Origin of the sequence: Streptomyces sp. NRRL F-2664 (assembly GCF_000719345.1) — a bacterium.
Lineage (GTDB): Bacteria > Actinomycetota > Actinomycetes > Streptomycetales > Streptomycetaceae > Streptomyces.
This window is the reverse complement of the sequence record NZ_JOFX01000034.1, coordinates 1-57,465: the sequence shown is the minus strand read 5'-3', so window position 1 is coordinate 57,465 and position 57,465 is coordinate 1. Positions and strand designations below refer to the sequence as shown.

General features: G+C 73.7%; 54 protein-coding genes (1 of these 54 only partly in view). 34 read left to right on the top strand and 20 right to left on the bottom strand.

What is annotated here, in order from left to right:
- Positions 1-305, bottom strand: partial view of a dihydropteroate synthase gene (gene folP, locus IF89_RS0126025; protein WP_030772854.1) — the start only. The gene continues 556 nt to the left of window position 1, outside the view; only the first 305 of its 861 coding nucleotides appear in the window; the start codon lies at positions 303-305; its stop codon lies off the left edge, out of view.
- A gap of 76 nt (positions 306-381) precedes the next feature.
- Between folP and IF89_RS0126020 the strand changes: the two genes are divergently transcribed.
- On the top strand, positions 382-738 hold the full coding sequence (locus tag IF89_RS0126020; RefSeq protein ID WP_234327873.1) for a DivIVA domain-containing protein: 357 nt from the start codon (positions 382-384) through the stop codon (positions 736-738).
- Complete coding sequence (locus tag IF89_RS0126015; protein ID WP_030772850.1) at positions 735-1,313, top strand: DNA-3-methyladenine glycosylase I; 579 nt, start codon at positions 735-737, stop codon at positions 1,311-1,313. Before IF89_RS0126020 ends, IF89_RS0126015 begins: the two co-directional genes overlap by 4 nt.
- 92 nt (positions 1,314-1,405) lie before the next feature.
- On the opposite strand, the gene IF89_RS0126010 is transcribed toward IF89_RS0126015, so the two are convergent.
- Positions 1,406-2,209, bottom strand: a complete 804-nt coding sequence (locus tag IF89_RS0126010) for an enoyl-CoA hydratase/isomerase family protein (RefSeq protein WP_030772848.1) — start codon at positions 2,207-2,209, stop codon at positions 1,406-1,408.
- A 333-nt stretch (positions 2,210-2,542) separates the two neighbouring features.
- Here IF89_RS0126010 and IF89_RS42435 point away from each other — a divergent pair, with 333 nt between their 5' ends.
- Together IF89_RS42435 and IF89_RS0126000 are read left to right on the top strand one after the other, a co-directional pair.
- Positions 2,543-2,710 carry a DUF3117 domain-containing protein gene (locus tag IF89_RS42435; protein WP_003966491.1) on the top strand — a complete coding sequence of 56 codons (168 nt, stop codon included), beginning with the start codon at positions 2,543-2,545 and terminating at the stop codon, positions 2,708-2,710.
- Positions 2,711-2,828: 118 nt separating this feature from the next.
- Complete coding sequence (locus IF89_RS0126000; protein ID WP_043194410.1) at positions 2,829-3,446, top strand: hypothetical protein; 618 nt, start codon at positions 2,829-2,831, stop codon at positions 3,444-3,446.
- 40 nt (positions 3,447-3,486) lie between these two features.
- Here IF89_RS0126000 and IF89_RS0125995 read toward each other — a convergent pair whose 3' ends face one another.
- Positions 3,487-4,149, bottom strand: a complete 663-nt coding sequence (locus IF89_RS0125995) for an O-methyltransferase (RefSeq protein WP_030710037.1) — start codon at positions 4,147-4,149, stop codon at positions 3,487-3,489.
- A 176-nt stretch (positions 4,150-4,325) separates the two neighbouring features.
- Between IF89_RS0125995 and sigE the strand changes: the two genes are divergently transcribed.
- From sigE to IF89_RS0125970, 5 genes are all read left to right on the top strand, one after another.
- Entirely contained in the window at positions 4,326-5,105 is a 780-nt protein-coding gene (sigE, locus tag IF89_RS0125990; protein ID WP_078628513.1) for an RNA polymerase sigma factor SigE, read from the top strand.
- Positions 5,102-5,767 carry an anti-sigma factor family protein gene (locus tag IF89_RS0125985; protein WP_030772840.1) on the top strand — a complete coding sequence of 222 codons (666 nt, stop codon included), beginning with the start codon at positions 5,102-5,104 and terminating at the stop codon, positions 5,765-5,767. Before sigE ends, IF89_RS0125985 begins: the two co-directional genes overlap by 4 nt.
- A 54-nt stretch (positions 5,768-5,821) precedes the next feature.
- On the top strand, positions 5,822-7,231 hold the full coding sequence (locus IF89_RS0125980; protein ID WP_043194400.1) for a trypsin-like peptidase domain-containing protein: 1,410 nt from the start codon (positions 5,822-5,824) through the stop codon (positions 7,229-7,231).
- A 118-nt stretch (positions 7,232-7,349) separates the two neighbouring features.
- The gene (locus IF89_RS0125975; RefSeq protein ID WP_030772835.1) at positions 7,350-7,784 is read left to right on the top strand and encodes a sec-independent translocase; all 435 of its coding nucleotides are present in this window, start codon (positions 7,350-7,352) and stop codon (positions 7,782-7,784) included.
- A 137-nt stretch (positions 7,785-7,921) separates the two neighbouring features.
- A complete protein-coding gene (locus IF89_RS0125970) occupies positions 7,922-8,674 on the top strand; it encodes a hypothetical protein (RefSeq protein ID WP_030772832.1) in 753 nt (250 codons plus the stop codon).
- A gap of 71 nt (positions 8,675-8,745) precedes the next feature.
- Here IF89_RS0125970 and IF89_RS0125965 read toward each other — a convergent pair whose 3' ends face one another.
- The 3 genes from IF89_RS0125965 to IF89_RS0125955 all read right to left on the bottom strand — a co-directional run bounded on the left by IF89_RS0125965 (position 8,746) and on the right by IF89_RS0125955 (position 11,890).
- Positions 8,746-9,906, bottom strand: a complete 1,161-nt coding sequence (locus IF89_RS0125965; protein WP_051807632.1) for an Mrp/NBP35 family ATP-binding protein — start codon at positions 9,904-9,906, stop codon at positions 8,746-8,748.
- Positions 9,907-9,948: 42 nt separating this feature from the next.
- Positions 9,949-10,455, bottom strand: a complete 507-nt coding sequence (locus IF89_RS0125960; RefSeq protein ID WP_051807644.1) for a DUF1003 domain-containing protein — start codon at positions 10,453-10,455, stop codon at positions 9,949-9,951.
- Positions 10,456-10,618: 163 nt separating this feature from the next.
- A complete protein-coding gene (locus tag IF89_RS0125955; protein ID WP_030772823.1) occupies positions 10,619-11,890 on the bottom strand; it encodes a magnesium transporter MgtE N-terminal domain-containing protein in 1,272 nt (423 codons plus the stop codon).
- Positions 11,891-12,077: 187 nt separating this feature from the next.
- Here IF89_RS0125955 and IF89_RS0125950 point away from each other — a divergent pair, with 187 nt between their 5' ends.
- On the top strand, positions 12,078-12,869 hold the full coding sequence (locus IF89_RS0125950) for a hypothetical protein (RefSeq protein WP_234327872.1): 792 nt from the start codon (positions 12,078-12,080) through the stop codon (positions 12,867-12,869).
- Between the two features lie 37 nt (positions 12,870-12,906).
- Here IF89_RS0125950 and IF89_RS0125945 read toward each other — a convergent pair whose 3' ends face one another.
- A complete protein-coding gene (locus IF89_RS0125945) occupies positions 12,907-13,422 on the bottom strand; it encodes a hypothetical protein (RefSeq protein ID WP_030772817.1) in 516 nt (171 codons plus the stop codon).
- Positions 13,423-13,453: 31 nt separating this feature from the next.
- On the bottom strand, positions 13,454-14,569 hold the full coding sequence (locus IF89_RS0125940; RefSeq protein WP_030772814.1) for a magnesium and cobalt transport protein CorA: 1,116 nt from the start codon (positions 14,567-14,569) through the stop codon (positions 13,454-13,456).
- A 376-nt stretch (positions 14,570-14,945) separates the two neighbouring features.
- Here IF89_RS0125940 and IF89_RS0125935 point away from each other — a divergent pair, with 376 nt between their 5' ends.
- From IF89_RS0125935 to IF89_RS0125920, 4 genes are all read left to right on the top strand, one after another.
- Positions 14,946-15,530, top strand: coding sequence for a suppressor of fused domain protein (locus IF89_RS0125935; protein WP_030772811.1), 585 nt, complete (start codon positions 14,946-14,948; stop codon positions 15,528-15,530).
- Positions 15,531-15,590: 60 nt separating this feature from the next.
- Positions 15,591-16,235, top strand: coding sequence for a DUF6758 family protein (locus IF89_RS0125930; protein ID WP_030772807.1), 645 nt, complete (start codon positions 15,591-15,593; stop codon positions 16,233-16,235).
- Between the two features lie 168 nt (positions 16,236-16,403).
- Positions 16,404-17,267, top strand: coding sequence for a PHP domain-containing protein (locus IF89_RS0125925; RefSeq protein ID WP_030772804.1), 864 nt, complete (start codon positions 16,404-16,406; stop codon positions 17,265-17,267).
- A 76-nt stretch (positions 17,268-17,343) separates the two neighbouring features.
- Entirely contained in the window at positions 17,344-17,949 is a 606-nt protein-coding gene (locus IF89_RS0125920; RefSeq protein ID WP_030772802.1) for a MarC family protein, read from the top strand.
- Between the two features lie 81 nt (positions 17,950-18,030).
- Here the strand turns inward: IF89_RS0125920 and IF89_RS47105 are convergent, their stop codons facing one another.
- From IF89_RS47105 to IF89_RS0125905, 3 genes are all read right to left on the bottom strand, one after another.
- Positions 18,031-18,183 (bottom strand): hypothetical protein, encoded by a 153-nt coding sequence (locus IF89_RS47105; RefSeq protein ID WP_199820563.1) that lies wholly within the window; start codon positions 18,181-18,183, stop codon positions 18,031-18,033.
- A gap of 96 nt (positions 18,184-18,279) precedes the next feature.
- A complete protein-coding gene (locus IF89_RS0125910; protein ID WP_030772800.1) occupies positions 18,280-19,137 on the bottom strand; it encodes an alpha/beta fold hydrolase in 858 nt (285 codons plus the stop codon).
- A 94-nt stretch (positions 19,138-19,231) separates the two neighbouring features.
- Positions 19,232-21,238, bottom strand: a complete 2,007-nt coding sequence (locus IF89_RS0125905) for a DEAD/DEAH box helicase (protein ID WP_234327871.1) — start codon at positions 21,236-21,238, stop codon at positions 19,232-19,234.
- A 469-nt stretch (positions 21,239-21,707) separates the two neighbouring features.
- Between IF89_RS0125905 and IF89_RS0125900 the strand changes: the two genes are divergently transcribed.
- Positions 21,708-22,466, top strand: a complete 759-nt coding sequence (locus IF89_RS0125900) for a ferritin-like fold-containing protein (protein WP_030772795.1) — start codon at positions 21,708-21,710, stop codon at positions 22,464-22,466.
- Between the two features lie 120 nt (positions 22,467-22,586).
- Here the strand turns inward: IF89_RS0125900 and IF89_RS38300 are convergent, their stop codons facing one another.
- From IF89_RS38300 to IF89_RS0125880, 4 genes are all read right to left on the bottom strand, one after another.
- Entirely contained in the window at positions 22,587-22,886 is a 300-nt protein-coding gene (locus tag IF89_RS38300) for a hypothetical protein (protein ID WP_051807640.1), read from the bottom strand.
- A 112-nt stretch (positions 22,887-22,998) separates the two neighbouring features.
- Complete coding sequence (locus IF89_RS0125890) at positions 22,999-23,226, bottom strand: DUF3107 domain-containing protein (protein WP_030772789.1); 228 nt, start codon at positions 23,224-23,226, stop codon at positions 22,999-23,001.
- A gap of 123 nt (positions 23,227-23,349) precedes the next feature.
- Positions 23,350-23,988 (bottom strand): TetR/AcrR family transcriptional regulator, encoded by a 639-nt coding sequence (locus IF89_RS0125885; RefSeq protein WP_030660116.1) that lies wholly within the window; start codon positions 23,986-23,988, stop codon positions 23,350-23,352.
- Between the two features lie 147 nt (positions 23,989-24,135).
- A complete protein-coding gene (locus IF89_RS0125880) occupies positions 24,136-24,354 on the bottom strand; it encodes a hypothetical protein (protein WP_030772785.1) in 219 nt (72 codons plus the stop codon).
- Between the two features lie 141 nt (positions 24,355-24,495).
- Between IF89_RS0125880 and IF89_RS0125875 the strand changes: the two genes are divergently transcribed.
- The 7 genes from IF89_RS0125875 (at position 24,496) to moeZ (ending at position 33,270) form a co-directional block, all read left to right on the top strand.
- Positions 24,496-25,491: an alpha/beta fold hydrolase gene (locus IF89_RS0125875; protein WP_030772783.1), complete on the top strand. Its 996-nt coding sequence runs from the start codon at positions 24,496-24,498 to the stop codon at positions 25,489-25,491.
- 5 nt (positions 25,492-25,496) lie between these two features.
- Positions 25,497-26,933 carry a DUF3152 domain-containing protein gene (locus IF89_RS0125870; protein ID WP_030772778.1) on the top strand — a complete coding sequence of 479 codons (1,437 nt, stop codon included), beginning with the start codon at positions 25,497-25,499 and terminating at the stop codon, positions 26,931-26,933.
- 480 nt (positions 26,934-27,413) lie between these two features.
- A complete protein-coding gene (locus IF89_RS0125865) occupies positions 27,414-29,033 on the top strand; it encodes a DUF3492 domain-containing protein (RefSeq protein ID WP_030772775.1) in 1,620 nt (539 codons plus the stop codon).
- Complete coding sequence (locus tag IF89_RS0125860; protein WP_063831345.1) at positions 29,030-30,142, top strand: hypothetical protein; 1,113 nt, start codon at positions 29,030-29,032, stop codon at positions 30,140-30,142. Before IF89_RS0125865 ends, IF89_RS0125860 begins: the two co-directional genes overlap by 4 nt.
- Before the next feature lie 132 nt (positions 30,143-30,274).
- A complete protein-coding gene (locus IF89_RS0125855; RefSeq protein ID WP_030772768.1) occupies positions 30,275-31,285 on the top strand; it encodes an NAD-dependent epimerase/dehydratase in 1,011 nt (336 codons plus the stop codon).
- The gene (locus tag IF89_RS0125850) at positions 31,273-32,028 is read left to right on the top strand and encodes a spherulation-specific family 4 protein (protein ID WP_030772764.1); all 756 of its coding nucleotides are present in this window, start codon (positions 31,273-31,275) and stop codon (positions 32,026-32,028) included. The genes IF89_RS0125855 and IF89_RS0125850 overlap by 13 nt, the downstream gene beginning before the upstream one ends.
- A gap of 63 nt (positions 32,029-32,091) precedes the next feature.
- Complete coding sequence (moeZ, locus tag IF89_RS0125845) at positions 32,092-33,270, top strand: adenylyltransferase/sulfurtransferase MoeZ (RefSeq protein ID WP_030772761.1); 1,179 nt, start codon at positions 32,092-32,094, stop codon at positions 33,268-33,270.
- A 69-nt stretch (positions 33,271-33,339) separates the two neighbouring features.
- Here moeZ and IF89_RS0125840 read toward each other — a convergent pair whose 3' ends face one another.
- Positions 33,340-34,944, bottom strand: a complete 1,605-nt coding sequence (locus IF89_RS0125840; RefSeq protein WP_051807630.1) for an alpha/beta hydrolase — start codon at positions 34,942-34,944, stop codon at positions 33,340-33,342.
- A gap of 369 nt (positions 34,945-35,313) precedes the next feature.
- Complete coding sequence (locus tag IF89_RS0125835) at positions 35,314-38,172, bottom strand: lysylphosphatidylglycerol synthase transmembrane domain-containing protein (protein ID WP_078628510.1); 2,859 nt, start codon at positions 38,170-38,172, stop codon at positions 35,314-35,316.
- Positions 38,173-38,291: 119 nt separating this feature from the next.
- On the opposite strand from IF89_RS0125835, the gene IF89_RS0125830 reads away from it, so the two are divergent.
- The 5 genes from IF89_RS0125830 (at position 38,292) to nudC (ending at position 48,889) form a co-directional block, all read left to right on the top strand.
- Positions 38,292-38,684: an MGMT family protein gene (locus IF89_RS0125830; RefSeq protein WP_051807628.1), complete on the top strand. Its 393-nt coding sequence runs from the start codon at positions 38,292-38,294 to the stop codon at positions 38,682-38,684.
- Positions 38,685-38,864: 180 nt separating this feature from the next.
- Positions 38,865-42,308 carry an ATP-dependent helicase gene (locus IF89_RS0125825; RefSeq protein ID WP_063831344.1) on the top strand — a complete coding sequence of 1,148 codons (3,444 nt, stop codon included), beginning with the start codon at positions 38,865-38,867 and terminating at the stop codon, positions 42,306-42,308.
- Positions 42,309-42,366: 58 nt separating this feature from the next.
- Positions 42,367-46,458 carry an ATP-dependent DNA helicase gene (locus IF89_RS42425; protein ID WP_030772746.1) on the top strand — a complete coding sequence of 1,364 codons (4,092 nt, stop codon included), beginning with the start codon at positions 42,367-42,369 and terminating at the stop codon, positions 46,456-46,458.
- A gap of 9 nt (positions 46,459-46,467) precedes the next feature.
- Positions 46,468-47,895, top strand: coding sequence for a dipeptidase (locus IF89_RS0125815; protein ID WP_030772743.1), 1,428 nt, complete (start codon positions 46,468-46,470; stop codon positions 47,893-47,895).
- A 28-nt stretch (positions 47,896-47,923) separates the two neighbouring features.
- Positions 47,924-48,889 (top strand): NAD(+) diphosphatase, encoded by a 966-nt coding sequence (gene nudC, locus IF89_RS0125810; RefSeq protein ID WP_051807626.1) that lies wholly within the window; start codon positions 47,924-47,926, stop codon positions 48,887-48,889.
- A gap of 69 nt (positions 48,890-48,958) precedes the next feature.
- On the opposite strand, the gene IF89_RS0125805 is transcribed toward nudC, so the two are convergent.
- A complete protein-coding gene (locus IF89_RS0125805; protein ID WP_030772737.1) occupies positions 48,959-49,219 on the bottom strand; it encodes a mycoredoxin in 261 nt (86 codons plus the stop codon).
- A gap of 171 nt (positions 49,220-49,390) precedes the next feature.
- Here IF89_RS0125805 and IF89_RS0125800 point away from each other — a divergent pair, with 171 nt between their 5' ends.
- The 5 genes from IF89_RS0125800 to IF89_RS42420 all read left to right on the top strand — a co-directional run bounded on the left by IF89_RS0125800 (position 49,391) and on the right by IF89_RS42420 (position 53,256).
- A complete protein-coding gene (locus IF89_RS0125800) occupies positions 49,391-51,562 on the top strand; it encodes an ATP-dependent DNA helicase UvrD2 (protein ID WP_030772734.1) in 2,172 nt (723 codons plus the stop codon).
- 167 nt (positions 51,563-51,729) lie between these two features.
- Entirely contained in the window at positions 51,730-52,053 is a 324-nt protein-coding gene (locus tag IF89_RS0125795; protein WP_030772732.1) for a hypothetical protein, read from the top strand.
- Between the two features lie 179 nt (positions 52,054-52,232).
- Positions 52,233-52,604 (top strand): WhiB family transcriptional regulator, encoded by a 372-nt coding sequence (locus tag IF89_RS0125790; RefSeq protein ID WP_030029453.1) that lies wholly within the window; start codon positions 52,233-52,235, stop codon positions 52,602-52,604.
- Positions 52,601-52,930 (top strand): hypothetical protein, encoded by a 330-nt coding sequence (locus tag IF89_RS0125785; protein ID WP_030772728.1) that lies wholly within the window; start codon positions 52,601-52,603, stop codon positions 52,928-52,930. The genes IF89_RS0125790 and IF89_RS0125785 overlap by 4 nt, the downstream gene beginning before the upstream one ends.
- Positions 52,931-53,046: 116 nt before the next feature.
- Entirely contained in the window at positions 53,047-53,256 is a 210-nt protein-coding gene (locus IF89_RS42420) for a hypothetical protein (RefSeq protein WP_078628508.1), read from the top strand.
- A gap of 28 nt (positions 53,257-53,284) precedes the next feature.
- Here IF89_RS42420 and IF89_RS0125780 read toward each other — a convergent pair whose 3' ends face one another.
- Both IF89_RS0125780 and IF89_RS0125775 read right to left on the bottom strand, forming a co-directional pair.
- Complete coding sequence (locus tag IF89_RS0125780; RefSeq protein WP_030772727.1) at positions 53,285-54,613, bottom strand: ABC1 kinase family protein; 1,329 nt, start codon at positions 54,611-54,613, stop codon at positions 53,285-53,287.
- Positions 54,614-54,690: 77 nt separating this feature from the next.
- Positions 54,691-55,845 carry a TOMM precursor leader peptide-binding protein gene (locus tag IF89_RS0125775; RefSeq protein ID WP_030772725.1) on the bottom strand — a complete coding sequence of 385 codons (1,155 nt, stop codon included), beginning with the start codon at positions 55,843-55,845 and terminating at the stop codon, positions 54,691-54,693.
- Positions 55,846-56,013: 168 nt separating this feature from the next.
- Here IF89_RS0125775 and IF89_RS0125770 point away from each other — a divergent pair, with 168 nt between their 5' ends.
- A complete protein-coding gene (locus IF89_RS0125770) occupies positions 56,014-56,652 on the top strand; it encodes a M48 family metallopeptidase (protein ID WP_420706964.1) in 639 nt (212 codons plus the stop codon).
- A gap of 163 nt (positions 56,653-56,815) precedes the next feature.
- A partial coding sequence (locus IF89_RS0125765) for a TerD family protein (protein WP_030772718.1) occupies positions 56,816-57,465 on the top strand: 650 nt, incomplete at its 3' end.

Below are 57,465 nucleotides of genomic sequence, written 5' to 3'. Positions count from 1 at the left end.
CCGACCTCGTGCCGCCAGGTGTCCACGCTGATGACCACGTCCGGATGGCGGCGGCGGACCTCGGCCACGAAGCCGACCGTGCGCCGGGCCTCCTCGGCCGCGTCCACGTGCTCGCCCGGGCCCGCCTTGACCCCGCCGATGTCGATGATCGCGGCGCCCTCGGCCACGGCCTGCTCCACCCGGTCCAGTGCGGGCTCGTCGCGGAACGTCGCGCCCTGGTCGTAGAACGAGTCCGGGGTCCGGTTCACGATGGCCATGATCACCGGCTCGTGGGTGTCGAACTCGCGCCTGCCCAGTCGCAGCATCCTGCTCTTTCCTCCTTCGGCGGCCCTCGCGCCTCGCCAGCGACCTTAACCTGGTGGCCGGAGTCTCTCAGGGGAGTTGATCGTGTTCTTCTTCTTGATGATCGCGCTGGTCGTGGTCGTGGCAGCGGTCACCCTCGCCGTGATCGGCGGCGGCTCGGAGGCCGTCCTGCCGGAGGCCGAGCCGGACCGGGTGGCGGACGGGCTGCCGGAGACCCGGCCCGTGGTGCGGGAGGACATCGACGCGCTGCGGCTGCCCGTCGCGCCGCGCGGCTACCGCATGGCGGAGGTGGACGACGTACTGGAGCGGCTCGCGGCGGAACTCGCCGAGCGCGACGCGCGGATCGCGATGCTGACGGGAACCGGCTCGCCGGTGCCCGCGGCCCCGCAGGACGCGCCCGGCCCGGTCGACCTCAGCAAGGGCGGTGAGGGGTGAGCGGCCCCGCGGCCGGCCCGGACGGCCTGCTGCGCTGCCCGTGGGCGCTGTCCACACCGGACTACATCGCCTACCACGACGCAGAATGGGGCCGTCCGGTCCACGGCGACGACGCCCTGTACGAGCGGCTGTGCCTGGAGGCCTTCCAGTCGGGGCTGTCCTGGCTGACGATCCTTCGCCGGCGCGAGGGCTTCCGCAAGGCCTTCTCCGACTTCTCCATCGCGGCCGTCGCCGAGTTCGGCGTTGCGGACGCCGAGCGGCTGCTGGCCGACGAGGGGATCATCCGCAACCGGGCCAAGATCGAGGCGACCCTGGCCAACGCCAAGGTCCTCGCCGGCTGGGAGGCCGGCGAGCTGGACACCCTGATCTGGTCCCACGCCCCCGAGGAGCCCGGCCCCGCCCCGCTCACGGTCGGCGACGTCCCCGCGGTCACCCCGGAGTCCACCGCCCTCGCCAAGGCCCTCAAGAAGGCGGGCATCCGCTTCGTCGGCCCGACCACCGCCTACGCCCTGATGCAGGCGTGCGGCCTGGTCGACGACCACCTGGCCGCCTGCGCCCTGCGCGACCCGGCGTAGGACGCCCGCGCGGGGGCCGGCCCGCCGGCCGCGCCCGCCCGGGCCGGTCGACGAGCCACCCGGGGCCCGGGGCGCGCGCACGGCCGCGCGGCTCAGCGGCCGAGGTACTTCGGGGGCTGCTTGGCCAGGAAGGCCTGGACGGCGATGGAGTGGTCCTCGGAGGCCCCCGCCCGCGTCTGCAGGACGTCCTCGTGCGCCAGCGACTCCGCGAGCGTGTGCGAGGCCCCGTACGCCAGGGACTCCTTCAGCGCGGCGTAGGCCACCGTCGGGCCCTCGGCCAGCGCGCGGGCCACCGCCTCGGCCTCGGCGTGCAGGGAGTCCGACGGCACCAGGCGGTTGACGATGCCGAGGTCGTACGCCTCCTGCGCCTTGATCGACCGCGGGAAGAGCAGCAGGTCCGAGGCGCGGGACGCGCCGATCAGGCGGGGCAGGGTCCAGGACATCCCGGAGTCGGCCGTGAGCGCCACGCCGGCGAACGAGGTGTTGAAGGAGGCGGTGTCGGCGACGACGCGGAAGTCGGCCGCCAGCGCGAAGCCGAAGCCGGCCCCGGCCGCGACACCGTTGACGCCGGCCACCACGGGCTTCGGCATCTCGGTGAGCGCCCGCACGATCGGGTTGTAGTGCTCCTTGACCGTGTTCATGGTCAGCGAGGAGCCGGTCTCGCGGTCCGCGGCGAGGTTGCCGATGTGCTCCTTGAGGTCCTGGCCGACGCAGAAGGCGCGGTTCCCCGCCGCGGTCAGCAGGACCGCCCGGACGGCGCCGTCCTCGGCCGCCGCCCGTGCCGCGTCGCGCAGAGCCACCTTGGCCTCGGTGTTCATCGCGTTCATCGCGTCGGGACGGTTGATCGTGATGGTCGCGAGTCCGTCGGTCACTTCGTAGAGCACACTGTCGGCCATGGCAGGGGGTCCCCCTTCGTCGCGGGCTTCGCTACCGGCCGGTACCGGCCGGTGCAAGGGCCAGCATGGCGGACCGGACGCGGAGCGCACATGTGATGTGTGTCAAAGAAAGCGGAAGGGCTTCCCCAGGTGCGGCGGCGAAGTATCGCAGGCGGATCCCCGAAATGAGTGGTTTTGGCCGAGCGCGTTGCGCAAGCGTTCCCGGGTGATGTTGGTCATCGGGTCCTGACATGCGGGATAATGGCTGGGAAGCAATGTGTTCGATGCCGGGTACTAGGCGCCTGAATGGGGCCGTCGGCTGACGATGAGCTGGTTTCAGGAAGGGGAACGAGCATGGCGGCCATGAAGCCGCGGACGGGCGACGGCCCGCTCGAGGTCACCAAGGAGGGGCGGGGCATCGTCATGCGCGTACCGCTCGAGGGCGGCGGTCGGCTTGTCGTCGAGCTGACCCCGGATGAGGCGGACGCCCTGGGTGACGCCCTGAAGAAGGTCGTCGGCTGACCCGCTGACAGCACTTCCACCTTCTGTTTTCGCATTCTCTGCGCTGCCCCGACCGTGATCAGCGGCCGGGGCAGCGTTGTGTCGTGTCCCAGGACCAGCATCCCCGGTGGAGCCGCACGTGCCCTTCTCCCCGCCCGCCCCGCCGGCCTTCGCCGACTGCACTCCCCGCCAGAAGGCGGCCCGCGTCCTGTCCGACGGGCTGGCACCGGCGCACCTGGTGGTCGCCCTGCTCCTCCTCGTCGGCTGGCACAGCACCGGGTCGTGGACGGGGCTGGGATGGGGCCTGCTCGCCGCAGTGTTCTGCGGGGTCGTCCCCCTCGGCATCATCGCCGCCGGGGTCCGGCGCGGAACGCTGACCGACCAGCACATCCGGGTGCGCCGCCAGCGGGTCCTCCCGATGGCGCTGAGCCTGCTCTCCGTCCTCGCCGGGGTGGCCCTCCTGCACGTCCTCGGTGCCCCCGCCGAGGTCTTCGCGCTCGTCGTCGCGATGCTCGTGGGGCTGGTCTCCTCCCTGCTGGTGACGGTGGGCTGGCAGATCTCCCTCCACATGTCCGTGGCGGGTGGCACCGTGATGATCCTGCTGCTCGTCTTCGGGCCGGCGGTGCTCCCGGCGGCCGCGGTCGCCGCCGCCGTGGGCTGGTCCCGCCTGGCGCTGCGCGCGCACACCCCCGCCCAGTTGCTCGCCGGCACGGCGCTGGGCGGTACGACGGCCCTCACCTTCGCGCTCCTGACCTGATGCGGGCCGGCCGGGGCCGGGCCGGACACCGGCGACGGCGTCAGCGGCGCACCGCGCACAGCAGCCCGTCGCCCACGGGGAGCAGCGCGGCTTCCAGCGCCGGGCTCTCCCGGACGCTGCGCAGCAGCTCGCGGACGCGGAGCACCTCCACCGGCTGGGCCGCGGAGTCGACCGTACGGCCGTCGGAGAAGACCCCCTCGAAGCACACCAGCCCCCCGGGGCGCAGCAGGCGCAACGATTCGGCGAGGTAGTCGAGGGACTCGGTCGGGTCCCCGTCGCAGAAGACGAGGTCGTACCCGCCGTCGGCGAGGCGGGGCAGGACGTCGAGGGCGCGGCCGGGGATGAAGCGGGCGCGGTTGCCCGCGAAGCCGGCGGCACGGAAGGCCTGACGGGCGAAGGCCTGGCGGTCGGGTTCGGGGTCGACGGTGGTCAGGACCCCGTCCGGGCGCATCCCGTGCAGGAGGTGGATCCCGGAGACACCGGTCCCGGTGCCGATCTCGGCGACCGCCTTGGCGTCCGCGGTCGCGGCCAGCAGGCGCAGCGCGGCGCCGGTCCCGGGGGAGACGGAGCGCAGGCCCGCTTCCCTGGACCGGTCGCGGGCCCATCGCAGAGCGTCGTCCTCGGCGACAAACGCGTCGGCGAACGCCCAGCTCGTCTGCCGGTTGCCGGTAATGACCCTCTCCTGTCCCCATAGTTGGCGCAACGGTGACTGTATCCGTTGACGTCGGGAACCCGCAGATGGGACCGGGCGTTGTGAGGGTGGAGGCGGGACGAGAAGGACGGTGCCGGGCAGATCGGCGGCGGCCGCGGCCCCGGCGCCCAAGACTTGCGTAAAGATACTGCAAAAACCCTTATCCGGAGCTGACAGAGGGGGTGGCTATGGTAGGGACTCCACTGGACACCACCAGAGCCGACAGGGGAGGTGCGGCTGCGCCTGTGGATCGTGGAGGCGTGTTCAGACGCCTCTTCTGGTCGGCGGGTGAGCCGAAATCCGTGACCGACACTGCTGACCGCATCCACACCGCAGACACCGCAACCACCGCGACCTTTGCCGCAGATGCGGGATCGCAGGCGTGGACCCCTCCCTCGTGGGAGGACATCGTCAGCACGCACAGCGCGCGCGTCTACCGCCTCGCCTACCGCCTGACGGGCAACCAGCACGACGCCGAGGACCTGACGCAGGAGGTCTTCGTCCGGGTCTTCCGCTCGCTGTCCACGTACACCCCCGGCACGTTCGAGGGCTGGCTGCACCGCATCACCACGAACCTGTTCCTGGACATGGTCCGCCGCAAGCAGCGCATCCGCTTCGACGCGCTCGCGGACGACGCCGCCGAGCGGCTGCCGAGCCGTGAGCCGTCCCCCCAGCAGGTCCTGCACGACACGCACTTCGACGCGGACGTCCAGCAGGCGCTGGACACCCTCGCCCCCGAGTTCCGCGCGGCCGTGGTGCTGTGCGACATCGAGGGCCTGTCCTACGAGGAGATCGCGGCGACGCTCGGCGTGAAGCTGGGCACCGTGCGCAGCCGTATCCACCGGGGCCGCTCGCACCTGCGCAAGGCGCTCAAGCACAGGTCCCCCGCGGCCCGTGCCGAGCAGCGGGCCCTGGCCGGTGTGGCGACGGGCGCGCCGGACGCCGGGAGAGAGGGCGGAGCCGAGTGACCGGAGCCAGTCCGTCCCCTGCCGAACAGCACCTCGGAGACCGGCTCGCCGCCCTGGTCGACGGGGAGCTGCAGCACGACGCGCGCGAGCGGGTCCTGGCACACCTGGCGACCTGTGCCAGGTGCAAGGCCGAGGCCGACGCGCAGCGCCGTCTCAAGACCATGTTCGTGGAGAGCGCGCCCCCGCCCCTGTCCGCGGGGCTGCTCGCCCGCCTCCAGCAGCTGCCGGGCGGCGGCCAGGACGGCCCGCCGGGCGCCTCGGGGCCACCGGGACCGGGATCCGTGCGGCCCGACCCGTTCGAGGCCTTCGCGTACGCGCTGCCCGCTGCCGCGGCCCGGCCGCAGCAGGAGGGCTTCCGCATCCACGAGGTGGGTCGGCCGCGCCGGCGGTTCGCATTCGTCGCCGCCGGAGCGGTGTCGCTGGCGGCCCTCGCGCTGGGCGGCACGCTGCCGCTGGAGGGAACGGAGCCGAACGGGCGGGGTGATTCCCCGGCGCCCGCCTCCCGGCCCGGTCCCGCCCTGCCCGTGACCGATACCGGGGCCCGCGACCGGCTGCCCACGCCCGCGGCCGTACCGTCGCTCCTGACGGCCGTCGCGAGCCCGATGCCGCCCCCGCAGCCCTCTCCGCCGGGCTCGGCCCGTCCGGTCTCGCTGCTGCGCTGACCCGGGACCTGGTTGAATCGGCCGGACATGCGCACAGGTACGCGGGGAGCGCCGATGGCCGACAGGCAGCAGACCGATCCGGCTCCACGATGGTGGAGCCGGCCCGAGGGCACGGCCGACGGCCGTGCCGACGGGGTCCCGGCCCCGCGGCCCGGGAGCGGCGGCGAGGACGCCGACGGAGACGGTGACGGCGGGGGAAGCGGGACCGGCGGGCCGGCGGTGGCCGACCGGGCTTCCGCCGCGGTCCAGCAGGCGCCGGCCTCGCAGCCGCTCCAGGAGCCGCTCGTCCAGGAGCCGTCGGCGCACGACGTCCGCTACGACCCCTGGGGCGCAGGGCCCCTCCAGGTCGTGGACCGGGGCCGGGACCGCCGAGGCTTCCGGCTGTGGCAGGTGGCGGCCCTCGCCGCCTTGGCGGCGCTGCTCGCCGGCGGCATCGGCGGCTACGTCGGCGTGCTCGCCGAACGGCGGAGCAGCACCCGCCTGGAACTGCCTCAGGCGGCCGTCGCGGACCGCGGCCGGGCGCCCGACAGCGTGGCCGGGATCGCGGCCGCGGCACTGCCCGGCGTGGTGACCCTGCACGTGCGGGGCGCGAAGAGCAGCGGCACGGGCACCGGCTTCGTGCTGGACCCGCAGGGGCACATCCTGACCAACCACCACGTGGTCGCCGATGCCAAGGAGATAGCGGTCACCTTCAGCACCGGCGAGAGCGTCACCGCCGAGCTGGTCGGCCGCGACTCCGGCTACGACCTGGCCGTGGTCAAGGTCAGCGGGGTCCGCGGGCTGCGGCCGCTCGCCCTCGGCAACTCCGAGAACGTCCAGGTGGGCGACCCGGTCGTGGCCATCGGCGCGCCCTTCGACCTGTCCAACACCGTCACCGCCGGCATCATCAGCGCCACCGGCCGGCCGGTGACCGCGGGCGGCGACAAGGGCGACGGCAGCGACATCAGCTACGTCGACGCGCTCCAGACCGACGCCCCCATCAACCCGGGCAACTCCGGCGGCCCCCTCCTGGACGCGCGGGCGCACGTGGTGGGGATCAACAGCGCGATCCGCGGCGCCGACAAGGACGACCCCGACCGGCAGGGCGGCTCCATCGGCCTGGGCTTCGCCATCCCCATCAACCAGGGCAAGCGCGTCGCCGAGGAACTCATCGCCACCGGCCGCGCCACGCACCCCGTCATCGGGGTCACCCTCGACATGGACTACACCGGCGACGGGGCCCGGGTGGGCGACAAGGGCGAGGACGGCAAGCCGTCGGTGACCGCGGGCGGACCCGGGGCCCGTGCCGGGATCAAGCCGGGGGACGTGATCACCAAGGTGGACGGTCAGCGGGTCCGCGGCGGCGACGAACTGATCATCAAGATCCGCGCCCACCGGCCCGGCGATCCGCTCACCCTGACGGTCCTGCGCGACGGCCGGGAGCGCACCCTCGGCGTCGTCCTCGGGTCGGCGAACGGCTCGTGATCACGGGGTGGCCCGGGGGTGAAAGCCTCACGGGACCGGGACGCGTGTAGGGGCCCGCGGGCCTGGGCGGGTACCGTGTGTTCGGGCCCGAAGTGACAGAGAGCCGAGGAGCGGCAAGGTGTTCAACGACATAGGCGCACTCGAACTCGTCACCATCGTGGTTCTGGCCATCCTCGTCTTCGGCCCGGACAAGCTCCCGAAGGTCATCCAGGACGTCACGGGATTCATCCGCAAGGTCCGCGCGTTCTCCGACAGCGCCAAGCAGGACATCCGCTCCGAACTCGGACCGGAATTCAAGGACTTCGAATTCGAGGACCTGAATCCGAAGACCTTCATCCGCAAGCAGCTGACGGAGAACGAGGACATCAGGGAGATCCGCTCCAGCTTCGACCTGCGCAAGGAGCTGAACGACGTCGCGGACGCCGTCAACGACCCGGAGCCCGACGCCCCGGCGCCCGCCCCGTCCGGCGCGCCCGGCGGCGCCGACCTCCTGAAGAAGCCCGCGGCCCCGGCCGCAGAGCAGCGCGCCCGCTTCGACGCCGACGCCACCTGACCCAGCCTGCCCGGCGATCGGGGGTCCGGTGGCTATCCTCCATCTGTCCGGATCGCGGGACGCCCGAGGGAGGGGGTCCCCCCAGCGCAGCGAGGGGGAGGGCCGTTCCGGACCCCACGGAACGAGAGGCCGCCCAGATGGAGACGACGAGCAGCAGCCTGGTAGGGGCACAGACCGCCGAGGCACCCGGCGCCACGGACCCCGCTCAGGAACCGCACGGCAGTCCGCATACGAGCTCCCATACCGGCGACCGGGGTGAGGGGCAGCAGCCGGAGGCCGCCGCCCCGGTGCCGGCGGCCCGCCGGACGGCCGAGGGCTTCCTCGCGGCCGATTTCCCCTGGTACGGGCTGGACAGCGCCTTCACCGGACCGCGCTGGCTCATGCAGGTCGGCACCGCCGCCGACGGTACGGTCGAGCACGGCTCGACCGGCCACGGCGACGAGCCCTCCGCCCGGGGAGAGATCGCCACCGGTGAGAAGGAGCGCTTCGCGGTGGTCATCACGGTGGCGAGCAACCCGCTGCGCCGCAGCGGTGACGGCACCGGAGTCCTGGAGGCCACCTCGGTCTCCTCGGCGGCCTGGCTGGCCGGCTCCGGGCTGCTGGCCTACAGCTGGCCCGGCCAGATGGACCATTCGCTGCGCGACGACTGGCTCGACCAGCAGACCGAGGCCGCGTGGGAGCTCGCCGACGACCTCGACGGCGAGGACTGGTCCACCCTGTCGCTGCCGGTCGACGGGGAGCCGACGACCTTCCACTACCGCGAGTCCGAGTTCGGCTGGGTGCTCGCCGGCTCCACCGGCAGCGGCGTCCACCTGGGCGCCTACGGCCGCGGGATGAGTGCCTACGGCCTCGGCTTCGCGGCCATCACCGACCTCGGCACGTACGAGTAGCCCTCCCCGGCCGACGGTACGACGAAGGGGGGCACCGCCGGCCGGCGGTGCCCCCCTTCGTACGAGGTCCCCTAGAACTTGTTGCGCGGGGTGATGCCCAGCGACATGCCCGACAGGCCGCGCGCCCGGCCGCCCAGCTTGCCCGCGATCGCGCGCAGGGCCGCGCCGGCCGGCGAGTCCGGGTCGGACAGGACGACCGGCTTGCCCTCGTCACCGCCCTCGCGCAGGCGCACGTCGATCGGGATCTGGCCGAGCACCGGCACGGTCGCGCCGACCGTCCTGCTCAAGCCGTCGGCGACCTTCTGACCGCCGCCCGAGCCGAAGACGTCCACCATCTCGTCGCAGTGCGGGCACGGCAGGCCCGACATGTTCTCGACGACACCGACGATCTTCTGATGGGTCTGCACGGCGATCGAGCCGGCCCGCTCGGCCACCTCCGCCGCGGCCTGCTGCGGGGTGGTGACGACGAGGATCTCGGCGTTCGGCACGAGCTGGGCCACCGAGATCGCGATGTCGCCCGTACCGGGCGGCAGGTCGAGCAGCAGCACGTCCAGGTCGCCCCAGAAGACGTCGGCCAGGAACTGCTGGAGGGCCCGGTGCAGCATCGGACCGCGCCACACGACCGGCGCGTTGCCCGGGGTGAACATGCCGATGGAGATGACCTTCACACCGTTCGCGGACGGCGGCATGATCATGTTCTCGACCTGGGTGGGACGGCCGTCCACGCCCAGCATGCGCGGCACGCTGTGGCCGTAGATGTCCGCGTCGACCACACCGACCTTCAGGCCGTCCGCCGCCATCGCGGCGGCCAGGTTCACCGTGACGGAGGACTTGCCGACGCCGCCCTTGCCCGAGGCGACCGCGTACACACGGGTCAGCGAACCCGGCTTGGCGAAGGGCACCTCGCGCTCGGCGGTGCCGCCGCGCAGCGTCGCCGCCAGGTCCTTGCGCTGCTCGTCGCTCATCACGTCGAGGGAGACGGCGACGGAGGTGACGCCGGCGACCTTCTCGACGGCCTCGGTGACGTTCCGGGTGATGGTCTCGCGCATGGGGCAGCCCGACACCGTCAGGTAGACCGTGACGGCGACCGCGCCGCCGTCGCCGATCTCCACCGATTTGACCATGCCGAGCTCGGTGATCGGCCGGTGGATCTCGGGGTCGTTCACCGTCGCCAGCGCGTCCAGGATCGCGTCCTGCTCAGGCACGGCGGCGGAGCTTGTGTCGGTAGCCATGCCCCGATGGTACGGCCCGGTAGCACGGCTCGGGAAAGGCCGTCAGCGGTCGCCTTCATCACGTTCCGCCGGGAATAGGCGGCGCTCGTCCATCTCCTTTATCAGGTCCTGGAACTCCGACCTGATCCAGTCGCGCGTGGCGACCTCGCCCAGGCCCATCCGCAGGGCGGCGATCTCCCGCGTCAGGTACTCGGTGTCGGCGATGGACCGCTCGTTCTGCTTGCGGTCCTGCTCGTGGGTGACCCGGTCGCGGTCGTCCTGCCGGTTCTGCGCGAGCAGGATCAGCGGCGCCGCGTAGGAGGCCTGGAGGGACAGCATCAGCGTCAGGAAGATGAAGGGGTACTCGTCGAAGCGCAGGTCGTCCGGCGCGAAGACGTTCCACAGCACCCAGACGATGATGACCAGCGTCATCCAGACGATGAACCGGCCCGTGCCCAGGAAACGCGCCACCCGCTCCGACAGCCGCCCGAAGGCCTCCGGGTCGTACTCGGGCAGCAGCGAGCGGCGCGGCGCCCGCGGCAGGTCCAGCCGGACCCGCGGACGGGCCAGCGCGCTCGCCCCGGCCGGGCCGGACTTGCCCGCCCGCTCGGCGGCACGATCCGCCGTGTCGGCCGGCTGCCCGTGCTCGCGTCCCGCGTGCGACCGCGCCTGTTCGCGCCGCTCCCGGATCTGCTCCCGGCGCCGCTCGCGTCCCTGCTCGCCGCGCCCCCGCTCAGTGCCCACGCAGCGCCTCCTCCGAATGGAAGTCCGTCTCGCGCCAGTCGTCCGGCAGCAGGTGGTCCAGTACGTCGTCCACCGTCACCGCGCCCAGCAGCGAACCGCTCTCGTCGACCACCGGCACCGCGACCATGTTGTAGGCGGCCAGGTGCGTGGTCACCGCGGGCAGGGAGGCGTCCGGACGCAGCGGCGGCAGGTCCGTGTCCACGATGGAGCTGACCAGCGTGAACGGAGGGTCGCGCAGCAGCCGCTGGAAGTGCACCGTCCCCAGGTACTTGCCGGTCGGCGTCTCGTCCGGCGGCCGGCACACGTACACCTGCGCCGCCAGCGCCGGCGACAGGTCCGCCTGCCGTACGCGGGCCAGCGCGTCCGCGACCGTCGCGTCCGGACGCAGCACGATCGGCTCGGTGGTCATCAGGCCGCCGGCGGTGTTCTCCTCGTAGGACAGCAGGCGGCGCACGTCGGCCGCGTCGTCCGGCTGCATCAGCGTCAGCAGCCGCTCCTTGTCGTCCTCCGGCAGCTCCGAGAGCAGGTCGGCGGCGTCGTCCGGGTCCATCGCCTCCAGGACGTCCGCGGCGCGCTCCTCCTTCAGCTTGCCGAGGATCTCCACCTGCTCGTCCTCGGGCAGCTCCTCCAGGACGTCTGCCAGCCGGTCGTCATCGAGGGCGTTGGCCACCTCGGCGCGCCGCTTCGGCGTCAGGTGGTGCAGGACGTTCGCCACATCGGCCGGGCGCATCTGCTCGAAGGTGGCGACGAGGTTCTCCGCGCCCTGACCGTGCTCCTCCAGGGAGAAGCCCGTCACGGCCGACCACTCCACCGTCAGCGCCTCGCCGCGCCGGCGCAGCGCACCCGACTTGCCCTTCCGTACGAAGATCCGGTCGATCTCCCAGTCCCGGCGGGCCGGAAGCTGCTGGATGGCCACGTCCAGGACGGTGACCTCCTCGCCGCTGGCGACCAGGGTCACGCGCCGGTCCAGCAGCTCGCCCAGGACCAGCCGCTCGGTGGGGCGCTGCTCGAAGCGCCGCATGTTGATGACGCCCGTGGTGATGACCTGCCCGGACTCGACCCCGGTCACCCGGGTCATCGGCAGGAAGATCCGCCGCCGGCTCACCACCTCGACCACCAGGCCCAGCAGCCGCGGCGGGCGGCCGCCGACCCGGAGCATCGCGACGAGGTCGCGCACGCGGCCCACCTGGTCGCCGTTGGGGTCGAAGACGGGTACACCCGACAGATGCGAGACGAAGATCCGCGGGGCGCCTGCAACCATCCGAGCGCCTCCCAGAGCCTGTGCCGACAGTCGTGCCGCCCCTCAGGCTAGCCCGTGCCGTGGGAAGGCGTCCTGGTGGGGAGGTCCGCCCGGGGCCCGGCGGAGCGCGGGGAGGGGGCGCGGGGCGCCGCACACGGGCGGGTACGCTGCCTGCTGGCCGCAGACGACCGACGAGAGGCACCTGCCCGTGACCGCCCACTTCCCCGCCGCGCGGCTGCGCCGGGCCGCCTTCATCGGTGTGCTGTGCGCGGGCCTCGCCGTGACCGGTACCGGCTGCGGGGAGGACCCGGACGAAGGCACGAACGGCGTCGGAAAGCTCTCCGCCGACAAGATCGAGGCGAAGGCGAAGGCGGCCGCGACCGAGGCCGACTCGGTGCACCTGTCCGGCACGCTGGTCAGCGGCGGCAAGTCCTTCACCGTCGACATGCGGCTCAAAGCGGACGGCGGCTCCGGCGAGGTGAAGTCCAAGGAGGACACCTTCCAGCTGCTGCGGGTGGGGGAGCAGCTCTACCTGAAGGCCAGTGCGGCGTTCTGGGGGCAGTCCGACTCGGCCGGCAAGCTCGGCGACAAGTACGTGAAGGTGCCCGAGGGCGACCCCTCCTACAAGCAGTTCCGCGGCTTCACCGACATGGACGTGCTCCTGGACGGCCTGCTGGGCCTGGAGGGCAAGCTCGCCAAGGGCTCCTACACCAAGGTCGGCCACACCCGCGCGGTGCAGGTGACCGCGGACGAAGGCAAGGGCGGCAAGCTCTCGGTGTCGTTGGAAGGGACCCCGTACCCCCTGCTCATGGAGCGCGCCGGCGGCGCCGGCCGGGTCGAACTCGCGGAGTGGGGCAAGCCCTTCCAGCTGGATCCGCCCGCGCAGGACCAGACGGTCGACTACGGCAGCCAGCTGCCGACGACCAGGGGGGAGGGCGGCGAGCCCGCCCCCGGCCCCTCCAAGGGCTCGGGCCAGGGCGCGAACCCCACCAAGCCCTGAGTCGCATCCGGCACCTCGCGGTCGGCCCCGGCGCGCCCTACCCCCGGGCGGCCTTCTTGCGCTTGAGCAGGAGCTTCGGCAGGGCTGCGGGGACCGCCCTGCGGGTGGTGGCCGGGGAGCCCAGCGGGGCCGCGGCCAGCGAGCCGTCCGGCAGGTCGGAGCGGACCGACTCCGGCTCCAGCCGGAGCAGCCGGCATTCGCGTGCCCACCGCTCGGTCATGGCCTCCGAGTCGGGCGCGTTCAGCCGCTTGCCCTTGAGTTCGGCGACGGCCGCCTGCCACTCCTCGCCGCGGGGCGCGAGTTCCCGTACGGTCGCCGTCCAGGCCACCAGCCGGCCGCCCTTGTCCTTGCTCCGCACGGTCACCTCGGCCGCGGCGCCGTCCGCCAGCCCCGGGAACGGCTGCTCGCCGGGCCCGTCGCCGACCACGTGGGCCGCCCCGTCCACCCAGGCGTGCCACAGTGCGCGGTCCGCCCCGGCGCCGCGGACCCAGATCAGGCCGGACTTCTTGGTGGCCTCCTCGACGAGGGCCAGGTCGAGCGTGCTCACAGTCATGCGGACAGCGTAGGGGGTCGCCGCGCGGACGCTAGAGCCAGCCGTGGCGGCGCAGCGCGCGGTGGATGGTGAAGCAGGCGCCGAAGATCGTCGCCATCACCATCGGGTAGCCGTACTCCCACCGGAGCTCGGGCATGTGGTCGAAGTTCATTCCGTACACCCCGCAGATCATCGTCGGCACGGCGATGATGGCCGCCCACGAGGTGATCTTGCGCATGTCCTCGTTCTGGGCGACCGTCGCCTGCGCGAGGTTGGCCTGGAGGATCGAGTTCAGCAGTTCGTCGAAGCCCACCACCTGCTCGTGCACCCGCGCGAGGTGGTCGGCCACGTCCCGGAAGTACTTCTGGATGTCCGGGTCCACCAGCCGCATCGGCCGCTCGCTCAGCAGCTCCATCGGCCGCAGCAGCGGCGAAACCGCCCGCTTGAACTCCAGCACCTCGCGCTTGAGCTGGTAGATCCGGCCGGCGTCGCCGCCGCGCGCACGGCCCTTGGCCGGCGCGGCGAAGACCTCGCTCTCCACCTCGTCGATGTCGTCCTGCATCGCCGCCGCGACCGCGATGTAGCCGTCGACGACGTGGTCGGCGATGGAGTGCAGGACGGCGGAGGGCCCCTTCGCCAGCAGCTCGGGGTCGTCCTGGAGGCGGTGGCGCAGGCCCTTGAGGGAGCCCTGGCCGCCGTGCCGGACGGTGATGACGAAGTCGGGACCGGTGAAGCACATCACCTCGCCGGTCTCCACCACCTCGCTGGTGGCGGTCAGTTCGGCGTGCTCCACGTAGTGGATCGTCTTGAAGACCGTGAACAGGGTGTCGTCGTAGCGCTCCAGCTTCGGGCGCTGGTGCGCGTGCACCGCGTCCTCCACGGCCAGCGGGTGCAGGCCGAAGGTGGCGGCGATCCCCGCGAACTCCGCCTCCGTCGGCTCGTGCAGGCCGATCCAGGCGAAGCCGCCGTCCTCGCGGACCCGGCGGATCGCCTCACGGGGCGTCAGGCACGCCGGTCCCAGCACCCGTCGGCCGTCGCGGTACACGGCGCAGTCGACCACCGCGCTGCTCGCCGACGGGTCGCGGGTGGCGTCGTAGCCGGGCTGGACGGTGGTGGACTTGCGCAGGGACGGACGTACGGCCGCACGCAGGTAGGGCAGCATCGACATGGCAGGCTCCTTCGCACGCACGGCTGAGGACCGTACGGGTGGGAGACCCCCCGGCGCGGCGGGCGGGCAGGCCCGGGCAGGCGGGAGGGAACAGGACGGGAGGACAACGTTCTGCCGTCGCTCTTCTACTGATCAGAAGATCACAGAGGGCGGGAAGCGCCCGCCGGAGAAGCGGAAGAGCGATTGGTACTGCACGATCGACTTCGGTCCACCGCAGCCCCACCTCCTCCGGCCGGTCCCCCGTGGGGGACGTCCTGTCTCCGGGGCCTTGAAACAACGCTTCTGCGTGCGGCCCCGAACAGCTGTCAACACTATCAGCCGACGGATGGTCAAGAGGCGTCCTTTACCCGGCTCATACGAGTTCTATGCTCGTTCCATGGCAGAAATTCTGGCTCTCGTCGAGGCCCGGCTGCGCACCGCGCTCGGTGAACCCGACGCCCGCGCCGCCGTCACCTTCCTGGGCACCGACCGCATCGAGGTCCTGCGTTTCGCCGAGGGCGACCTCGTGCGGTACGCGACCCTCGGAATGTCCGCGAACCCGATGACCGATCCCACCGCCGTGGTCGCCGATCCGGTGCGCGGCCCCCGCGCCGAACTGGTGCTGACCGTGCGGGGAGGACTGGCGGACACCGACAAGGTGCTCCGGCCGCTCGCGGTGCTGGCCGCCTCCCCGCAGGTGGAGGGGCTGGTCGTGGCGCCGGGCGCCTCGCTCGACGTGGGAGGGCCGCTGTGGGACGGGGCTCCCTTCAGTTCCGTCCTCGTGGCGGAACCGGGCGGCCTGGTCGAGGACCTGGAACTCGACGAGCCCATGGAGCCGGTGCGGTTCCTGCCGCTGTTGCCCATGACGGCCAACGAGGCGGCCTGGAAGCGGGTGCACGGCGCGGCCGCCCTCCAGGAGCGCTGGCTCGCGCGCGGAACGGACCTGCGGGATCCTCTGCGTAGCGCTGTCGCACTGGACTGACAGCCCGGACGGGTGACCGTGCCTTGACTGGCGGCCGGGCGGGGAGGAGCGTGGCTACCTATGAGGGGTGAACCAACTTGCCCGAAGTGCGGTGGCCGGGTCAGGGCGCCCGGTCTCTTCTCCGACTCCTGGCAGTGCGCGGTGCACGGTGCTGTCCACCCCCTGCAACCCGTCATCCCGCCGAGCGTGGAGGGCCTGGGCGTCGTCGTGCACCGGGCGCGTGTGCCGGTGTGGATGCCGTGGCCGCTGCCGCTGGGATGGCTCTTCACCGGAGTGGCGTCCGCCGGTGACGACCGCAGCGGGGGCCGGGCGACGGTGGTCGCCTGTTCCGGCCCCGGACCCGTGGGCGGTATGGGGGAACTGCTGCTGATCGCGGAGGAGCTGGGCGTCGGCCTCGGCGCGCGCTACGCGGGGATCGACGGGCCCGACCCCGGCCCGTCCATCGACATGGCCGGGCCGCCCCACACCAAGGTGGTCGCGGCGGGCCGGCCGACACCGCTGTGGCACGTGGGGGGCGGTCCGGACGACCGGGCCGTCTTCGCGGGCGAGGCGCGCGGCCTGTGGCTGTGGGCGATCGTCTGGCCGCAGCAGTCGGGCCTCCTGCTCTACGACGAGCTGGTCCTGACGGACCTGCGCGAGGGCGGCGCCGAGGTGGAACTCCTCCCGTGCGGGGCGCTGAGCCCGCGCCTCCTGGGCCCGGCGTAGGAGCGGTCCCGCCGAGCAGGCAGGGTCGGCGGCGCCCACGGTCCGGCCCGCCCGGCCAGGCTGCCCCGGCCCGCCCGAGAGTCCGCACGGAGATCCTTCCGGCGAAAGCGGACCTTCCGCCCGGTTATCCTGGGGTGTCCCCCCGGCCGTACGACCCATGGAGCCGCTGTGCGCATCGACCTGCACGCGCACTCCACGGCGTCCGACGGGACGGACACCCCCGCCGAGCTGGTGCGCAACGCCGCGGCCGCGGGGCTGGACGTGGTCGCGCTGACCGACCACGACACCGTGGGCGGGTACGGCGAGGCCCTTGCCGCCCTTCCGGCCGGACTGACGCTGGTGACCGGCGCCGAACTGTCCTGCCGCCTCGACGGCACCGGCGTGCACATGCTGGCCTACCTCTTCGACCCCCAGGAGCCCGACTTCGCGCGCGAGCGGGAACTCGTCCGCGACGACCGGGTCCCGCGGGCGCGGGCCATGGTCGGCAAGCTCCAGGAGCTCGGCGTGGACGTCACCTGGGAACAGGTGGCGCGGATCGCCGGTGAGGGTTCGGTCGGCCGGCCGCACATCGCCACCGCACTCGTCGAGCTGGGCGTCGTGCCCACCGTCTCGGACGCCTTCACACCGGACTGGCTCGCCGACGGCGGCCGCGCATACGCCGAGAAGCACGAGCTCGACCCCTTCGACGCCGTACGCCTGATCAAGGCGGCCGGCGGGGTCGCCGTCCTCGCGCACCCCGCGGCCGTCAAGCGCGGCCGGTGCGTGCCGGCGTCCGCGATAGCCGAGCTGGCGGCCGCGGGCCTGGACGGCATCGAGGTGGACCACATGGACCACGACGCCGACACCCGGGCGCGCCTGCGCGCTCTGGCGGCCCCCCTCGGGCTGCTCACCACCGGCTCCAGCGACTACCACGGCAGCCGCAAGACCTGCCGTCTCGGCGAGTACACGACCGACCCCGAGATCTACGGCGAGATCACGCGCCGGGCGACCGGCGCCTTCCCTGTGCCCGGCGCCGGCGGACGCGAGCGCTGACCGGCCGCCCGTCGGCCCGCTCCACCCGTCCCCCTCTTCTTCTTCGCGACACCCCTCTCTCCTGCAAGGCATCACTGTGTTCGACTTCGCCGTCTTCGGATCCCTTTTTCTCACCCTTTTTGTGATTATGGACCCCCCGGGGATCACGCCGATCTTCCTGGCGTTGACCTCCGGCCGTCCCGTGAAGGTGCAGCGCCGCATGGCCTGGCAGGCTGTCTGCGTGGCCTTCGGCGTCATCGCGGTCTTCGGCGTCTGCGGTCAGCAGATCCTCGACTACCTGCACGTCTCCGTCCCGGCCCTGATGATCGCCGGCGGTCTGCTGCTCCTGCTGATCGCGCTCGACCTGCTCACCGGCAAGACCGACGAGCCCAAGCAGACCAAGGACGTGAACGTCGCCCTGGTCCCGCTGGGCATGCCGCTGCTGGCCGGGCCCGGCGCGATCGTCTCGGTCATCCTGGCCGTGCAGAAGGCGGGCGGGGCGGCCGGCCAGATCTCCGTCTGGGCGGCGATCATCGCCATGCACGTCGTGCTGTGGGTCACCATGCGCTACTCGCTGGTGATCATCAGGGTGATCAAGGACGGCGGCGTCGTCCTGGTGACCCGGCTCGCCGGCATGATGCTGTCGGCGATCGCCGTCCAGCAGATCATCAACGGTGTGCTCCAGGTGGTCCAAGGAGCCTGATCGCCCGCCCGGGCTCGTACGTATGCGAACGCCCCCGCACCGGTCCCGGTGCGGGGGCGTCGAGGTTTTCGCGCGGAAGCGTCAGGAGGACGCACTCTCGGCCGGTCGGATCAGGATGCGCTGGCCGACCGACGCGGCCTGCTGCACGATCCGGTTGACGGAGGCCGCGTCCACGACGGTGCTGTCCACGGCGGTCCCGTCGACGTCGTCCAGGCGCAGAATCTCGAAGCGCACGGGCTTCTCCCTTCGTCAGTGTTTCTCCTTGCACTGGGTCAACGAAGTGTAAGCCGCAATCATTCCCTACGCTAAGGAAATTTTTTGACTGGCTAACTACATCGGGGTGGCGGAGTGCCAGAACGATGCCAACGCCGAGGCGGTGGTGGCCGGATCCTCGGCGTTGGGGGAGTGCTCCGTCCCCGGGACGACCACCCGCCGCGCGCCCAGCCGCTCGGCCATCGCGTCCATCAGCGGGACCGGCCAGGCGTAGTCCACCGCCCCCGAGAGCACCAGCTTCGGAAGGTCCACCCGACCCAGCTCGTCCACCCGGTCGGGCTCGCAGATCAGCGCCCGGCCCGTGGCGATCAGCTGCTCGGGGACGGTCGCCAGCCACCGCCGGCGCAGGAAGTCCGTCAGCTCCCGGGAGTCCTGGGCCCCGTCCTGCGGGTCGGCCGCCCGCATCGCCGCCCAGATCCCCGGCATGTCGTCACCCATCGCCTCCAGAGCCGCGACCAGCAGCTTCGTACGCGCCTGCTGCTCCTCGGCGATCGCCGCCGGCCCGCTGCTCAGCAGGGTCAGCGAGGCGAAGGAGGAGGCGTCCCGCAGCACGGCGGCCCGCGAGACCAGCCCGCCGAGCGAGTGGCCGACCAGGTGCACGCGGCCCGCGTCCAGGGCCCTGACCTGCGCCAGTACGTCGCGCGCCAGTTCCTCCAGCCCGTACGCCGACTCCTCGCGCGGGCCCGGTGTCTCGTACTGGCCGCGCCCGTCGACGGCGACCACCCGGTAGCCCGCGGCGGCGAGCGGCTCCAGCAGGGCGATGAAGTCCTCCTTGCTGCCCGTGAAACCGGGGACCAGCAGGGCGCTGCCGCGCACCGGCTCACCTGCCTCGTGCACGGCGAAGGGGCCGCGATCGGTGGAGAGGTGGTACGCACGGGCGACGGACGGCAGCGTGAGGCGGGGCGGCTTGCTCATGGCCCGAGGTTACCGGCCCGTAGCTCCCGGCACACCCGGGTACGCCGCGGCCCCGACCCCCTCGGAAGGGGGCCGGGGCCGTGTGCACGGGGTGCTACGCCTCCGGGGCGGCCGCGGCCTTGCGGGTGCGGGTGCGCTTCGGCTTCGCCGGAGCCTCCTCCGCCACGGCGACGGCCTCTGCGGCCACCGGAGCGGCCTCGGCGGCCTTGCGGGTGCGGGTGCGCTTCGGCTTCGCCGGAGCCTCCTCCGCCGCGGCGACGGCCTCTGCGGCCACCGGAGCGGCCTCGGCGGCCTTGCGGGTGCGGGTGCGCTTCGGCTTCGCCGGAGCCTCCTCCGCCACGGCGCTCTCGGCGACCGGGGTCACCGGTGCGGCAGCGGTCTTGCGGGTCCGCCGCGCCCGGACGGGCTCGACGGGCGGAGCCATCTGGAAGTCCGGCTCCGGGGCCGTCTCCACGACCCGGCGCGGGCGGCGCGCCCGGACGGGCGCCGGCTCGACCGGCGGGACCATCTGGAAGTCCGGCTGCGGGCTGCTCTGCACGGCCTTGCGGACGCGGGCGCGCCGCGGAGCCGCGGCCTCCTCGGCCACCGGCGCGGCGGCCACGGGGGCCGCAACCACGGGAGCCGCAACGACAGGAGCCTCGGCCACGGGTGCCTCGGCCACCGCCGCCGGCGCGGACTGCACCGGCACCGCACCCACACGGGTCCGGCGGCGTCGCGGCCGACGAGGCTCGTCACCTGCGGCGGGCGCCTCCGGAGCCTCAACCACGGGGGACGCCGCCGGCTGGTCGGCGCCGACCTCGGACCCGCCGCGCGTGCGGCGGCGCTGGCGCGGCGTGCGGGTACGGGCCGGACGCTCCTCGACCGCCGGAGCGGCCTGTGCGCCCCGACCGCCGCGGCCGCCACGGCCGCCGGTCTCGCCCAGGTCCTCCAGCTCCTCGGCCTTCAGGCCGGCCCGCGTGCGCTCGGCGCGCGGCAGGACGCCCTTCGTGCCGGCCGGGATGTCGAGCTGCTCGAACAGGTGCGGCGACGTCGAGTAGGTCTCGACCGGGTCGTGGAAGTCCAGGCCCAGCGCCTTGTTGATCAGCTGCCAGCGCGGGATGTCGTCCCAGTCCACCAGGGTGACGGCGATGCCCTTGTTGCCCGCGCGGCCGGTACGGCCCACCCGGTGCAGGAAGGTCTTCTCGTCCTCCGGCGTCTGGTAGTTGATGACGTGGGTCACACCCTCGACGTCGATGCCGCGCGCGGCGACGTCGGTGCACACCAGCACGTCGACCTTGCCGTTGCGGAACGCGCGCAGCGCCTGCTCGCGCGCGCCCTGGCCCAGGTCGCCGTGGACCGCGCCCGACGCGAAGCCGCGGCGCTCCAGCTGCTCGGCGATGTCGGCCGCGGTGCGCTTGGTGCGGCAGAAGATCATGGCCAGGCCCCGGCCCTCGGCCTGCAGGATGCGGGAGACCAGCTCCGGCTTGTCCATGTTGTGCGCACGGAAGACGTGCTGCGTGATGTTGGCGACGGTCGCGCCCTCGCCGTCCTCGGAGACGGCGCGGATGTGCGTCGGCTGGGTCATGTACCGGCGGGCCAGCCCGATGACCGCGCCCGGCATGGTCGCCGAGAACAGCATCGTCTGACGCTTGGCGGGCAGGTAGGCCATGATCTTCTCGACGTCGGGCAGGAAGCCCAGGTCGAGCATCTCGTCGGCCTCGTCCAGGACGAGCGCCCGGACGTGCGAGAGGTCGAGCTTGCGCTGGCCGGCCAGGTCGAGCAGGCGGCCCGGGGTGCCCACGATCACGTCGACGCCCTTGTTGAGGGCCTCGACCTGCGGCTCGTACGCACGGCCGCCGTATATGGCCAGGACGCGGACGTTGCGGACCTTGCCGGCGGTGAGCAGGTCGTTGGTGACCTGGGTGCACAGCTCGCGGGTCGGAACCACCACGAGGGCCTGGGGGGAGTCGGTCAGCCGGTCGGGCGTGGCCCGGCCTGCCTCGACGTCCGCGGGGACGACGACCCGCTCCAGCAGCGGAAGGCCGAAACCGAGCGTCTTGCCGGTTCCGGTCTTGGCCTGGCCGATGACGTCCGTGCCGGAAAGGGCGACGGGGAGGGTCATCTCCTGGATCGGGAAGGGGGACACAATGCCGACGGCTTCAAGGGCTTCGGCGGTCTCGGGAAAGATCCCGAGGTCTCGGAACGTAGTCAGGGTGCTGCCTCTTCTGTGAGACGCGGCGCGAGGCGGCGAGGGGGGTCCTACCGTGCTGGCTTGCAGTACTGCCACGTACGAAGCTGCGCGGGACCACTGGCCTTCGCTCAAGCGCTCTGCCGCTGAGGGGGCCCCTCGTGGGAGGCGGTACGCATGGACGTACGCACCACACCGAGGGCGGTCGGTTGGAGCCGATCGGGCCACCGACCGGGCATCCTCATTGGGACGGCCCGCCGAGTATTCGGCAGGCGCATTACCACTGTACCCCGGAATCGCGCAGGTGTGTCGGGTGAATTCACCGGGCCGGTGGGTTTAGGTGGACAGGCTATGAGTAGACGTGGTGCCTTGAGGCGCCATTCGGCGGGCTATTGTGCGGAGCATGCCGACCGTTGAAAACGCCTCGCCCGCCGACGACAGCACCCCCGCCGAAGCGACGGGGATCGCCTCGCAGGACTGGGCGACCGCATCTGCCTCGCCGCAGTACCGGGCCGCCGTCGTGGACCTGCTGGGCGCGCTCGCGTACGGGGAACTCGCCGCCTTCGAGCGCCTCGCCGAGGACGCGAAGCTCGCTCCCACCCTGGAGGACAAGGCCGAGCTCGCCGCGATGGCCTCCGCCGAATTCCACCACTTCGAGCGGCTCCGCGACCGCCTCGCGACGATCGAGGCCGAGCCCACCGCCGCCATGCAGCCCTTCGCCCAGGGCGTCGACGACTTCCACCGCCAGACCGCCCCGTCGGACTGGCTGGAGGGCCTGGTCAAGGCGTACGTCGGCGACTCCATCGCCAGTGACTTCTACCGTGAGGTCGCCTCGCACCTGGACACCGACACCCGCGCCCTGGTGCTCGGCGTGCTCGACGACACCGGCCACGGCAACTTCGCCGTCGAGAAGGTGCGCGCCGCCATCGAGGCCGACCCCCGCTGCGGCGGCCGCCTCGCCCTGTGGGCCCGCCGGCTGATGGGCGAGGCCCTCTCGCAGGCCCAGCGCGTCGTCGCCGAGCGCGACGCCCTGTCGACCATGCTGGTCGGCGGAGTCGACGGGATGGCGGCGGGCTTCGACCTCGCGGCCGTCGGCGAGATGTTCACCCGTATCACCAAGGCCCACACCAAGCGGATGGCCGCTCTCGGCCTCGCCGCCTGACCGGAGACGGTCCGGCGGCCCCGCCGCCCGACCGGAGGGTCCCCGAACGCCGTCGGCCCCGGCGCGCCGTGTGCGCGCCGGGGCCGACGTACGGGTACGGGGAGCGGTCACCCCTGCGGCTCACCCCCGCGACGGGAGCGAAAACGGAGTCCGGTGGGGGCGCCTGCGGGCTCCGCGGGCCGGACGGAGCAGCAGCGACAGCACCACGGCCGACACCAGCACCGCGCCGACGAAGGTCGCCATCAGCGTGTAGTGCCCGGGGCCGAGCGCGAAGTGGGTGAGATAGGCGCCGAACAACGCCCCCAACACCCCACTGGCCAGCACCAGCCGACGCGAGGGAAGCCGGGGGGCGAGCACTCGGACGGCCGCGGCGGACAGGGCGAGGCCCAACAGCGCGGAGCCGAGCACTTCCATCAGCACCATGAGGCCTCTCCCATACGTCAGGGCAAACCGGGTCAGTGCGGTCCTACCCGAAGCGGAAGAAAGAGAAACGGCCCGGTGGTATCAACCACCGGGCCGTTTCGGACAGTTCTCAGAGCGCCCCGAAACCGACCTTGCGCGTGGTCGGCTCACCGAGGTCGACGTACGACAGGCGGTCGGACGGCACCAGGACCTTGCGGCCCTTGTTGTCGGTGAGGCTCAGCAGCGGCTCGTTGCCGGACAGCGCAGCGCTGACGATGCTCTCCAGCTCCTCGGCGCTCAGGTCGCTCTCCAGCACGATCTCCCGGGGTGCGTGCTGCACGCCGATCTTGACCTCCACGGCTTTGTCCCTCCGACGATCCGGTTCGCGCGATCAGCCGCGCCGTACGCGGACCACATTAGCCCGGAGAGGGGACGCGGACTGCGCAGAGCGGACACGCTGGCAGCGAACACCGCGCAGGCGTCAGGACTCCGTGCCGTGCAGCGGGAAGCCGGCGATGCCGCGCCAGGCGAGCGAGGTCAGCAGGCCGACCGCGGTGTCACGGGCGACCGGGCTCTCGCTGGAGAGCCAGTAGCGGGCGACGACCTGGGAGACCCCGCCGAGGCCCACGGCCAGCAGCATCGACTCGTCCTTGGACAGGCCGGTGTCCTCGGCGATGACGTCCGAGATGGCCTCCGCGCACTGGAGCGAGACGCGGTCGACGCGCTCGCGCACCGCGGGCTCGTTCGTCAGGTCGGACTCGAAGACGAGTCGGAAGGCGCCGCCCTCGTCCTCCACGTACGCGAAGTAGGCGTCCATCGTGGCGGCCACGCGCAGCTTGTTGTCGGTCGTCGACGCCAGCGCCGTGCGCACGGCCAGCAGCAGTGCCTCGCAGTGCTGGTCCAGCAGGGCCAGGTACAGGTCGAGCTTGCCCGGGAAGTGCTGGTACAGCACCGGCTTGCTCACCCCGGCGCGCTCGGCGATGTCGTCCATCGCCGCCGCGTGGTAACCCTGGGCGACGAAGACCTCCTGGGCCGCGCCCAGCAGCTGGTTGCGCCGGGCCCGGCGCGGCAGTCGCGTGCCCCGCGGACGCGCTGCCTCGGTCTGCTCGATGGCTGTCACGCCGCCTCCCACTTTCTCTCAGAACACAGGCGCTCTGCGCCGCGCCGCCATCGTACTTTTCGGTAACCGAATCTGGGGGGTCCAAGCAGAGTTTTCTCGCGGTACGGACGGCCCGGAGGCGCTGGTCAGCGGTCGGTCGCCGGTCGGTCAGCGGTAGTCGTCCTCGTCCAGCGGCACGACCCGCGCCTGCTCGGCGGCATCGCCGTCGGCGGCCTGGCCGGTCGCCGAGCCGCTGTCCGGCTCGTCGTCGTCCGGCCGCAGATCGGCCTGCTGCTCCGCCACGTCCGCCTCGGGCGCCTCAGGATCATCGAGGGATTCCGGAAACCGCTCCCGGAAGGTGTCCGGCTCCGCAGGGTCGACTGTCATCGCCGCTCCCCTCGCTTCCTTGTGTCACTTACGAGCCTAGGAGGATCGAGGGGGCACCGCTATGCGGATACCAGGATCCGCGATGTGTCTGTGACCGCGAACACAACAAGTGGAGTGTGATCCTCTCGTAACATTGCCCGCATGTCTTCGACCGAGCTGCCGGGCGTACGGTCCGCCGCCGAACCGTCCTTCCCCGCGGAAGCGGTCCGGCTGGCCGACGGCGAGCAGCTGCGCATCGCCGCGCTGCCCGGGCTGGAACTGGCCGTCCGGTCCCACCCGCCGCGGCGGACGGGCCTGCCCCCCGCGCTCTTCGTGCACGGACTGGGCGGCTCCTCGCACAACTGGTCCGCCCTCATGGCGGAGCTGGCGGACACCGTCGACGGCGAGGCGGTGGACCTCCCCGGATTTGGCTGGTCCCCGCCGCCCGCGGACCGCAAGTACTCGGTCACCGCCTTCGCCCGGGCCGTCATCCGCCACCTCGACGCGGCCGGACGCGGGCCCGTCCACCTCTTCGGGAACTCCCTCGGCGGCGCCGTCTCCACCCGGGTCGCGGCTGCCCGCCCCGACCTCGTGCGTACCCTGACGCTCGTCTCCCCGGCCCTGCCCGAACTGCGCGTGCAACGTTCGGCCGTGCCGACGGCGCTCCTCGCGGTGCCCGGCGTGGCAGGCCTCTTCAGCCGGATGACCCAGGGCCTGAGCGCAGAACAGCGCACCCGGGGAGTGATGGACCTCTGCTACGGCGACCCCTCCCGGGTGACTCCGGAAGGCTTCCGCAACGCGGTGGAGGAGATGGAGCGCCGCATGGCCCTCCCGTACTTCTGGGACGTGATGACCCGCACCTCGCGGGGCATCGTCGACGCCTACACCCTCGGTGGCCAGCACGGACTGTGGCGCCAGGCGCAGCGCGTGCTCGCCCCCGCCCTGCTGGTCTACGGTGGCCGCGACCAACTGGTCTCGTACCGTATGGCCCGCAGGGCCGCCGCCGCCTTCCGCGGGTCGCGGCTGCTGTGCCTGCCCGAGGCCGGGCACGTGGCGATGATGGAGTACCCCGAGGTGGTGGCCGCCGCCTTCACGGAGCTGCTGCGCGACACCTGCGCGGGAGCTGCGGACCGGGACACCGAAGACGGCAGGGGCTGAGGGCCGTGGGACGACACAGTCGAAAATCCGGGGCGCCCGCTCCGGAGTCAGCTCCGGCGCCGGCGCCCGCCGCAGCGCGCCCGCAGGCGCAGCCGGATCACGCCGGGTACGGGGACCCGTTCGCCCACGACGCGCCCGGCGACGACGTCTTCGGCAACGGCGACCCGTTCGCCGGGTGGCCCGAACCGACCGTCACCCACCGGGGATACGCCTCCCAGGACCGGTCGACCGCCGCCACCCGGGCCGGCGGCCACCCCCAGCAGTACGAAACCGGTCGCGCCTGGGGTGCCGGACCCGACGCCGTGTACGGCGACTGGCACGGGATACCGCGACCGCGGGCTGCCGAACCGGCCCCCTCGGCGCGCACCGCGCCCCCCGCCCCGCGACGGGACCCGGACACCCCGGCCTTCGGCACACCCGCCGTGGGCTTCCCGCAGGTCACCCTCGAACCGCCGGCCCCCCGCTCGACAACGCCCGATGCGGCGCCGGGGGCCGACCCGCTGACCTCCACCGGTTCCCACCGCCAGGTCCCCGGCCCGCGGCGGCCGGCCGACGACGCCGCCTGCGAACAGCCCGCCGCCGGCACCGGGCGCGGCCGCAGGGTCCGTACGTACACCGGCATGGCCGCGGCCGCGGTGACCACCGTCCTCGCGGTGGTCGTCGCCGGCCAGGGGTACCTCGACGGCGACGCGGAGGAGGCCAGGGCCGGCGCGCCCGCCGCCACCGACAAGGAGCGCAGCGACACCGCCGCCTCCCGTTCCGACGGCCGCCCCACCCCGAACGGCGGCGTGGCCGCGCCCGTGGCGCCCTCCGCCGCCGCGCCCGCCCCGGCGCCCGAGCTGACGTACGAACAGCAGATGGCGGCGCAGCTGCCCTTCGATCCGAAGCTCGCCGGGCCCGGGACCTTCGACACCGTGCCCGGTGTGGCCAAGGCCCCCGGCAAGGGCAGGATCGTGCGCTACCGGGTCGACGTCGAGCAGGGACTGGGACTGGACCCGCAGCTCTTCGCCGAGGCCGTCCACCGCACCCTCAACGACGACCGCAGCTGGGGCCACGGCGGCTCGAAGACCTTCGAACGGGTCCCGGGAGGGGAGTCCGACTTCGTGATCACCCTCGCCAGCCCCGGCACCACCGGGATCTGGTGTGCCAAGTCCGGCCTCGACACCGTCGTCGGCAACGTGTCCTGCGACTCGGCGAAGACCGAGCGCGTGATGATCAACGCCTTCCGGTGGGCGCAGGGCTCGGAGACCTACGGCCCGGACCAGATGTTCGCCTACCGGCAGATGCTCATCAACCACGAGGTCGGCCACCGGCTCGGTCACGGCCACGTCAACTGCAGCACCCCGGGCGCGCTCGCCCCGGTCATGCAGCAGCAGACCAAGTCCCTGAACATCGACGGCATCCAGTGCAGGCCCAACCCCTGGGCGTTTCCCGGGAACTGACGAGACGTCCGGTCTGCGGTCGGCGGGGTGGGCGTCGACCTCCGTGACGCCGCAGCGCCCGGGCGCTCCCCGGCCCGCAGGCGCGGGAACAGCAGCCCGCCCGGCGCCGCGGGGCTTCCCTCGCCGCGCACGCGGGGGTGACCCTCGGCGTCGCCGGGGCGAGAGCGGCTCCGGCGGGGCACGCTCCCCCCGGGCACCCGCCGACTGCCCGCCGCCGTGCCGGCACTCGATCCCGGACGCGCCGCCGACCGCCGCACGTCACGCCACCGGGCCTCTGCCGCACCGCAGTTCGGCAGTTCCGAGGCCGCACTTCTAGCGCGCTCGAACGCGAACCGTACGGGAAAGTTACGACTCTTCACCCCTTCCGGTGGCGCGACGGACAACCGTCCGCCGCGCCTGCGGCACATCCGCTTGAGTTCTCCCGCGGCGGGTCGCCTGACCGACGGAGACCGCCTGAACGGAAGATCGGGGGTGCCACTCGTGCGGATCGGACTGCTCACCGAAGGTGGTTATCCGTATGCGACGGGCGAGGCCAGGCTGTGGTGCGACCGGCTCGTGCGCGGACTCCCGCAGCACGAGTTCGAGCTCTACGCGCTGAGCCGCAGCGCCGACCAGGAGCGCGCCCGGGTCCCCCTGCCCGAGCACGTCACCCGCGTCCGCACCGCCCCCCTGTGGGCCCCCGCCGACGACGGGCGGACCTACTCCCGGCGCGAGCGGCGGCGCTTCGCGGACTGCTTCGCCCAGCTGGTCCACGGGATCTGCGCCGGTGCCCCCGACCCCTTCGCAGCCGGGCTGTACGGGCTCGCCGGACTCGCCCGCGAACAGGGCGGGCTCCACGCGGCGCTGCGCTCCGAGTCCGCGGTCCGGGCCCTGGAGGCCGCCTGCCGGGCCCCCGGCGCGAGCCGCACCGTACAGGCCGCGCGGGTGGCCGACCTGCTGGAGTTCGTGGACGACCTGGAGCGCATGCTGCGGCCGCTGTCCCTCGGCTGGTACGAGGAGAACGCCCACGGCGAGGGCCTCGCAGCCGTCGACGTCTGCCACGCCGCCGCCGGCGGGGTGGCAGCCCTCCCCGGCCTGCTGGCCAAACGCTTCTTCGGGGTCCCGCTGCTGGTCACCGAGTACGGCGTCCAGTTGCGCGCCCACTACCTGGCCCACCTCGGTTCCGGCGGGGCCGAGGAGCCCCGTCCCGCGGTACGGGCCCTGCTCGCCGCCTTCCACCTGCGGCTGGCCTGCGAGATCTACACCCGGGCCGACTTCCTCACCCCCGGCAACGCCCACGCCCGACGCTGGCAGGAGCGCTGCGGCGCCACCCGCGACCGGCTGAGGACGGTCCACCCGGGGATGGAGGCGGACCGATTCGCCTCCGTCGGGGAGGGCGCCGACCGCGGCGACCCGGACACGCTGGTGTGGGTCGGCCGGGTGGAGCCCGCCAAGGACCTCGTCGCCCTGCTGCACGCCTTCGCCGAGGTCCGCAGGACCCGACCGGGCACCCGGCTGCGGATCTTCGCCACGGCCGCGGATCCCGGCTACCTTGCGGACTGCCGCTCCCTCGCCGCCCAGCTGTTCCCCGACGAGGCCGCAGACTGCGTCACCGCCGGGGAGAACCCGGTCGCCTTCGAGGAGGTCGGCGGACCGGAGGCCCCAACGGCTGCGCAGGCGTACGCCGGCGGGCGCGTCGTCGTGCTGTCCTCCGTGATCGAGGGCTTCCCGGTGACCCTGGCCGAGGCCATGCTCTGCGGGCGCGCCACCGTATCCACCGATGTCGGCGCCGTGTGCGAGGTCATCGGCGGCACCGGTCTCGTCGTCCCGCCGCGCAATCCGCGGGCGCTCGCCGAGGCCTGCCTGTCGCTGCTCGGGGACGCCGAGCGGGCCGAACGCCTCGGGGCCGCCGCCAGGGCGCGCGCCCTGGAGCTGTTCACCGTCGAGCAGAACGTCACCGCCTTCCAGGAGATCTACCTGCGGCTGCTGGCCAAGGGCTCCGAACGGCCCGACGGCGGCATCCCCTTCGCCCGGCCCCCGGAGGCGCGGGTGCCCGGCCACTGGACCAGCCCGACCTGGGCCACGCCCGCACCGGACCCGACCTCGGAGGCCGCCGTATGACCACCGTCGACCCCGACACCGCGGCCCCGCCGGCGCTGCCATCCGCCCCGGTGCCGCCCTCGGCTCCCGCCCGTGCCCCGTCGGCGACCGAGCCGCGGTCCGGTGGCGCAGGCGCCGACGCGGCGCGGCCCGATGGTGCGCAGCAGGAGTCGGGCGTGAGCACGGGTGCGGCACCGTTACCGGACCTCCGGCCGGCCCCCCGACCCGCGGGCGCCGACGCCACCCTGGACGAGGTCGCCCGCGGCGCGACGCCGCAGGCGCGCCGCCGGACCGGCGGGGATCCCGTCAAGGCGCTGCTGCACCGGCACCGCGAGCTGTGCGAGCGGGCCGTGGACCCCCTGGAGATCGCCGCCGGGCTGGAGGCCCACGGCATCACCGACCGCACCGCCGCCCGCTTCCGGCACCGGGACGTCTTCTCCCTCGCCGAGGAGCTGTACGCCCGCAGCCCGCGCGGCGAAGCACCCGCCGCCGCACCGGCCGCGCCCCCGGCCGGGCCGTCCGCATACCGCACCCTCGGCTGCGCCCTGCTGCCCGGGGCGCTGGCCGCCGGCGCAGCCGCCGCCGGCCAGACGTGGGCCGGACCCGCCGCCGTGGCCGCCACCGTCGCGGCGCTCGTCCTGCCGGGCCGCGCCGCCGGGGGGAGGTTCCCGTGGCTCGCCCACCTGCTCGCCGCAGCCGTCGCCGGCTGGGCCGCGTACCGGTACGGCACCCCCCTCGCGGTCGCCCTCGCGCTGGCCGTCGCCCCCGGGCACCTGCTCGCCGCCGCGTTCGCCGGCGGAGGGCGGGCCAGGCTCGACGGCAGCCGCGCTTTGGAGGACTTCGCCGACCGGGCCCGGCCCCTGCTCCTCGCAGCCGTCGCCTGCTTCGCCGCGGCCGCCGCCGGGGCCGCGGCCCTCACCGGCACACCGCCGGCGGTGGCGGTGCCACTGGCCCTGCTGTTCTTCCTGACCCGGCTCCTGCTGCGGCACGGATCCCGTCGCGGACCCGTCGCCGCCGCACTCGCCCTGGCCCTGATCCCCGTACCGGGGGCGGCCGCGGCGGCCGCGGCCGTACTCCTCGTTCACGCCGTCCTCGCCCTGTCCCGCGCCTCCGCCCACGCGAGGCCCTGACGTCCCACCGGACCACTCACCCTTCGGAGCCGACGCCGAAGCGAACTCCCGTACCCCGCCCCACCGTCCACCCACCCGTCCGCAAGGAGACACAGACATGACCGGCCAGCCAACCGACCAAGGGGTCACGCGATGAGGGTGCTGCTGATCGGAGCCAACGGATACCTCGGCCGCTACGTCGCCGACCGGCTGCTCGCCGACCCCGCCGTCCAGCTCACCGCGCTCGGCCGCGGCGACGACGCCGACGTCCGCTTCGACCTCGCCACGGGCAGCCCCGGAGCCCTCACGCGCTTCCTCGACGCCGTCCACCCGGGCGTCGTCATCAACTGCGCGGGCGCCACCCGCGGCGGAGCGCGCGAACTGACCCGCCACAACACCGTCGCCGTCGCGACGATCTGCGAGTCGCTGCGCCGCAGCGGCTGCGGGGCCCGGCTCGTCCAGCTCGGATGCGCCGCCGAGTACGGGCCCAGCCAGCCCGGGTCGTCCACGGCCGAGGACGCCGTGCCGAGACCCGGCGGACCGTACGGCGTCAGCAAACTGGCCGCCACCGAACTGGTGCTGGGCTCCGGGCTGGACGCCGTCGTGCTGCGCATCTTCTCCCCCGTCGGCCCCGGCACCCCCGCCGGGTCGCCGCTCGGCCGGCTCGCCGAGGCCATGCGGCGCGCGATGCAGTCCGGTGACGGGGAGCTCAAGCTCAGCGGGCTCGGCGTGCAGCGCGACTTCGTCGACGTACGGGACGTGGCGCGGGCCGTGCACGCCGCGTCGCTGTCCGCCGCCCAGGGAGTGGTGAACATCGGCACCGGCCGCGCGGTCCGGCTGCGCGACGCCGCCGCGGTCCTGGCCCGGGTCGCCGGGTACGCAGGGGCCCTGCACGAGCTCGACGTACCGCACGGCGGCCCGCAGCAGGCGCACGGGCACCCCGGCCGCCCGCCGGCCGGACTCTCCTCCATCGGTTCCCCCCGCTCCGAGGCCTCCGTGGAGCAGCTCGCGGCGGCGCCCCAGCCGTACCCGTACCCCGACGGCTGCGGAGCCTGGCAGCAGGCCGACGTGCGCACCGCCCGCGACCGGCTCGGCTGGCGGCCCCGGATCAACCTGGAGGAGTCTCTGGCGGACATCTGGATGGAGGCGGCGTGCCGCATCTGACCACTCCGCCGGGGGCCCTGGCGTCGGCCGCGACCGGCGCCGGCCGCCTCGGGCTGGGCATCCCCGGTTACGCGCACCCGCTCCTCGCCCCCGTGGAGTGGGCCGAGCTGACCCGCCCCGGCACCCCGCTGCACTGGGCCGTGCTGAACGTGGCCGACGGGCCGGGCGGACGGCCCGACCCGCACTGCACGGAAGCCGCCGTGAAGCTGCACGGCGCGGGCGGCACGGTCCTCGGGCATCTCGCGATGCGGGACGGGGCGCGGTCCTTCGGGGAGCTGGTCTCCGACGCCCACCGCTTCCGCGACTGGTACGGCGTCGGCGGCTTCTACCTCGCCGGGACTCCGGCCGACAAGGCGGAACTGGCCTCGGTGCGCCGGGTCGTCGACAGCCTGCGCGGGCTGGGGGAGGACCTGCGGATCGTGCTCGGGCACGGCACCCACCCGTACGAGGGCTACGCGGAGGCCGCCGACCAGCTGGTCACCTTCTCCGGCGCGTGGGCCGACTACCGCTGGTCGCAGGTGGCGGAGTGGACCGCCGAGCATCCCCCGGAGCGGTTCTGCCACCTCGTCCACGGGGTGCCGCGCTCCCACCTGGAGGAGGCGATGCGGATCGCCCGCTGGCAGGGCGCGGGCACGATCTGGTTCACCGACCGCCGCGCCGCGGGGGGCCGCGACCCCTGGGCGTCCATGCCCGGGTACTGGGACGAAATCGTCTCACGTATCGGGACAGGTGTCTTGGAATGAAGACGGGCGTGGCAGTGTTACGGAGAGAACCACCGTTACGTCGTACCAATCTACGGAGTCCCCGTGTCGCTGCCACCCCTGGTCGAGCCGGCTGCTGAGCTCACCGTTGACGAGGTCCGTCGGTACTCCCGTCACCTGATCATCCCGGACGTCGGGATGGACGGCCAGAAGCGCCTGAAGAACGCGAAGGTGCTGGCCGTGGGCGCGGGCGGCCTCGGTTCTCCCGCCCTCATGTACCTGGCCGCGGCCGGCGTCGGGACCCTGGGCATCGTGGAGTTCGACGAGGTCGACGAGTCGAACCTGCAGCGCCAGATCATCCACAGCCAGTCGGACATCGGCCGTTCCAAGGCCGAGTCCGCCCGGGACAGCGTGCTGGGCATCAATCCGTACGTGAACGTGGTCCTTCACGAAGAGCGGCTCGAGGCCGAGAACGTGATGGAGATCTTCAGCCAGTACGACCTCATCGTCGACGGCACGGACAACTTCGCCACGCGCTACCTCGTCAACGACGCGTGCGTGCTGCTGAACAAGCCGTACGTGTGGGGCTCGATCTACCGCTTCGACGGCCAGGCCTCGGTCTTCTGGTCCGAGCACGGCCCGTGCTACCGCTGCCTCTACCCCGAGCCGCCGCCGCCGGGCATGGTCCCGAGCTGCGCCGAGGGCGGCGTGCTGGGCGTGCTTTGCGCGTCCATCGGCTCCATCCAGGTCACCGAGGCCATCAAGGTCCTCACGGGCGTCGGCGAGCCGCTCGTCGGCCGCCTGATGATCTACGACGCCCTGGAGATGCAGTACCGCCAGGTCAAGGTCCGCAAGGACCCCGACTGCGCGGTCTGCGGTCCGAACGCGACCGTCAAGGAGCTCATCGACTACGAGGCCTTCTGCGGCGTCGTGTCGGAGGAGGCGCAGGAGGCGGCCGCCGGCTCCACGATCACTCCCAAGCAGCTCAAGGAGTGGATCGACACGGACGAGCCGATCGAGATCATCGACGTCCGCGAGGTCAACGAGTACGAGATCGTCTCGATCCCCGGCGCGAAGCTGATCCCGAAGGGCGAGTTCCTGATGGGCACCGCCCTGCAGGACCTCCCGCAGGACAAGCGCATCGTCTTGCACTGCAAGACGGGTGTCCGCAGTGCGGAAGTCCTCGCGGTCCTGAAGTCCGCAGGCTTCGCGGACGCCGTCCACGTCGGCGGCGGCGTCATCGGCTGGGTCCACCAGATCGAGCCCGAGAAGCCGGTCTACTGACCGTTCCCGCTCGTGAAGGGGCCGTACCCGCGTTCGCCGCGGGTACGGCCCCTTCGTGCTGTGCTGCGGTCAGGCGCCGAGGGGTTCGGTCGGGGGTGACGGCTGGGCCGGGGGCTGGGTGGCGTCCGGCGGCGGGGTACAGACGGTGTTCGCGGCGGGGACCTTTCCGTCGAGCAGGTAGGCGTTCACCGCTCCCTGCACGCACGGGTCGCCGCTGTTGTACGCCCCGTGGCCCTCGCCCTCGTACGTGAGCTCCACACCCACACCGGGGCCGAGCCGCTCGACCATCTTGCGGGCGCCCTCGTACGGGGTGGCCGGGTCGCCCGTGTTGCCGATCACCACGATCGGGTCGGCCCCGGGGGCGGAGACGTCCGGGGTCGCCGAGGTGCCGGGGACCGGCCAGCCGGTACAGCTCATCATCGCCCAGCCGAGGAAGTCCCCGAAGACCGGGGAGGCCCCGCGGAAGGCGGGGAGCTTCGCCCTGGTCTGCTCCAGGGTGTAGCGGTCCTTGGAGTCGACGCAGTTGATCGCCGTGTTGGCGGCGCCGATGTTGCTGTAGTCGCCGTTCTCGCCGCGGCCGTTGAGGGCGTCGGACAGTGCCATCAGCAGCTGTCCCTGGCCGCCCTCGGCCTCGTCCAGTCCCTGCTCCAGCAGCGGCCACAGCTCTTGGGAGTAGAGGGCCTGGGCGATGCCGTTGGTCGCCGAGGACTCGGTCAGCATCCGGTCGCCGATGCCCGGAATCGGTTTGGCGGCCAGCTGCTTCTGCAGCGCGATGATGTCTTCCTCGATCTCCTGGGCGGTGCTGCCCCGGAGCCGGCACTCGTCGCCCCGGTCCACGCAGTCCTGCGCGAAGTTGGTGAGGGCCAGCTGGAAGCCCTTGGCCTGGCCGAGCGCACCCTGTTCGGAGGTCGCGGTCGGGTCGACGACGGCGTCGAAGACGGCGCGGCCGACCTTCTCGGGGAAGAGGTGGGCGTACACCCCGCCGAGTTCGGTCCCGTAGGAGATCCCGAAGTAGTTGAGCTTCTCGTCGCCCAGGGCCTGGCGGAGCCGGTCGAGGTCGCGGGCGGCGTTCTCCGTGCCGACGTACGGGAGCACCTTCCCGGACTTGGCCTCGCAGGCCCGTTGGTAGCGGCGGGTGTTGTCGAGGTACGCCTGCTCCGCCTGCGGGGTGTCGGGGGAGGAGTCCGCGGCGTAGTACGCGTCGAGCTGCTTGTCGTCCAGGCACAGGACGGGGGCGCTGCGGCCCACCCCGCGCGGGTCGAAGCTCACGAGGTCGTAGCGCCGGCGCAGTGCCTCGTACTCCTTGGCGGCGCCGGGCAGCGTGGTGATCCCGGAGCCGCCGGGGCCGCCGAAGTTGAAGACGAGCGACCCCAGGCGCTCCTTCTGGTTCCTCGCCTTCGCCCTGATCAGCGCGAGAGGAATCGTTTCTCCTTCGGGGTCGGCGTAGTCGAGGGGCACGTGGAGCGTGGCGCACTGCCAGTCCTTGGGCGGAGCCTGCCCGCCCCCCTCGGCTGCCGTCGGGGCCTCGCACTCCCCCCACTTCAGGGGTGGTGCCCCCTCGGTGCCGCCCGCCTTGGGCGTCTTCTCCTCCCCGCTGTCGGAACAGCCACTTGTACCGGCCGCCCCGGCCATGAGGGCGACGGCGACGACGACGCGCAGGAGGTGTCTGGGCATGTCACCATCCTGCGCGCCCCCGGCGCCCGCCGCCCGCGCGCTGACCCGTTCGGGTGGGCGGGTGACAGCGGCTGCGTCGGCACCTGCCGGGCCGCCCGGGCGGCGCGGACCCGGCGGCGCCGGGGCGGCCGGCGGTGGCCCGGCTGCGGTACTTCGCGGGGACCGTGCCGTACGTGAAGGCGATGACCCGGGAGCCGAACTCCCGCACCCTCCGCGCCGGTTCGATGGCCCGTCACGCGGCGGCCGCCTGCCTCTCGCCCCCGGGCGTTCGAGGCGCGGACGCGCAGCGCCGCCGGGGGACGGGCCCCCGGGGAGCGGCACGCCGAGGCGCGGGCGGAGCCCCGTACCCCCGCAACCCCCGGCCGGGGGCTAGATCGCTTCCTTGCGGGTCAGGAAGTTGAACGAGATCCAGCCCGGCAGCACCGGCAGCCAGAAGGTCATCAGCCGGAACAGCAGCACCGCCGAGATCGCGACCTCCTTCTCCAGCCCCGCCGCGATCAGCCCCAGCGTCAGCGTGGTCTCCACCGCGCCCATACCGCCCGGCGTCGGCGCCGCCGACCCCAGCGCGTTGCCCGCCAGGAACACCACCGCGATGCTCGCGTAGCTGATGGCCTCGCCGCCCCCGAACGCCCTGATCGACGCGTCCAGGCACATCACGAAGCAGCCCGTCAGCAGCAGCATCCCGCCGATGCCGGTCATCAGCTTCTTGGGCCGCTGGAGCACGTCCAGCATGCGCGGCACCACGCCCGCGAACAGCGCCCGTACCCGCGTGACCACGAACTTCCGCATGAACGGCACGGCCGTCACGACCAGCACCAGCACCGCCACCGTGAGCAGCCCCGCGATGACGGCCCGGGACGGGGTCATCTCCGGGGTTTTCTCGGTGCCGGTCAGGTAGCCGAAGGACAGCAGCAGCAGGATGTGGCTGGCCAGCCCGAACAGCTGCGAGGCGCCCACGCTCGCGACCGCCAGCCCCGGCCGGACGCCCGCCCGCTGCAGGAAGCGCGTGTTCAGCGCGACGCCGCCGACGGCCGCCGGCGCCACCAGCTTCACGAACGAACCCGCCACCTGCGCCACCACGGTCCGCAGGAACGACACCCGCTCCGGCACGAAGCCCAGCAGGCTCATCGCCGCCGCGAAGTAGCTGAGGGCCGAGAAGGCGACCGCCGCCCCGACCCAGCCCCACTGCGCGTCACCGATGATCGTCCCGAAGTCCACGTGCGCCAGCTGGGTCAGCAGGAAGTACGCGCCGAAGGCGCCCGCGATGAACGACACCAGGGTGCGCGGCCGGATCCGCTCCAGCCGGGCCGGCTCCACCGGCGCCTGCGGGCGGATCAGCAGCACCTGCTGGCGGATCTGGCTGAGCAGGTCCTCCTCGCGGGCCTCGTCCAGGGCGTCGTCGAGCGCCCTCTTCTCGGCCTTGCGGTCCGCCGCGGGCGAGGTCGGGGCCGCCGTGGCGGAGGCCGCGGCCTCCGCCTCGCGCGCCGCCTTCGCCGCCCGTGAGGACTCCAGTACGGCCTCCCGCTCCCGCTCGGCCCGCTCCCGGGCCAGCCTGCGCAGCGTCGACCGGGTGGAACGGCTCAGCGCGATCGGCTGGAGCAGCGGAAGGCAGCCCGCCACCGTGTCGGGGCCGAGCACCGACACCGCCGAGGCCACCGCCCGCTCCGCGCCGACCCGCAGGCCGAGGGTGGCCAGCAGCTGCGCGACGTCCATCCGGAGCACCAGGTCGCCGGCCGCGATCTCCCCGCCCCGCAGGTCGGTGAGGATGACGTTGCCGGAACGATCCACCACCAGTGCGTCCCCGGTGAGCCTGCGGTGGGCGATCCGCCGCGACTGCAGGGCCCGCACCTGCTCCCACGCGTTGCGGCTCAGCTCGTCGGTGATCTCCTCGTCCGGGAGGGAGTCCAGGGTTCGCCCGCCCAGGTGCTCGTAGACGAGCATGACCGCGTCCGGTCCCAGCTCGGACGTGGCGATCAGCTTCTGGGCGTTCGCCCCGGCCGCGATCGCCGCGTACGCGAGGAGCGCCTCCTGCTCCAGGGCCTGCCGCAGCGACTGCAGGCTGCGGCGGGTGGTGATGCCGCGCAGGGTGAGCCGGCGCCACACCCGGTAGAAGAAGCCCTGCGCCTGCTGCTCCCGGTCGACGACGGTGACGTCGAGCGGCGGGCCGTCCTCCAGGGTCACGTGGTAGCGCCGGCCGCGGTCGCCGGTCTCGGACGCCTCGGGGCCCTCGGGCGTCTCGGCGCGCAGGGCGCTGACCGGCTGGAAGCCGACGCGGCGCAGCCCGGCGAGCAGGTGCTGCCCGGTCGGGCGCACGTTGGGGGAGCCGACGGCGTACAGGGTGCCGTAGGCCACGCTCCAGCCGATCAGCACCGTGAGGATGATCGAGAAGGGGGTGGTGTAGCCGTTGACCAGCATGGTGAGCGCGTTGAGCAGCAGGACCACCCACAGCGCCACGCGCCAGTGGGGCCTGCGGGTCATGCCCACCGCGGTCATGTACGCGATCACCGGCGCGAGGTAGCCGTGCACGGGGTCGGTCAGGGCCCCGCCGCCCGCGGAGCGGGTGAGGGCGTCCTGGATCGTGGCCGGGGCGGCCTGGGAGACCCACAGGTCGGTGGCCAGGGTGACACCGTGCGCGAGGACGGCGGCCAGCACGCCGTCGGCGATCCGCAGCCCGTCGCGTTTGATCAGGCGCTCGATGGCGAAGGCGACGGGCAGCAGCAGCACCGCGATGCTGGAGACCAGCGCCGCCACCTTGATCAACAGGTCCGGCGCCTGGCCGGTGCCCTTGCTGATGTCCTCCTCCAGCCCGACGGTGGTGCCGTGGGCGAAGGCGGCGATGCCGAGCAGGACGGCGATGCCGAGGATGCCGACGAGGAGCCGTACGAGGTCGGACGGCCGGTGCACGCGGGCGGCGAGCAGCGGTTCGTCGACCTCGACCCGGTCGGCGGCGGTGGTGGCGTGGCCGTGCGGGGCCTCCGCGTCCTCGTCGCCAGCGCGGCCGGGGTCGCGGCCGGCCGGGAGGGACGCCGGCGGGCCCGCCGGGAGGCCGGGCGCAGGCTCCGGCGCGCGGTCCGGCACGGTTTCCGGCGCGGGGTCCTGGGGACGGTTCTGCGGGCGGGGGGCGGGGCCGTCCTCAGGGCGCGCCGCGTCGTCCCCCGCCGCGCCTTCCGGAGGGCTCACACCCTGCTCCTTCGTCGTCACATCCGTCTCTTCTTGATCGCGTATCACCAGTCACCGCCCGGAAGATGGTGGCACGGACCGAGGGGACGCCGGGGCATCAGGGTGCGCGCCGGTCCGGAACCACAACTTCCGCCGGCGGGTGGCCGGCGTACTGCACCATGTGCTGAATGAGTGAGGAGCTGCCCGCGTACGCGGAGCGCGTACTGGAGGGCGTCGAGCGTATTCCGCCCGGCCGGGTGATGACATACGGAGACGTCGCCGAATGGCTCGGCGAGGGCGGACCGCGCCAAGTCGGGCGTGTCATGGCCCTCTACGGAGGAGCCGTGCCCTGGTGGCGCGTGGTGCGGGCGGACGGCCTGCCGCTGCCCGGCCACGAGGCGCGCGCCCTGGAGCACTACCGGGCCGAGGCCACCCCGCTGCGCCTGACGGCCGACGGCACCCCCCGCCTGGAGATGCGCCGGGCACGCTGGGACGGGGACCCGGACCCCGGACGGGAGCCCGGCCGGGAGGGCGGGCAGGACCCCGGACGGGACGGCGGGCGCGACGAGGCTCACACCTGACAGCTTCGGCCATGCGGCGCCGAGGCGGGCGATCGGGCGACGGTGCGAACGCCCGTCCGGGGTACCCGGGGGGACTGCGCGGGCCGCGCCGGTTGCCGTAGCGTTGCCTCTTCGGCTTCCGCGCGAGCCGGCACCGCAGTACCGCCCCAGCACGCAGACCCACCAGGACCGGCACCTCACGTGATCACCTCTTCCTCGGACCGCACCGAACGGCGGCGTTCGCGGACCCCCGACGCGTACCGCCTCGTGCGCACCGGGCCGGAACGGGTGGATCCCCCTGTGCTGGACGCAGCGCAGCGGGCGGTGGTTGACCACCCCGGAGGACCGCTGCTGGTCCTGGCCGGCCCCGGCACCGGGAAGACGACCACGCTGGTGGAGGCCGCCGCCGCGCGCGTGGAAGCCGGTACGGACCCCTCCCGGATCCTGATCCTCACCTTCAGCCGCAAGGCGGCGGTGGAACTGCGCGACCGGGCCGCCCTGCGGCTGGGCGGGGCACGCGCCCCGCAGGCCACCACCTTCCACTCCTTCTGCTACGGCCTGGTCCGCGCCCACCAGGACACCGACCTCTTCGCCGATCCGCTGCGGCTGCTGTCCGGCCCCGAGCAGGACGTGATGGTCCGCACCCTCCTGGAGGGCCAGCGGCGGATCCGCTCGATCCGCTGGCCGGACGACCTGCGGGCCGCACTGACCACGCGCGGGTTCGCCGACGAGGTCCGGGCGGTCCTCGCCCGCGCCCGGGAGCTGGGCCTCGGCCCGACGGCCCTCGCCGACTTCGCCGACCGCATCGGCCGACCCGACTGGAAGGCGGCGGCCGCCTTCCTCTCCGAGTACCTCGACGTCCTCGACATCCAGGGGACGTTGGACTACGCGGAGCTGCTCCACCGCGCGGTCCTCCTGGCCGAGCGCACCCCGTCACTGGCCTCGGCGTACGACGCGATCTTCGTGGACGAGTACCAGGACACGGACGCCTCCCAGCTGCGCCTGCTGCGGGCCCTGACCGGGCACGGCGGCACGCTGGTGGCCTTCGGCGACCCGGACCAGTCGATCTACGCCTTCCGCGGCGCCGACATCAACAACGTGCTCGACTTCGCGTCCGCCTTCCCGGGTGCGCAGGTCAGGGCCCTGACGGTGGCCCGCCGCTCCGGGGCGGCCCTGCTGGCCGCGACCCGCCTGCTGACCACCCGCATGCCGCTGCCCCGCCTCCCCGCGGCCGCGGTGCGGGCCCACCGCGCCCTGCAGGCCACGCGGGAGGGCGGCCGGGTGGAGGTCTGCACGTACCCGACGGCCGGCGCAGAGCTGGACAACATCGCCGACATCCTGCGCCGGGCCCACCTGGAGGACGGCGTGCCGTGGCAGGACATGGCCGTCCTGGTCCGCGCCGGCGGCCGTACCCTCCCGCAGATGCGCCGCGCCCTGATCGCGGCGGGAGTCCCGGTCGAAACGGACGGCACGGACATCCCCCTCCGCCACGAGCCGGCGGTCGCCCCCCTCCTCACGGCCCTCCGCCTCACCGCAACCTGGACCCCACCCACCGCCCCGGCCGATCCGGACGCCCTGCCGGCCGACCCGGACGCCCTCCCCGCCGACGCGGAGCCGGCCGCGACGGACGCGGACGTCGGAGCGGCCGTGCCCCGCGCGGAAGCGGAGCCGGGCGCAGACCGCGCCGCCGCAGGCGCCCCGGCCGCGGCCGACGCCGACCCGCAGGGCGGGGAGGCCGGCCGTGCGGCCGCCGGCGGGTCCGGCGAAGAAGCAGCCGGGGGCGTGGAGGCGGCGCTCGCCCTGCTCGCCTCGCCCCTCGGCGGCATGGACGCCGCCGACCTGCGCCGGCTCGGCCGCGCCCTGCGGGACGAGGAGCGCGCCGCAGGCGTCAAGGTGCCCGCACCCTCCGACGTCCTGCTCGCCCGCGCCCTCGCTGAGCCCGAGCGCCTCACCGCGCACGACCCCGCGTACGCCCGGGGCGCGCAGCGCCTCGGCCTGCTCCTGCGCAAGGCCCGCGAGCTCCTCCAGGGCGGCGGCACCGCCGAGGAGGCCCTGTGGGTCCTCTGGGACGGCACCCCCTGGCCCGACCGGCTGGAGCGCCAGGCCCGCCGCGGCGGCGCGGCCGGCCGCAACGCCGACCGCGACCTCGACGCCGTCTGTGCCCTCTTCGACACCGCCGCCCGCGCCGAGGAACGCACCGGCGGCAGCGGCGCGCTGAACTTCCTCGAACAACTGGAGGCGGAGGACATCGCCGCCGACACGTTGACGGCCCGCACCACCCGGCCCGACGCCGTCCGCCTGATGACCGCCCACCGTTCCAAGGGCCTGGAGTGGTCCCTCGTCGTCGTCGCCGGCGTCCAGGAGGGCCTGTGGCCCGACCTGCGCCGCCGCGGCTCCCTCCTGGAGGCCGACCGCATCGGCCGCGACGGCCTCGCCGAGCCCCTCACCCCCGGCGCGCTCCTGGCCGAGGAGCGCCGCCTCTTCTACGTCGCCGCCACCCGCGCCCGCGACCGGCTCGTCGTCACCGCCGTGAAAGCCCCCGCCGAGGACGGCGACCAGCCCTCCCGCCTCCTCACCGAGCTCGGCGTCACGCCGAAGGACGTCACCGGCCGGCCCCGGCGCCCCCTCGCCGTTCCCGCGCTCGTCGCCGAGCTGCGCGCCACCACCGTCGACCCGGACGCCTCGCCCGCCCTGCGCGACGCGGCCGCCCGCCGCCTCGCCCGCCTCGCCGCGCTCACCGACGACGAGGACCGCCCCCTGGTGCCCGCCGCGCACCCGCAGCGCTGGTGGGGCCTGTACGAGCCCACCCGCAGCAGCGTCCCCCTCCGCGACCGGGACCGGCCCGTCGCCCTCTCCGGCAGCGCACTGGACCAGCTCGCCAACACCTGCTCCCTCCAGTGGTTCCTCGGCCGCGAGGTCAAGGCCGACGCCCCCTCCACCGCCGCCCAGGGCTTCGGCAACGTCGTCCACGTCCTCGCCGACGAGGTCGCCTCCGGCCGCACCCCGGCAGACCTCGCCGTCCTCATGGAACGCCTCGACTCGGTCTGGGACGCCCTCGCCTTCGACGCGCCCTGGAAGTCGGCGCAGGAGAAGGAGAACGCCCGCGCCGCCCTCGAACGCTTCCTGCGCTGGCACACCACCGACCGCGGCGGCCGGGAGACCGTGGCCACGGAGCACGAGTTCGACGTCACACTCGAAGCCGGCGACGTCGCCGTCCGCATCCGCGGCTCCATGGACCGCGTCGAGGCGGACCCGCAGGGCCGCGCGTACGTCGTCGACTTCAAGACCGGGAAGTCCGCGCCCACCAAGGACGAGGTCGCCCGCCACCCCCAGCTCGCCGTCTACCAGCTCGCCGTCCGCGAGGGAGCCGTCGACGAGGTCTTCGACGGGCGGCGCCCCGCGCCCGGCGGCGCCGAACTCGTCCAGCTGCGCCAGGGCGCCGCGGTCCGCGACGGAGGCGACGCGGTCCCCAAGGTCCAGGCCCAGGAACCGCTCGACGGGGAGTGGGTCGGCGACCTGCTCGCGACCGCCGCCGGCCGGGTGCTGGACGAGCGCTTCACGCCCGCCGCGGGACGCCACTGCGACCACTGCTCCTTCCGCAGCTCGTGCAGCGCCCGCCCGGAGGGCCGCCAGACCGTCGAGTGAGCCCCCGCCCCACCCGCCGTCGGCCGGGGCTGTCGGTCGGGGCGGCTAGCCTTTTGATGTGTCCGCGCGTGCGTCCGTACTGACCGATCCCGAGCAGCTCAAGGAGCTCCTCGGGATCCCCTTCACGCCCGAGCAGATGGCCTGCGTCACCGCCCCGCCCGCCCCGCAGGTCGTCGTCGCCGGCGCCGGATCCGGCAAGACCACCGTCATGGCCGCCCGCGTGGTCTGGCTCGTCGGCACCGGCACGGTCGCACCCGAGCAGGTCCTCGGCCTCACCTTCACCAACAAGGCCGCCGGGGAGCTGTCCGAGCGCGTACGGAGCGCGCTGGCGCGGGCCGGCATCACCGACCCCGACCCCTCCCCGGCCGACGCCGACGCGGCCGGCGGGGAGCCGCGGATCTCCACCTACCACGCCTTCGCCGGCCAGCTCCTCAAGGACCACGGCCTGCGCATCGGCCTGGAGCCCGGTTCCCGCCTCCTCGCCGACGCCACCCGCTTCCAGCTCGCCGCGAAGGTGCTGCGCGACGCCCCCGGCCCGTACCCCTCGCTCACCAAGTCCCTCCCCGACCTCGTCGGCGACCTCCTCGCGCTCGACGCGGAACTCTCCGAGCACCTGGTCGACCCCGCCGATCTGCGCCTGCACGACACCGCGCTGCTGGACGTGCTCGCCGGGGTGAAGCTCACCAACGAAGACCTGCGCAAGGTCCCCGAGGCCGTCCGCGGCCGCCTCGAACTCCTGGAGCTCGTCGGCCGCTACCGCGCCGCCAAACGCTCCCGCGACCTCTTCGACTTCAGCGACCAGATAGCCCTCTCCGCGCAGCTCGCCACCACCCGGCCCGAGGTGGGCGCACTGCTGCGCGAGGAGTTCCGGGTGGTCCTGCTCGACGAGTACCAGGACACGTCCGTCGCCCAGCGGCTGCTGCTGTCGGGCCTGTTCGGCGCGGGCACCGGCCACGCCGTCACGGCCGTCGGCGACCCCTGCCAGGCGATCTACGGCTGGCGCGGGGCCTCCGTGGCCAACCTGGACGACTTCCCCGAGCACTTCCCGCACGCCGACGGCACGCCCGCCACCCGGCTCTCCCTCAGCGAGAACCGGCGCAGCGGCGGCCGCCTGCTCGACCTGGCCAACGGCCTCGCCGCCCCGCTGCGCGCCATGCACGAAGGCGTGGAAGCACTGCGTCCGGCGCCGGGCGCGGAGGGCGTCGGGCAGGTCCGCTGCGCCCTGCTGGAGACCCACGCCGAGGAGCTCGAATGGGTCGCGGACTCCGTCGCCCACCTGGTGCGCACGGGCACGCAGCCGCGCGAGATCGCCGTCCTGTGCCGCTCCGCCGGGGACTTCGCGCAGATCCAGGCCGTGCTGGTGGACCGGGACGTCCCGGTGGAGGTCGTCGGCCTGTCCGGGCTGCTGCACCTCCCCGAGGTCGCCGACCTCGTCGCCGTCTGCGAAGTCCTCCAGGACCCGGGTGCGAACGCCTCCCTGGTCCGGCTCCTCGTCGGCCCCCGCTGGCGGATCGGCGCCCGCGACCTGGCCCTCCTCGGCCGCCGGGCACGACTGCTCGTGGGCCGCGCACCGGCCGGGTCCGACCCCGACGAACGGCTCGCGGCGGCCGTCGAGGGCGTCGACCCGGCGGAGGTCGTGTCCCTCGCCGACGCCCTGGAGACCTTCCTCGACGGCGCCGGCCGTACCGCGGACGACCTGCCCTTCTCCGCCGAGGCCCGGGTCCGCTTCGCGCACCTCGCGCAGGAGCTCCGCGACCTGCGCCGCTCCCTCGCCGACCCGCTGATGGACGTCCTGCACCGGGTGCTGTCCACGACCGGCCTCGAAGTGGAACTGTCCGCGTCCCCGCACGCCCTGGCAGCCCGCCGGCGCGAGACCCTGTCGAACTTCATGGACGTCGCCGCCGGTTTCGCCGCGCTGGACGGCGAGGCCACGCTGCTGGCCTTCCTGGCGTTCCTGCGCACGGCCGCCCAGTACGAGAAGGGCCTCGACCACGCCCTGCCGGGCGGCGAGAACACCGTGAAGGTCCTCACCGCCCACAAGTCCAAGGGCCTGGAGTGGGACGTGGTGGTCGTCCCCGACCTGTGCGCGGGGTCCTTCCCGAAGGAGAAGGCGCCGGAGGCCTGGACCTCGTACGCCAAGGTCCTCCCGTACGCGCTGCGCGGCGACGCCCCCACCCTGCCGGCCGACCCGGCCTGGACCTCGGCCGGGCTGAAGTCCTTCAAGGTCGCCCTCAAGCACCACAAAGCCGTGGAGGAGCTGCGCCTGGGCTACGTGACCTTCACCCGTCCCCGGTCCCTGCTGCTGGCCTCCGGCCACTGGTGGGGCCCGACCCAGAAGAAGCGGCGCGGCCCGTCGCAGTTCCTCCAGGCCCTCTACGAGCACTGCGCGGCAGGCCACGGCGAGATCGAGGCCTGGGCGGACGAGCCCGAGCCGTCCGCCGAGAACCCGGCCCTGACCGCGGGGTCCGGCCCGGACCACTCCTGGCCGCTCCCGCTCGACCCGCACTCCCTGGCCCTGCGCCGCGCGGCGGCCGCGCTGGTGGAGTCGCACCTGGCGACGCCGCCCCCGCCCGCGCAGGACGAGGCCTGTCTCTGGCCCCCGGACTGCGAAGACCCCGCCTACGACGCCGAACCATGGCCCCCGGAGGCCCCCTGGTCCGTCCCGGCCGACGCCTGGGACACCGACGACCTCTGGAACGGCGCCGGCGCGGCTCCGCCCCGGGCCGCCGCCACCGCCCCGGCGGACGACCCGGCCGGGGCCGCCGGGGCCGCCGGGGCGGTCGGACCCGCAGACCCGGGGCCGCACGCCGTACCCCGTCCGCGCGGCCCCCGGCCCGCCCCGGCCGAGCCTGCCCGGGGCGACGGCGCACCCCGCCCGGCAGCGGGGCACCCGACGCCGGACGCAGGCGCCGCGGACGCAGCCGTCGCCCCGAGCGACGCCCGATCCGCCGACCCGTCGGCGCGGCCCGGCGTGCCGGCCGCCCCGGCGGAGGACGGCGCTTCCCCGGCGGAGCCGCGCGGCGGCGCACCGACCGCCGACCCGTACGCCGCGGGCGGAGCCGTCGGGCCGTGGGACGCCTGGGCCGACGACCCGTCGGCGCGGCCCGGCGTGCGGGTGCCTGCCTCACCGGCCGACCCGCTGGGTGAGCCGTATGCCGCGGGCGGAGCCGCCGCGCCGCAGGACGCGTGGGCCGACGACGCGTGGGCCGACGAGGCATGGGCCGGCGAGGCCTGGGCGACTGAGCCCGCGGCGCAGCCCGGCGCCCGCCCGCCCGCCCGCCCCGCCGCCCCGCAGGCCGCCCCCGCGGGGCGGCCCGGCGTGGCCGGGCCCGCCGGGGGCCGGTTCCACTCGGTGCAGCCGTACTCCGCGGCGCGGTCCGGGGCGGGTGAGCCCGCCCGAGGCGCGCGGCTCACGCCCGAGGAGGCGCGGACCGTCGCCTCGTGGGACCGGGACCTCGACGCCCTGGAGGGCGAGCTCCGCCGTTCCCGCGCGGCCGTCCGCGACGTGGAACTGCCCGCCGCCCTGTCCGCCAGCCAGCTGCTCCGGCTCGCCGCCGACGAGCAGGGCTTCGCCCGCGACCTCGCTCGCCCCATGCCGAAGCCCCCGCAGCCGGCGGCCCGCCAGGGCACCCGCTTCCACGCCTGGGTCGAGTCCCGCTTCGAGGACCTCCCGCTCCCCTTCCTCGACGTCCTCGACCCCGTCGCCGACCTGCCCGGCGCCGGCGCCGGGCAGGACATCGCCGACGACGCCGACCTCGACGCCCTCAAGGCGGCCTTCGAGCGCAGCCCCTATGCCGACCGCCCGCCCCACCGGATGGAGGCCCCGGTCCAGATCACCCTCGCCGGCCGGGTCGTCCGCGGTCGGATCGACGCCGTCTACAAGACGACCGATGCCCACGGCGACGACGCCTACGAGATCGTCGACTGGAAGACCGGCCGAACCACCGACGCCGACCCGCTCCAGCTCGCCGTCTACCGCCTGGCCTGGGCCGAAGCCACGGACACCCCGCTCGACCGGGTCACCGCCGCCTTCCTCCACGTCCGCAGCGGCCGTGTGATCCGCCCGCGCAACCTCCCCGGCAGGGCCCGCCTTGAGCGGATCCTCCAAGGCGCATCGGGCCCCGACGGCGACCACCGGGCGGACGGCTAGGCTCGGGGCATGAGCGACACCCGGCCGGACAGCGTCGTCCGCACGTACATCGACACCCACCGCGCCGCCTTCCTCGACGACCTCGCCGAGTGGCTGCGCATCCCCTCCGTCTCGGCCCAGCCCGAGCACGCGGACGACGTACGCCGCAGCGCCGAATGGCTCGCGGCGAAGCTCAAGGAGACCGGCTTCCCGGTCGCCGAGGTCTGGGAGACCCGCGGCGCCCCCGCCGTCTACGCGCACTGGCCGAGCGAGGACCCGCACGCCCCGACCGTCCTCGTGTACGGCCACCACGACGTGCAGCCCGCCGCCCTCGCCGACGGCTGGCACACCGACCCGTTCGAGCCGGTGGTCCAGGGCGGCCGCCTCTACGCGCGCGGCGCCGCGGACGACAAGGGCCAGGTGTTCTTCCACACCCTGGGGGTCCGGGCGCACCTGGCGGCCACGGGCGCCGCCGCCCCCGCCGTCCACCTCAAGCTGATCGTCGAGGGCGAGGAGGAGTCCGGCTCCGCGCACTTCCGCGAGCTCGTCGAGACCCGCGCCGGCGAACTCGCCGCCGATGTCGTCATCGTCTCCGACACCGGCATGTGGTCCGAGACCACGCCCACCGTCTGCACCGGCATGCGCGGCGTCGCCGACTGCGAGATCGACCTCCACGGCCCCGACCAGGACATCCACTCCGGCGCTTTCGGCGGAGCCGTGCCCAACCCGGCCACCGCCGCCGCGCGCCTGGTCGCCGCCCTGCACGACGCCGACGGCCGCGTCACCGTCCCCGGCTTCTACGACGGGATCGCCGAGCTCACCGACACGGAGCGCGCGCTCATCGCCGAGCTGCCCTTCGACGAGTCGGAGTGGCTGCGCACGGCCAAGTCGCACGCGGCCGCCGGGGAGGCCGGCTACTCCACCCTGGAGCGGGTGTGGGCCCGCCCCACGGCCGAGGTCAACGGCATCGGCGGCGGCTACCAGGGCCCCGGCGGGAAGACCATCGTGCCCGCCTCCGCCCACGTGAAGTTGTCGTTCCGCCTGGTGTCGGGGCAGGACCCGTACGAGGTCGAGGCGGCCGTCAGGGAGTGGGTCGCGACCCGTGTCCCGGACGGGATCCGGCACGCCATCACCTTCGGCGCCCCCACCCGCCCCTGCCTGACCCCGCTGGACCACCCGGCGCTGCAGTCCGTCGTCCGGTCCATGGGCCGCGCCTTCGGCCAGAAGATCCGCTTCACCCGCGAGGGCGGCTCCGGGCCCGCCGCCGACCTCCAGGACGTACTCGACGCACCCGTCCTCTTCCTCGGGATCTCCGTGCCGTCGGACGGCTGGCACGCGCCGAACGAGAAGGTCGAGCTGGACCTGCTGCTCAAGGGCGTCGAGACGGCCGCCTACCTCTGGGGGGACCTGGCCGCCGCCCTGCGCGCCCCCGGCACGCCGCCGCCCGCACCCGCCTGACCCGGCGCACACACCTGTCGTACCGAGCATGCCTGTCCCACCACCGGGGGAGTTGGAAGTACCAGTGAGCACCCATACCGAGCGTCCCGTCTCGCTCACCGCGCCCAGCGGCATCGACCGCAGTGCGCACCACCGCCTCGACGAGGCCTGGCTCGCCGCCGCCTGGAGCCACCCGACGACCCGCGTCTTCGTCGTCTCCGGCGGCCAGGTCCTGATCGACGACACCCCCGACGGCGGCACCGGCATCGTGATGACGCCGGCCTTCGAGGCCCCGGTCACCGAGACCCACCGCTACTTCCTGGGCACGGACGAGGACGGCGTACGGTACTTCGCCCTGCAGAAGGACGCCCTGCCCGGCCGCATGGACCAGTCGGCCCGTCCGGCGGGCCTGCGCGAGGCCGGACTGCTCCTGAACGACCGCGACGCCGCACTGATGGTCAACGCGGTGGCGCTGGAGAACTGGCAGCGGATGCACCGCTTCTGCTCCCGCTGCGGGGAGCGCACGGTGGTCGCGGCCGCCGGGCACATCCGCCGCTGCCCGGGCTGCGGCGCCGAGCACTACCCCCGCACCGACCCGGCCGTGATCATGCTGGTCACCGACGAGCACGACCGGGCGCTGCTGGGCCGCCAGGTGCACTGGCCGGAGGGCCGCTTCTCGACGCTCGCCGGGTTCGTGGAGCCGGGCGAGTCCATCGAGCAGTCCGTCGTCCGCGAGGTGTGGGAGGAGGCGGGCGTCAGGGTCGGGCGGGTCGAGTACGTGGCCAGCCAGCCGTGGCCGTTCCCCTACAGCCTGATGCTCGGCTTCAACGCCCGGGCCACCAGTTCCGAGATCACCGTGGACGGCGAGGAGATCCAGGAGGCCCGCTGGTTCTCCCGCGAGGAGCTGCGCGCGGCGTTCGAGTCGGGCGAGGTGCTGCCCCCGTCGGGCATCTCCATCGCCGCCCGGCTGGTCGAGCGCTGGTACGGCGAGCCCCTGCCCAGGGCCGCCGCGTAACGTCCGTCACATGCGGAAGGCCCCCGCCTCGGACGGCGGGGGCCTGCTGCGGACGCCGGGAGAGCCGGCTCAGACGGCGAGGGCCTGCTTGACCTGGGCCAGGCTCGGGTTCGTCATGACGGACTCGTTGCCGGCGGCGGACTTCACGAGCACGGTCGGCACTGTCTGGTTCCCGCCGTTGGCCTTCTCGACGAACGCGGCGGACTCCGGATCGAGCTCGATGTTGATCTCGTTGTACGCGATGCCTTCCCGGTCCAGCTGCGTCTTCAGCCGACGGCAGTAGCCGCACCAGGTCGTGCTGTACATCGTGACGGTGCCGGTGTCCTGCATGCTGCGCTCTCCTTCGTGAAGGCTCTGTGGTCCGAGTACACGAACGTACGCCACCGCGCGGAACATTCCCGTCCGTGCACATCCGCACCGTGCGTGTGACCGGTATGACGTATCCGTGATGCCTGTGGACAGATTTCCCGCCCGGCGCACGAGACCTGGCAGCATGGCGGAGTGACAGCAGCAACGCACTCCTCATCCTTCACCGCCGCGCCCGACTCGGCCGACGCGGTGCTCCTGGGGCTCGACCCGGAGCAGCGCGAGGTCGCGACGAGCCTGCGCGGACCGGTGTGCGTGCTGGCCGGAGCCGGTACCGGCAAGACCCGCGCGATCACCCACCGGATCGCCTACGGGGTGCGGTCCGGGCTGCTCATGCCGGCCAGCGTGCTCGCCGTCACCTTCACCAACCGGGCCGCCGGCGAGATGCGCGGCCGGCTGCGCGCGCTCGGGGCGGGCGGGGTCCAGGCCCGGACCTTCCACTCCGCGGCCCTGCGCCAGCTCCAGTACTTCTGGCCCAGAGCCGTCGGCGGGGAAGCCGTCCCCCGGCTGCTGGAGCGCAAGGTCCAGTTCGTCGCGGAGGCCGGGGCCCGCTGCCGCATCCGCCTCGACCGGAGCGAGCTGCGCGACGTCACCGGGGAGATCGAGTGGGCGAAGGTCACCCAGACGGTGCCCGCCGACTATCCGGCGGCCGCTCTGAAGGCCGGCCGCGAGGCACCCCGTGACATGGCCGAGATCGCCCAGATCTACGGCACGTACGAACAGCTCAAGCGCGACCGAGGCATGATCGACTTCGAGGACGTGCTGCTGCTGACCGTCGGCATCCTGCAGGACCGCCACGACATCGCCGAGCAGATCCGCGCCCAGTACCAGCACTTCGTCGTGGACGAGTACCAGGACGTCAGCCCGCTCCAGCAGCGGCTGCTCGACCTGTGGCTCGGCGAGCGCGACAGCCTCTGCGTCGTCGGCGACGCCAGCCAGACCATCTACTCCTTCACCGGCGCCACCCCCGACCACCTGCTGAACTTCCGCACGCGCTACCCGCACGCCACCGTGGTCAAGCTGGTCCGCGACTACCGCTCGACGCCCCAGGTGGTGCACCTCGCCAACGGCCTGCTGGGCCAGGCCCGGGGGCGGGCCGCCGAGCACCGCCTCGAACTGGTCTCCCAGCGCGAGAGCGGCCCCCCGCCGGTCTACGCCGAGTACGCCGACGAGCCCGCCGAGGCCGAGGGGGTCGCCCACCGGATCCGCGACCTGATCGCCGCGGGCGTGCCGGCCGGCGAGATCGCCGTCCTCTTCCGCATCAACGCCCAGTCCGAGGTCTACGAGCAGGCCCTCGCCGACGCCGGGGTCCCGTACCAGCTGCGCGGAGCCGAGCGGTTCTTCGAGCGCCAGGAGATCCAGAGGGCCGTCCTCGCGCTGCGCGGAGCCGCCCGCTCCGGCGGGAACGACCCGCTGCTGGAGGACGTCGTCGACCTGGGCTCCCAGGTCCGGGCCGTGCTCAGCTCCACCGGCTGGACCGGCGAGCCGCCCGCCGGCTCCGGGGCCGTGCGCGACCAGTGGGAGTCCGTGGCCGCGCTGCTCCGGCTCGCCGAGGACTTCGCCCGCTCCCGGCCCGGAGCCACCCTGGCCGACCTCACCGTCGAGCTGGACGAGCGCAGGGCCGCCCAGCACGCCCCGACCGTCCAGGGCGTCACGCTGGCCTCGCTGCATGCGGCGAAGGGCTTGGAGTGGGACGCCGTGTTCCTCGTCGGGCTCACCGACGGCATGCTGCCGATCACCTATGCCAAGACCGACGACCAGGTGGAGGAGGAGCGCCGGCTGCTGTACGTCGGCGTCACCCGGGCCCGGCTGCACCTGACCCTCTCCTGGGCGCTCTCCCGCGCCCCCGGCGGACGGGCCTCCCGGCGCCCCAGCCGCTTCCTCAACGGCCTGCGGCCGGGCTCCGCGGCTCCGGGGAGCCGGCCGGGCTCCGCGGGCGGCGAGAGGGCGCCGCGACCGCGCGGCCGCCGGGGTCCGGTCCTGTGCCGGGTCTGCGGCAGGACGCTGACCGAGGCCGGCGAGCTGAAGCTGATGCGCTGCGAGGACTGCCCCTCCGACATGGACGAGGGCCTGTACGAGCGGCTGCGGGAGTGGCGCGCCGGCCAGTCCAAGGAGCAGGGCCTGCCCGCCTACTGCGTCTTCACGGACAAGACGCTCATGGCGATCGCGGAGGCGGCACCGACCGAGGCCGGGGAGCTCGCGATGATCTCCGGGGTGGGCGGTCGCAAGCTCGACCGGTACGGAGCCGATGTCTTGGCCATCTGCGCAGGTCAGGAGCCCGGGGGAGAGGATCCTGACGACGCGTAGAAACTCGTCGGAAAAATAGTTTGCACATGCCCGGCGAAGACCCATAGGTTCTTAGCAACGGAAACGGTGGCTTCTCCGAAGCCCTGGATCCGTGCTGTACTTATCCGAATACGCATGGGACGGGCCCTCGGGCCGAGTCCCCGAGACGCCGAGAGGAGGCGAGACCAGTGACCAGCTTCATCACCTTCAGCAAGATGACCGATCGCCCGGTCGATGCCTCCTGCCTGCTCGGTTCCGTCTCCGCTCTGGGTACCGGTGCGTCCGCGATTTCCGCCGGCCGTCCCGCCCTCCTCGCGACCCTTGCGGTCAGCGAGCGCAATGAGCGACCGACCCAGGCACCGGTGGCAGTACTGGCAGCAGAAGCAGAGGCGCACGCCGCCTATGGATTTGCCGCCGCGGCCGGTGCCGGATCCCTGAAGAAGCAGACGAAGCAGCAGCACCACCTGATGTGGGCCTTCCGCGGGCTCGAACCCTGGAGTGATCCAGCCTGATCGCATGATCAGGCCGGCGCCTTCAGGGCCGCGGAACCCCACCCGGGATCCGCGGCCCTTCTGTTTGTCCCCGACCGGGGACCAACGGCGAAGGTGCCTCGGGACTGGCAACCAGGTACCAGCCGCACCCGGCCGACCGGCCGGAACGACTAGCCGAACAAGACGAGGAAGAAAACACCGTGCAACTCGAAGCGCACGCCCCGTCCGTACCGCAGACCCAAACGATCTCCCCGCCCGCAGTCCCGGAGGACCACACCTTGACCCCGCTCACCGCGCTGACCGCGCTCGACGACGCCATCGAGAACCTCGGCGTCCCGGTTCCCTGCCGCACCTTCGACCCGGAGGTCTTCTTCGCCGAGTCCCCCGCGGACGTCGAGTACGCCAAGTCCCTCTGCCGTACCTGCCCGCTGGTCGAGGCCTGCCTCGCCGGAGCGGTCGAGCGCCGCGAGCCCTGGGGTGTCTGGGGTGGCGAGCTCTTCGTCCAGGGAGTCGTCGTAGCCCGGAAGCGGCCGCGTGGCCGTCCGCGCAAGAACCCGGTCGTCTCGGCATGACCACCACCGGAACCATCGACCGCCCCCTGACGCACGACCCCCTGAAGCAGGCCCTCATGACCGTCCACACCACGAGCGAGCAGCCCCACGGCGCCGCCCACGCAGACTTCATCACCACCGGCGCGATCACCTCGCGTCAGAACAGGACCCGCGCAATGCAACTCATTCCAGAAGCCCTGGCTCGTGCCCATATGGACGAGCGCATGCGAGAGGTGGACGCCGAGCGTCACGCCGTTCGCCTGGTCGCCGCACGCCGCATGCAGCGGCGGGCTGAGCGCGTCTCGATGCGCGCCCGGCGCGCACTGGCCATGGCCGTCATGCAGTAAGAAGCGACAGCAGCACAGCAGCAGACTGCAGCTTCCCGGGGGGACCGGTCCGAACGGACTGGTCCCCCCGGTGCGTTGCGCGGGCCCCCCACCCCCGGCGGAGGTATCGTCCGGAGGTGGACCAGCCGACTCCCCAGCCCGAGCCGTCGGGATCCGAGGCCCAGCCCGCCGTCGTCTGCGCGCGCTGCGGCACACAGTCCCCCGGCGGAATCCCGCCCACCTGGACCTGTTCGGTGGAGAACGGGACCAGAGAGTACTTCTGCGTCGCATGCGCCCGCGCCAACCTCCGGGCGATCGAGGGCAGGCTCGACTCCTCCTGGTGGTGACGCCCCGGGGGAGTGCCCCCGGGGTGATTCACGCGGCGGAGGTGAACCCGGGCAGCCAGGTGTCCAGTTCGTCGCGCAGCCGGACCGTCGCACCCAGCTGGCACAGCACGCCGATGGTGCTCAGCGTCACCCGGTGGATCAGCAGATAGGAAGGCGGCAGGTTGATCTGCCGCCCCAACTGGTGTGCGGGGGAGCGCGGATCGGCGATCCGCGCCGCCTGGCCGCGCAGCCACGGCCGGGTGAAGGTGAACTCCTCCGCCTCGGCGGGCTCGATGATCGGCTTCAGGTAGTCGAGCAGTGCCTCCGGGTCCAGCTCGACGGACTCCTTGACGAAGCCCTCGGCGCACAGGTGGCCGTAGACCCCCTCGGCGTCCCCGTCCAGCGTCATGCGCAGGGACCGGCCGATGGGCTTGGGCCAGCCCCCCGGCAGCCGGTCGACGGTGCCGAAGTCCAGCACGCCGAGCCGCATCCGGCCGTCCGCACCCGGTATCAGGCGGAAGTTGCCGGGGTGCGGATCGGCATGCAGCAGACCGGTGCGCGCGGGACCGGAGAAGAGAAACCGGGCCAGCAACTGCCCGGCACGGTCGCGCTCCTCCTCGCTGCCGTCGGCGATCACCTCCGACAGCGGGGTCCCCTCCAACCACTCCGTGACCAACACCTGGTCGCCCTGGTGCACCACGTCCGGGACGACCACGTCCGGGTCGTCGACGAAGGCGTCCGCGTGCGTGCGCTGCGCCTCCGCCTCCAGCTCGTAGTCGAGCTCCTCCGACACCCGGTCGCGCAACTCCTTGATCAGGGGCTTGATCTCCATGCCGGGAACCAGCGGCCCGAGCAGCCCTGCGAACCGGCCGAGCTGCTTGAGGTCGGACAGCAGCGCCTCGCCGGCCCCCGGGTACTGGACCTTGACCGCCACCTGACGGCCGTCGTGCCACACCGCCCGGTGCACCTGCCCGATCGAGGCCGCCGCGGCCGGCTTGTCCTCGAACTCCTCGAACAGGTCCCGCCAGTGCGCGCCCAGACGGTCCGCCAGCACCTGGTGCACCGTCGCCGTGGGCAGCGGCGGCGCCGCCTCCTGCAGTTTGGTCAGCGCCGCCCGGTAGGGCCCCGCGACATCCTCGGGCAGTGCCGACTCGAAGACCGACAGGGCCTGCCCGAACTTCATGGCACCGCCCTTCAGTTCTCCCAGCGTCCGGAACAACTGCTCGGCGGTGCGCTGCTGGAGCTCGCGCGCCACGATCTCCGCCGACTTGCCCCCGATCCGCTTGCCCAGCCCCCAGGTGACCCGACCCGCGATGCCGATCGGCAGCGCGGCCATCTTGACGGTACGGGTGACCGCCTTCCGGGGAAGATCAGACATGCGCCCCTCCAATTCCCAGACAGCTGCTGCGCCGCGTGCGGCGGTTAGGCGAGGACCTTCGGTCCCGAAGCATCCTGTCACGGCGCCCCCGGCGGGTCCGCTCCCGCTCCTCTCCCCGAGGCCCGTCCCGCCGGCCGAAGACGTTCCGCGGGGTCCGGCGCCGCCCCGCACGGGCAGTCGGGGTGGGCGCGGACCGGGGCGGACTCCCAGTGCAGGGTGGGCAGGGCCGCCTCCCAGCGGGCTCCGGTGGAGGCGGGCAACTGCCCGTCGAGAAAGGCGAGCGCATGTGCCGCGGCCAACCCGGCCACCGCCGTGGACAGGCCCAGATCGCACGAGGCGCTCCCCAGGCGGCGGTGGGACGAGCGCCACTGCACGAGCATCCTCGGCCAGGCCGCGTCCCGCTCCACGCGCTCGCGCTCCATGCACCCGGCGCACGCCGTCGTGCCCGGAAGCACCAGCGGCCCCACCAGGCCCGTCCCTTCCAGCACCCCCGCGTACAGGTGCGGAGTGCCCGAGGCGACCCAGTCGGCCGCGGTGTCCGGATCCGGGGCCCACGCGTGCAGCCCGTCCCGGGGCGCGACCACCACCAGGGCCAGCCCCGGCTCCGGCCCCTCCTCCGCCCCGGCCCGCGGGGCCGGGCCCGGGGCCGCCGCGCGCACCGCCCCCGCCGCGGCCTCGGCCCTCATCCGGCCCACGCTCGCAGGCCCCAGTCCACCCGGCGCCACGTCCGCCGCCTCCACCCGGCCGCCGTCGAGCACCTCGACCCGGCCCACGCCCGCCCCCGCGAGGACCGCCGCGATCACGGCGCCGACCCGGCCGCTCCCGCGCACCTGGACCCGTATCGCCCGGCGCGCGGCGACCCCCCGCAGGTCCCCGCCGGGCTCCCGGTGGACCAGCGAGAGCGAACCCAGGTCCGGGCCGAGCCGCTCCAGCGTCTCCGGACGGCGGCGCAGGGACTGCGCCCGCGGGCCGCCCGCCGAGGCGTCGTCGAGCAGACCGGCGCGCGCCAGCCGTCGGACGAGGGCGTCGGCCCGACCGTCCGGCAACCCCATCCGCGTGGCCTCGGCCCGCAGCAGCTCCATCCCCCGCGTCCCGTCGATCCGGTCGATGAACGCGCCCGTCGCCGTGTCCACGGGCCCCAGCACCACCGCGTGCGCCGGCGTCACTCCGAACTGCACCGTCTGCAGATCCCGCCAGGCCCGCGCCAGCGCCGGCTTCACCCTCGGAAACATGTCCGCCCCCTGTCCGTCCCTGTCCGTTCCCCGGCCGTGCCCACGCGCACCACCGCCCGCCCGGCGTTCCGCGCCCTGCTTCTCGCTTTCCGCCTCCCGCCCACAGTGCCCGCCCCCGGTCGTCCGTGCCGAAGTTTGTCCACAGGCAGGCGGTATAAGGCATATGAGATGAAGAATGGGGCCGCGTCTGAAATCCGCCGCCGAACCGCCCCTGTTCGAAGCGCGGACGAGCGGGACTCCGCCTCCGTCAGCGGGTACCGTCGTGGCGTGTCCGCCGACCCCCCGCCGCGCGCCGTCGAAGTCCGCCGGAGCGCGCGCCGCCGCAGGACCGTATCCGCCTACCGCGAGGGGGACCGTACGGTCGTCCTCATCCCTGCCCGGATGTCCGAGGCCGAGGAACGGCGCTGGGTGGGCGTCATGCTCGACAAGCTCGCCGCCCAGGAGAGCAGGCGCACCCTCGGAGACGCGGAACTCACCGGGCGCGCCGAGCGCCTGTCCGAGCAGTACCTCGGCGGCCGCGCCCGCCCCCGCTCGGTCCGCTGGGTCACCAACCAGAACACCCGCTGGGGCTCCTGCACCCCGGCCGAGGGCAGCATCCGGCTCTCGCACCGCCTCCAGGGCATGCCGGAGTACGTCGTCGACTACGTCCTCCTGCACGAGCTGGCCCACCTCCTCGTGCCCGGCCACGGCCCCGCCTTCTGGGAGCTGCTGGAGGCGTACCCGCGCACCGAACGGGCCCGTGGCTACTTGGAGGGCGTGGTGGCCGCCGACCGCCTGCCGCAGGTGCCCGCCGTCCGCGACGAATGACCCGCCGGCCGGTGCGGACCGCCCCCCCCGGGCCCGATCGGCCATCCGTCATGTCACACAGCGTGATTGTGTACCGGGTTGGTACCGGCTTGGTCGGATGTCGCCGGATGCCGTTAGCCTGTGCGGCACGAAAGCTCAGTCGGGATGGGGGACGTCGTTACGTATGGCAAGGGAATTCCAACGCGGCCACAAGGCCAAGGTCAGTGATCTCACGGCGGGCACCGATCTGTACGTAGGCGTCCAGATCGCCGGGCCCGGCCTCACCTTCGACATCAGCTGCTTCGGCCTCGACGCGAACGAACAGCTCTCGGACGACCGCTACTTCGTCTTCTTCAACCAGCCGAAGTCGCCGGAGGAGTCCATCCAGCTGCTCGGAGCGCAGGCCGGTGACACGGAATCCTTCCGGGTGACCCTGGACCGCGTTCCGGCTTCCATCCACAAGCTGTCCTTCACCGCCACCCTCGACGGCGCCGGGCAGATGTCGCAGATCGGACCGGGCTACATCCGGATCGTGGCCGGCGGCGAAGAGGTCGTCCGGTACTCCTTCACCGGCGCGGAATTCAGCACCGAGCGGGCCGTCATGCTCGGTGACTTCTACCTGAAGGACGTCTGGCGCTTCGCCGCCGTCGGTCAGGGCTTCGACGGCGGGCTCGAAGCCCTCCTGAAGAACTTCGGCGGCGAGGTCGCCGAGGAGGCGCAGCCGCAGCAGCAGGCCGCCCCGGCTCCGGCGCCGTCCTTCGGCGCGCCCGCCCCGGCCGCCCCCGCCCCGTCCTTCGGCGCACCCGCCCCGGCCCCTGCACCGCAGGCCCCCGC

Coding starts and splice junctions, on each gene's coding strand:
- IF89_RS0126010 (WP_030772848.1), bottom strand. CDS start 2,209: ATGGCCGACAGTGTGCTCTACGAAGTGACCGACGGACTCGCGACCATC.
- IF89_RS42435 (WP_003966491.1), top strand. CDS start 2,543: ATGGCGGCCATGAAGCCGCGGACGGGCGACGGCCCGCTCGAGGTCACC.
- sigE (WP_078628513.1), top strand. CDS start 4,326: ATGGTAGGGACTCCACTGGACACCACCAGAGCCGACAGGGGAGGTGCG.
- IF89_RS0125980 (WP_043194400.1), top strand. CDS start 5,822: ATGGCCGACAGGCAGCAGACCGATCCGGCTCCACGATGGTGGAGCCGG.
- IF89_RS0125970 (WP_030772832.1), top strand. CDS start 7,922: ATGGAGACGACGAGCAGCAGCCTGGTAGGGGCACAGACCGCCGAGGCA.
- IF89_RS0125965 (WP_051807632.1), bottom strand. CDS start 9,906: ATGGCTACCGACACAAGCTCCGCCGCCGTGCCTGAGCAGGACGCGATC.
- IF89_RS0125955 (WP_030772823.1), bottom strand. CDS start 11,890: ATGGTTGCAGGCGCCCCGCGGATCTTCGTCTCGCATCTGTCGGGTGTA.
- IF89_RS0125945 (WP_030772817.1), bottom strand. CDS start 13,422: ATGACTGTGAGCACGCTCGACCTGGCCCTCGTCGAGGAGGCCACCAAG.
- IF89_RS0125940 (WP_030772814.1), bottom strand. CDS start 14,569: ATGTCGATGCTGCCCTACCTGCGTGCGGCCGTACGTCCGTCCCTGCGC.
- IF89_RS0125935 (WP_030772811.1), top strand. CDS start 14,946: ATGGCAGAAATTCTGGCTCTCGTCGAGGCCCGGCTGCGCACCGCGCTC.
- IF89_RS0125930 (WP_030772807.1), top strand. CDS start 15,591: ATGAGGGGTGAACCAACTTGCCCGAAGTGCGGTGGCCGGGTCAGGGCG.
- IF89_RS0125910 (WP_030772800.1), bottom strand. CDS start 19,137: ATGAGCAAGCCGCCCCGCCTCACGCTGCCGTCCGTCGCCCGTGCGTAC.
- IF89_RS0125905 (WP_234327871.1), bottom strand. CDS start 21,238: ATGACCCTCCCCGTCGCCCTTTCCGGCACGGACGTCATCGGCCAGGCC.
- IF89_RS0125900 (WP_030772795.1), top strand. CDS start 21,708: ATGCCGACCGTTGAAAACGCCTCGCCCGCCGACGACAGCACCCCCGCC.
- IF89_RS0125880 (WP_030772785.1), bottom strand. CDS start 24,354: ATGACAGTCGACCCTGCGGAGCCGGACACCTTCCGGGAGCGGTTTCCG.
- IF89_RS0125875 (WP_030772783.1), top strand. CDS start 24,496: ATGTCTTCGACCGAGCTGCCGGGCGTACGGTCCGCCGCCGAACCGTCC.
- IF89_RS0125860 (WP_063831345.1), top strand. CDS start 29,030: ATGACCACCGTCGACCCCGACACCGCGGCCCCGCCGGCGCTGCCATCC.
- IF89_RS0125855 (WP_030772768.1), top strand. CDS start 30,275: ATGAGGGTGCTGCTGATCGGAGCCAACGGATACCTCGGCCGCTACGTC.
- IF89_RS0125840 (WP_051807630.1), bottom strand. CDS start 34,944: ATGCCCAGACACCTCCTGCGCGTCGTCGTCGCCGTCGCCCTCATGGCC.
- IF89_RS0125830 (WP_051807628.1), top strand. CDS start 38,292: ATGAGTGAGGAGCTGCCCGCGTACGCGGAGCGCGTACTGGAGGGCGTC.
- IF89_RS0125815 (WP_030772743.1), top strand. CDS start 46,468: ATGAGCGACACCCGGCCGGACAGCGTCGTCCGCACGTACATCGACACC.
- nudC (WP_051807626.1), top strand. CDS start 47,924: ATGCCTGTCCCACCACCGGGGGAGTTGGAAGTACCAGTGAGCACCCAT.
- IF89_RS0125805 (WP_030772737.1), bottom strand. CDS start 49,219: ATGCAGGACACCGGCACCGTCACGATGTACAGCACGACCTGGTGCGGC.
- IF89_RS0125785 (WP_030772728.1), top strand. CDS start 52,601: ATGACCACCACCGGAACCATCGACCGCCCCCTGACGCACGACCCCCTG.
- IF89_RS0125780 (WP_030772727.1), bottom strand. CDS start 54,613: ATGTCTGATCTTCCCCGGAAGGCGGTCACCCGTACCGTCAAGATGGCC.
- IF89_RS0125775 (WP_030772725.1), bottom strand. CDS start 55,845: ATGTTTCCGAGGGTGAAGCCGGCGCTGGCGCGGGCCTGGCGGGATCTG.
- IF89_RS0125770 (WP_420706964.1), top strand. CDS start 56,014: ATGAAGAATGGGGCCGCGTCTGAAATCCGCCGCCGAACCGCCCCTGTT.